Below are 57125 nucleotides of genomic sequence, written 5' to 3'. Positions count from 1 at the left end.
GAACCCCCCTTGACACTCGCGTCGTTTCGAAGCTATATCTAGAAAAATGCCGCATTAGACCGAACCCTATCTCCGTCGAATCAGTATGTTAGCGCTAACACAAGAATGAGGAATGCCATCAAAGGGTCGCGCAAGGCATGCGCCGAGCCCGCGATGAATGACGCCCGAATTCGCCGATGACCCCTTGCCACTGCGACTCCACGAACCCCGCAACCGCCGACCGCACCCCGTTGGCGGCACACCCCCCGGAGGAAACTTGCGAGCGAACCCAAGGAGATCGGCGCGCACCATGTGCGCGCTGCTCACCGGACTGCTGTGCGTCGTGTCCACGGCGTCCCCCGCGTCGGCGGCGACCGACTACAGCATCGACATCGACCTCTCCGCCGCCGGGCCGCAGATCAGCGACCACATGTACGGCATTTTCATGGAGGACATCAACCACGCGGCCGACGGCGGACTGTACGCCGAACTGGTGCAGAACCGCTCCTTCGAATACAGCACCGCGGACAACGGGAACTACACCCCCATGACCGCATGGGAGGAGGTCGGTGCCGGAAACACCAACAGCGAGGCGAGGGTGGTGAACAACGCCGGTCGGCTCAACGAGCGCAACCGCAACTACCTTAGGATCGTCCTGCCTTCCGACGGTAGCGAATACGGGGTCGTGAACAGCGGATATTCCACCGGGATCACCGTCACGGAGGGGGAGGAGTACGACTTCTCGGTCTGGGTGAAGGCCCCGGGCCGCCCGGACCCGCTGACCGTGCGGCTGCACGACGCCCAGGGCGAGCCGCTGGCCGAGCCGCTGTCCCTGGAGGTCCGGGGCGACTGGGCGCAGTACACCGGCACGCTGACCGCGACCGCCTCCAGCACCACCGGACGGCTGGCGGTCACCGGAAGCGGTGGCGGCGTGCTGGACCTGGACATGGTCTCCCTCTTCCCCCGCGAGACCTTCAACGGCCACGAGAACGGCCTGCGCGCGGACATCGCCGAGAAGATCGCCGCACTGGACCCCGGCTTCGTCCGCTTCCCCGGCGGCTGCCTGGTCAACACCGGCAGCCACGAGGCCTACGAGGCCCCCGACTGGCCGCGCGAACGCTCCTTCCAGTGGAAGGACACCGTCGGGCCCGTCGAGGAGCGCGCGACCAACCACAACTTCTGGGGCTACAACCAGTCCTACGGACTGGGCTACCACGAGTACTTCCAGTTCGCCGAGGACCTCGGCGCCATGCCGCTGCCGGTCGTGCCCGCCCTGGTCACCGGCTGCGGCGAGAACCAGGCCACCGACGACCCCGAGCTGCTGGAGCGACACGTCCAGGACACCCTTGACCTCATCGAGTTCGCCAACGGCCCGGCCGACTCCGAGTGGGGCGGCGTGCGCGCCGAGATGGGCCACCCCGAGCCGTTCGGCCTGACCCACGTCCAGGTCGGCAACGAGGAGAACCTGCCCGACGCCTTCTTCGAGCGGTTCCTGCGCTTCCGAGACGCCATCGAGGCCGAGTACCCCGACATCACCGTGGTCAGCAACTCCGGGCCGGCCTCCGGCGGCGCGGTCTTCGAGCGCGCGTGGGAGCTCAACCGCGAGCACGGCGTCGACATGGTCGACGAGCACTACTACAACTCGCCCGCCTGGTTCCTGGCCAACAACGAGCGCTACGACTCCTACGACCGCGAGGGCCCCGACGTCTACCTGGGCGAGTTCGCCTCACAGGGCAACCGGTTCTCCAACGCCCTGGCCGAGGCCGCCTTCATGACGGGGCTGGAGCGCAACGCCGACGTGGTGCGGATGGCCTCCTACGCCCCGCTGCTGGCCGCCGACTGGTCCACCCAGTGGACCCCCGACATGATCTGGTTCGACAACAGCACCAGCTGGGGCTCGGCCAACTACGAGGTGCAGCGGCTCTTCTCCGCCAACACCGGCGACCAGGTCGTGCCCAGCACCGCTTCCGGGACCCCCGGTGTCGGTGGGCCGATCACCGGCGCCATCGGACTGTCCACCTGGAACACCAGCGCCGAGTACGACGACGTCCGGGTGACCTCCGCCGACGGCGAGACGCTGCTCCACGACGACTTCTCCGCCGGCGCCGACCAGTGGACCCACACCACCGATGTCGGCGACTGGACCGTCGAGGACGGCGCCTACGTCCAGACCGACCTCTCCGGTGAGAACACCATGGTCACCGCCGGCGACCCCGAGTGGACCGACTACGACCTGGAGGTGACCGCCACCAAGCGCGAGGGCGCCGAGGGCTTCCTCGTCGGGTTCGGCGTCCAGGGCACCGACGACTACTACTGGTGGAACCTGGGCGGGTGGAACAACACCCAGTCCGCGGTGGAGCAGGCCTCCGGCGGCGCGAAGAGCTCCCTCATCGCCGACGGCACCACCGTGGAGTCCGGCCGCGCCTACGACATCCGAGTCGAGGTGCGCGACCGCGACGTCACCCTCTACCTCGACGACGAGGAATGGGGCAGGTTCACCGCCCCCGAGCCCGAACCGTTCCGCCAGGTCGTCACCCGCGACGAGCAGACCGGCGAGCTCATCGTCAAGGTCGTCAACGCCCAGGACGAGGCGGCCCGCACGTCGATCGACCTGGGATCGGCCCAGGTGGAGCCCACTGCTGAGCTGACCGTCCTGGCGGCCGATCCGGCCGCCGAGAACACGGCGACCGACCGGCCCGTCAGCCCGGAGACCTCCACCATCGACGGTGTGGACAGCACCTTCACCCACACCTTCCCGGCGCACTCGGTCACCTTCCTGCGCATCACACCGGAGGAGTAACCCGCGACGGTACCGCGCCCGCCGGGCACCGCGAAGGCGGTGCCCGGCGGGCGGTCGCGTAGACGGAGCCATCCGCGATGCGGGCCCCACTCACCAGTTCGGCCTCCATCCCGGCCGACGAGGAAGCCGTACCCAGGGAGAAGTTCTCGTCCCCATCCCATCGGAGCGACCCACCGGGGGCCGGCCCGAGCAGACCAAGAACCCACTGTTCGTACAGGGCGCTGCCACCACAGCGGAACTGACCGGAGAGGTCGATGTGGTGGACCAGGTGGCCCTTCGCCACTGCATGCCGGTGGATGGTCTCCACGGTCCCTATCTCTCCCGGGCGCATCACCTGGTGCTATGAGAGAAGGGGCACCAGGGCCAGGGAGAACGCCCGCCCCGTCGGTAGTCGTGTGGTGCGTACCGAAGGAACCTCCTTGGTCAGCGCGTGGGTAGCGTGCGGTCGCACACGGCACCTGGTACAGGGCCCCGGGGGCATGGAAGGGCGCCTCCGGGCACATCCGGGCCGTGTGCCGCTTGCCGCCGGGCCCTCGAACAGATTGCATGGGGGTGACGTGCGCTTCGGCGGTCCGGGGCGGAGTCGGGACGGTCGGGGTGCACAGCCCTTCCGGAAAGCGCACGGAGAGGAGGAACGCATGGCCGACGACGCCCGCTGGAAGCTGATCTCGACGGGGCTCGACCAGCTCAGGGAGCAGACACCCTTCAAGGAGGGGCAGACCGCGTCCTCGCGACTGTTCTCCGACGAGGACGTGCGGGTCATGCACCTGGCGCTGGACGGGGGCGCCGAACTCAAGGAGCACACCGCCCCCTCACCGATCCTCGTCCAGGTCCTCGAAGGGCACATCCGGTTCGACATCGGGGACCAGAATCACGACCTCGGCCCCGGAGCGATGATCCACGTGGCGGGATCCGTCCCCCACGCGGTCACGGCCGTCAGCCCCGCGCGGATCCTGATCCACCTGCTGGACCCTCGGCGGCACACCCACCACTAGTGCTGCGGGCCGGGATCTTCACCGGAGGTGGAACCCAGAGGCGGTATGGGCGCCGAAATCGCTCCCAGTAGCAAGATCACGGCGAAGGCGCAGCACCGGTGAACCTCTTCCCTCACCGCACCCGGACGCCCACGCCTTAGGACGCCCACGCCTCCAGAGCGAGCAGGTTTCGCATCGACACCATGCCGACCATGCTTCCGTTCTCCACCACCGGAAGATGGCGGATACCCGCCTCCATCATCCGGCGGGCCACCTCCCGCGAGTCCTCCTCGAGGCCGGCGGTCTCGATCGCCGTCGACGCGTACTCGATGGCGCTCTCCGCGGCCGGGGCGTGTGCTTCGGCCAGCGCCCTCACCAGGTCCCGCTCCGTGATGATCCCGACGATCCGGTCGACGCCGAACACGGCCAGGGCGCCCACGTCCTCCTCCGCCATCCGTTGTGCCACATCGGCCAGCGGTTCGTCCGCCTGGCAGCCGAGGACCGTCGGACGGTAGATGTTGCTGATGAGCATGTCTCCCCCTCTGCTCCCGCGCTTCATGCCCGTGAGGCGGACAGCGCCGAAACGGTGCTCCGGTGCCGTCCTCGCGACACGGTGCCCGAACACGGACGACCCGTGCGGACCCGCGTCGGCGGGCAGGCTCACGCTTTCCCCTGTGCCATTCCCCGCTCGAGGCGGTTTCCCCCGGTACTCCACCTTCTTGCTACCCGTTCGGTGCACGAATACCACCGTCCCGGCCGGGCCGCGCGGATCGAAACGCACTCTCGGCATGGGCCCATGAACGGACTCACAGCGGAGCGGACCAGGGCCGTGTCCTCCCCGGCCACGGGCCTCGCCCGGGAGGGGCGGACCGGACGACCCGGGGCCCGTGCGGGGCCGGGCTCCGCGCGGGTGGAGCCCACCGCCGAGCTGACCGTCCTGCAGGCCGATTCGGCCGCCGAGAACACGGCGACCGACCGGCCCGTCAGCCCGGAGACCTCCACCATCGACGGTGTGGACAGCACCTTCACCCATACCTTCCCGGCGCACTCGGTCACCTTCCTGCGCATCACCCCGGAGGAGTAACCCGCGACGGCACCGCGCCCGCCGGGCACCGCAAAGGCGGTGCCCGGCGGGCGGTCGCGCTTCACTGGACGCCTCGGACCGGTCAGTCCGTTCGAAAGACTTCGCTCTGGTGCCAGGTCAGCGCTTCGAGGCTGGGGCGGTCCGCCTTCTTCGCGGGGAGGCGGATACGGACTCCATCCAGGCCCGTGTACTCCCGCGCGTCCGGGAAGTCCTCGTGCAACCTGGGACTGACCCGAACGGTCAGATTCGGGGACACGGTCAGATACCCGAGGTCGAAAAGCCGGTGCACGTCCGATCGCAGTAGCAGCCCGTTGTCGAGCCGGTGCAGTCCGCCTCTGGTGACCGGATGGATATGGGCGGCCTCCAAGACGGGGCGCACGCGCTGACCGGTGACGGCGCAGCTCTCCTGGTAGGCCTCCAAGAGGGCGAGTTTGAATGCTCCCTGCCCGAGCCGACGACGGGCGGGGCGGGCTTCGCCGAACATCGGGCCGCTCCGTCGCCAGGTGTCGGTCTCACCCGGCCCGTCCTCCTCGAGTGCCTTCTCCGTCGGTCGTCCCAGGATCCGTGCGGCGATCGGTGCGAAGTAGTTCGCGTGGGGGTCGTTCTCGATGTCGTCGTACCCCTTCCCCTGGACGAGGCTCTTGGCGAAGTCCGGAGGGGGAGCGAAGCTCTCGTTCTCGGGGAAGAACACCGGGTCGCGCAGCATGATGCAGCCGACGAGCGGATCCTCCCCGGACTGGATGGGGGCCATCCTGTTCTTCGCGCGGTAGCTGTTGATCGCCTCGCGCACCTCGGCGGCGCTGCTCCTTCCGTTGCCCTGCTCGAAGGTGGCCCAGGCCTCGGAGAGGGGCACACGGGCGAACCCGCTGAAGACGGCGCCGCCCACGATCTGATTCTGCGGAAAGTGGGTCTTGAACAGGAACAGGTCACCCAAGCCGATGCGCTTGAACAGACTGCCGGAAGAGGGACGCCAGAAGTTGATCTCGTCCAGGTGGGGGCGGCTGGAGAGGAAATCAGCCCATGCCTTGTCAGTGACCCCGACATATGCCTTCATGGTCGACATTATGGGGCTTTTCTGTCGCGAGTCTGACTGGTTGGGCGAGCACAGTGGTGCCGGCCAGCCACGTGATCCACATGCGTGTCCGGAAGTGGCCACTGGAATGTCGGGACCGGAGAAGTCGGAATCGGTTGCCAGCATCGATCTTCGAAAGGGTCTCCGGGCTCGAACGGCACCTGGGTGCGTCGGCGCACGGACGACTTCTGCGCCTCCCTGTCGACCTGGTCAGAGTTTCGTCTCCAGCTGCACGCCGACACCATGGGTGAGCCCTTCATCCATGGGGAGAGGTGAACGGTGGCCAGGGCGGGTCCTTCCGTATCGGCCACGCGAACGCCGGGTGAGCGAGGGCGGAGGGTGTGGTCGGTGAACTGATCTGCCGTGCCCGATGGTGAAGGCGGTGTTCCCCTGGGCGATGTTGTCGAGGCGGCCGACAGAGGGCGGGCTCTGGACGCAGTCCTTGTCGTGCCATTGACTCACATTAGGAGCAAAATGGGGCAATATGGGATATAAGACGTGTGGCGAGAGGGGACCGCGTCGCACTCTTCTGTAGGGGGCGACCTGATGGAGACCTCGTTGCAGATTCTCCTCACCGAGGAGGAGGCGCCTGCCGAGGAGCTCGAGGCACTGGCTGGACAGCTCAGACGCGAGCTCCTCCAGCTCGACGTGGACGACGTCACGCCGGTGCGGTCAGAGGGCGCTCCTCCAGGTGCACGTGGCTGGGACATGGCCCAGGTCGGGGCGCTTCTGGTGATCCTGAACCAGTCGGTCACCGCACTGGGCACGGTCGTCGGTGCCATCAGGCGCTGGCGCGACCGCTGCCGGGCCCGGCCGACGATTCGACTGGAGATCGACGGTGACGTCCTGGAGATCTCTGATACCTCTCCGGAACAGTCGGCACGCGCGTTCGAACTCTTCGCAGACCGCCACGTCACCACTGGTGACCGGTCATGAGCGACATCGACAGGCACGCCTTGATCGTCGCCACGGACACGTACACGAACGAAGGTCTCGACCACTTGCGCGCGCCCGGGCAGGACGCCCTGGTTCTGGCCGGTGTACTCGAGGATCCCGAGATCGGCGGATTCGACGTCGAGGTCGTGCGCAACGAGCCCGCGCACGCCATCCTTCGGCGAGTGGAGGACTTCTTCGCCGATCGCACCAGGGAGCACTCCCTGCTGCTGCACTTCTCCTGCCACGGCCTGAAGAACGCCTCCGGGGAGCTCTTCTTCGCCGCCACCGACACCCTTCCTGGGCGGCTCTCCTCCACCGCGGTGCCGGCCGACTTCGTACGCAGGTGCATGAACGAGGGAAGCACGCAACACCGTTCTGTTCCTCGACTGCTGCTATGGCGGTGCCTTCATGCAAGGTATGCGCACGCGCGCGAGCGGAGACGCCCACGTGTTCGACTCCTTCTCCGCCCGGGGATTCGACAGCGGACGCGGGTGGGCGGTGATCACCGCCTCCAACGCCATGGAGTACGCCTTCGAGGGAACGGAGCTGGCCGAGGATCACCAGGTACGGCCGTCTGTCTTCACCCGAGCACTCGCGGCCGGGTTGACGTCGGGTGAGGCGGACCTGGACGCGGACGGACTGGTGTCGATCAACGAACTCTACGACTACGTTTACGACGAGGTTCGTCGGGAGAACCCGCACCAGACGCCCAGTCGCAGCATCCACCTCCAGGGAGACCTCTACATCGCTTGCAGCAAGCGCCGCAGAACCGGGGGCGAGGGGCTGCCGGAGGCCCTCAGAGAAGCGGTCTCCAGCGCTGCCGCGGTAAGCCGACTGGGAGCAGTCTCCGAACTCCGGCGTTGCCTGGAGAGCCCGGACCTGGAGCTGGCGGAGGCGGCGTGCCGTGCCCTGCGCGGTCTGGTCCGCAATGACGTCAAGTCCGTGGCCGGGGAGGCCGCTCGTGCGCTGGAGGAGGTGTCGGTCCGTCCCTTGCCCGGGCTGTTGGACTTCGGTCGGGTCGGCCAGTTCCAGCCGGCACCGCACCAGCGGCTCGAGCTCCTGGGTCCTGCGCTGGCCCACGCCTGTATCCCACACCCTCGCGATGAATGGATTCATGCGGAGGCGATCGACGACACGTTGGACGTGTCGGTCGACACGGCTCGGCCGGGCAGACTGGAGGGCTCACTCACGCTCGAGGGGAAGGCCGGACAGGCCTCTGTGCCCGTGCGTGTGGAGGTGGTGCCCGCTTCGGTTCCCAGGTCGGTGGGCCAGGTACCGTTGCCGCCGCCGCGGACGACCCAGGGCCGTGTGGCCCGCGGACCGGTGGCCGTGGGGCCGACAACGGCCCCACGGTTCGCTCCCGTGCCGCCCTCACGACGGGCTTCGGCAGCCACACGTGTGGGACACCCCGAGTCGCAGCTGCCCCCATCCGTGCCAGGATCTCCGGTGACACCAGCCTCTCGTCCTCCACTCGTGGGCTTCGCCGAGAGATTGGCCGCACGGACCATCGACTATGTGCTCGTGTTCGTATTCGCGTGCGTGCTGGTCTTCACCGTGGCGATGTTCTGGGCGGCCGTCTCCGGTGGCGACGGCTCAGACGACGTGATGGCCAACGTCATGGCGGGTTTTTTCTTCCTGGGCTGGGGTGTGCTCCTGTTCCTCTACGACTGGTTGTTCCTGAGATTCGCCGGAGCCACGCTGGGGAAGATGCTTCTGCGGATCAGGGTCGTCGACACGAGAAGCGGCGGGCCGCTCTCCCACCGACAGGCGGCGGTGAGGGGCGCTGTCTTCGGCTTGCCGCAGACGATCCCGCTTCTCGGGAACCTCCTGGCGTTCTTCGAGTCCCTGGCGGCGCAGGCGGATCCCTGGAAGCGTGCCCTGCACGACAGGACTGCACGGACGCTTGTGATTCACGTCGACAGGTGAGCGTGGTCCCAGCACTCCAAAGAATCAGGGTCTGCGTGGGGTGGGGGCGGCCGTATCCGGTGTGAAGATCTCCAGGAGCTACCGTTCGGGAGATTGCACAAACTCCGGGGTCAAGGATTGCCGCGGTTGCGGAGAGACGACGGCCGGTTTTCTGGCGAGGATGTGAGCTCGAACCAGGTGGGACGGAGGCAGGAACCGCCCCACCGCGACGTCAGGAGCCACCCCCCATGGTCGCAAGACGACTGTTCGTTCCGCTGACCGCGCTCGTCCTCGCACTGTCAGGACCCGTGGGCGCGGCTGCCGCCCCCGTGCCCGCCGACGCCGACCTCGCCACTGAACCGGCCTCCGGCGGCTACGGTGCCCCCGGCCCCTACGCCACCGACGTGGAGGTCGGTGCGGTGACCACCCTGTACTACCCGCGCGACATCGCCGACAGCGACCGGCGCCACCCCGTGATCGTCTGGGGCAACGGCACGTTCGCCTTCCCGGTGGTCTACCGGGACCTGCTGCTGCACTGGGCCAGCCACGGCTTCATCGTCGCGGCCGCCAACACCCCGCAGTCCAACCTCGGCATCTCCATGCGGGCGGGCATCGACATGCTCGAGCGCAGGGACGCCGACCCCGGCAGTGAGTTCCACGGCCGGGTCGACCTGGACAACATCGGCGCGTCGGGCCACTCGCAGGGCGGTGCGGCCTCGATCGTGGTCGGGGACGATCCGCGGGTGGACACCGTTCTGCCGATCCAGCCCGGCCCCCTGGCCGACATCGACGACGTGGACGACCCGGCGCTGCTGCTGGCCGGACAGCGCGACAGCATCGTCTGGCCCTGGCTGGTCAAGCGCTTCTACAAGGACGCCGACCACATCCCAGCGATCTACGGCGAGGTCCGCGGCGCCAACCACTTCACGGTGGTCGGTGACCCCGGGCCGTTCGCCGCGCCCACGACCGCCTGGTTCCGCCTGCACCTGATGGGCGACCAGGGGGCCTACACGGAGTTCTTCGGACCCGGCTGCGGCATCTGCACCGACTCCGACACCTGGTCGGACGTGCGCCACAACGACCTGGCGGACGAGTTCACGCTCACCGCCCCGTGACCTGACCCCGTTCCCCCGTCGATCCCGCTCCCGGCCCCGGTGGCCGGGAGCGGTTCGCTGATCGTCCGTCGAAAGGACACTGATGCACACCATCGCGAGCACCCGGCAGGGCAAGGTGCGGGGCCAGGTCCGGGACGGGGTCGCGGCCTATCTCGGCATCCCCTACGCCGCGCCGCCCTTCGGCGCCCGCCGGTTCCGTGCCCCGGCTCCCGTCGAACCGTGGGAGGGGGTGCGGGACGCCCTGGAGTTCGGGCCGACCGCCCCCCAGCGCCCCTACCGGGCGCCGCTGGACCGGCTGATCCCCACGCCGCGCGTCCCCGGGGACGGATGCCTCAACCTCAACGTCTGGGCGCCCGACGGCGGCGATGGAGGCGACCGAGGGCGGCCGGTGATGGTGTGGATCCACGGGGGCTCGCTGCGCAACGGCTCGACGGCCCTGCCGCTCTACGACGGGTCGGCCTTCGCACGTGACGGTGTGGTGCTCGTGTCGGTCAACTACCGGCTCGGGGTGGAGGGCTTCGGGGTCTTCCCCGACGCCCCCGACAACCGCGGCCTGCTCGACCAGATCGCGGCACTGAGGTGGGTCCGCGACAACATCGCCGCCTTCGGAGGGGACCCGGACAGTGTCACCGTGTTCGGTGAGTCCGCCGGCGCCATCAGCATCGCGGCCCTGACCACCAGCCCCCACGCGCGGGGGCTGTTCCGTCGGGCCATCATGCAGAGCGGGGCACCGCACACCGTCTCGCGTGGTGAGGGTGCGAAGGCGGTGCGGCTGATGGCCAAGAGGCTGGGAGCGCCCGCCACGGCCGAGGCGTTCGCCGCGGTGGACCGCGAGCGGCTGCTGGACGTGCAGGACTCGGTGGTCGGTGGAGTCGATCCGATCGGCGGCGGGCCCGGCTTCCACATCGTGGTCGACGACGACGTGGTGCCGGCCGACCCCGCGCCTGCCGATGTCGATCTGCTGCTGGGCGCCAACCGGGAGGAGTACCGGTTGTGGTTCGTGCCGACCGGGGCGGTCGAGCGGATCAGCGGCCTCACCCTGCGTCTGGCGCTGCTGAAGTTCCGGATCCCGGGGCGCGTGGCGCGGCTGTACCGCTCCGGCCGGCCCGGGGCCACACCGGGGGAGATCCTCGGGGAGATGGCCACGGACATGCTGCTGCGCGGGCCCCTGAACCGGCTGGCGGACACACGGCTGGCCCCCTCGGCCCCCTCGGCCCCCTCGGACCTCTCGCACTCCTCGGGCGGGCGGCCCCAGGCGCCACGGACGTTCGTCTACGAGTTCGCCTGGCGCTCGCCCGTGCTCGACCTGGGCGCCTGCCACGCGCTGGAGATCGGCTTCGTCTTCGACACCCTGCGCTCCAGCCGGGAGCTGACCGGAACCGGTGCGCCCCAGCCGCTGGCCGACGCCGTGCACCGGGCCTGGGTGTCCTTCGCCGCCTCGGGAGACCCCGGCTGGGCCGACTGGTCGCGGCGGCGGCCGGTCATGGTCTTCGACCACCCGGACTCGGGGCCGGCCTTCTCTCCACGGGACGAGGAGCTGCGCGCGTGGCTCTGACACGGGTATCCGGACGGGCCCGAGGTCTCAGCGCAGGTCGCGGGCGGTGAGCGCGGCCTGCAGCAGGCGGGCCTCGGCGGGCACCGCGAGGTCCAGTCCGGTCAGCGCGCACACCCGCTGCAGCCGGTAGTCGAGGGTGTTGCGGTGGATGGACAGCGCCAGGGCGGTCTTGCGGCGGTTGTGCCCGTGGTCGACGAACACCCGCAGCGTCTCCAGCAGGTAGGGGTGCTCCTCCAGCGGGTCGAGTTTGGCGGCCAGGCGGACCAGCGCGTCGCCGGGCCGCGCGAGCTGGTACTCCAGCAGCACGTCGTTGAGGCGGTAGACCCCGGGCGGGCGGCCGAGCCGCCGGACGAGATCCAGCACGCGGCCCGCCTCCGCCGCCGCCGCGGGGACGGCCGCCGGTCCGGGGGCCGGTGCGGCTGCGGCGAGCGGGGACTCGCCCACGTCGCGTGCGAGCGTGGTGCTCAGCTCCGCCAGGTCGGGACGGCCGGGCAGCAGCGCGATTCCCGCGACGAGGTCCATCAGCACCGGGACGCCCGTGTACGCGTCGAGCGAGGACTGCACCAGCCTGGTCGGCGGGTCCGACTCGAAGGCGAACGCCACGGCCTCGTACTCTCCGGCGACCGCGATCCGCGCCACCTCGGCCAGTGCCTCATACGGCCGCCCGTCCAGGAGGGCGGTGAGCAGCGCGCGTCGGACGCGCTTGTCCTCGCTGCGGAGGTCCTCCTGCGCCTGTTGGTGTGCGAGCACGACGGCGGGCATGGCCGAGTGCAGACAGGCGAGCAGGCTCGCACCCGCCTCGGCCAGCTCCCCGGGCTCCGCCGCCGCGGTCAGGGCCCGCCACCACTCCTGGGCACCGACGAGGTAGGCGGCGGTCACGGCCTCCAGGGGCACGCGCTCCTCCGCCCGGCGGGCCGACCATTCGATGAGCCGGGTCAGGTCGCCCGGCCTCACCTCGCCCCCGTCTCGCAGTGTGCGCACCAGCAGTGCGTGCACGGCCGCGACCGACCGGGCGACCTCGCCTTCGAGGACCGGGCGCGGCAGATCCCTGTAGAAGGGCACCTCCGCCCTGCAGCGCGCGATGACGGCCGCTGTGACGTCAGTGCTCAGGGCTGTCATGCGTGTGTGCAGGTCGGGCATCCGCACATCGTCACACTGTCGAATCACGGGCGTCAACGACGGTCCGGCCGGTCCTGTCCGTCGACCGGGTCAGGTCAGGGCGGACGAGGACACGGACTCCCACGCGAAGCCGTCGGGGTCGGTGAACGGGCCGAGGTCGCCGTTGACCACGATCCGGTGCGATCCGCTGCCCTCGGCGGGGACACCGGCGACCTTGGCCAGGGCCTTGCGGCGGTACAGGGACAGCTTGACGGCGTCGTCCCCGGACTCGAACTCGGCGTAGGCGCGGCCGAAGCTCCTGGCCACGGCCATGCCCTGCTCGACGTAGAACCGCTTGGTCGCGGCGACGTCGGCGACGCCGAGCAGGAGCACGATGTCGTCGAACTCGCGCGTGGCGGGGCCGGTGTCCTTCTTCGACGAGGTCGCGATCTGCCAGATGGTCCCGTCCGGGGCCCGCACGACGCCGCCGTAGCCCCACATCGACTTCTCGGCGGGCTTGAGCGCTGTGGCCCCGGCGTCGAGCGCGGCGTCGAAGAAGCCCTTGGCGTCGGCCGGCTGGGACACCAGGAGCGAGAGCGTGAACCCGCGGAACCCGGTGGTCGGTTCCTGTGCGGTCCGCAGACGGACCTGCGAGTCCAGGCCGAAGGCGGTGGAGTAGAAGTGACGGGCGGCTGTGGTGTCGTCCACCTCGAGGGTGACGGATGCGATGTTGGCCATGTCCTTTACGTTAGGCCCGCGACGGTGACCAGCGCTTCTTGATTCCTGACCGGTCTGCCCGCCCGTGGTGGTGCTTCCCGGGGTGCCCGCGGCCGTGCCGGAGCACGGAGTCGATGCGGCAGGATCTCGGGAGGGCCGCAGAAGGGACGGTGTGCGCGTGAGCCGGGGACGAGATGACCGGAGCGGCCGGAGTGACCGGGGCGACGCGGAGGGCCTGCTGTTGCGACCCGATCGCCGCAAGGCGCGGGAGAACGGGATCGTCGTGCTCGTGACGGCCGTGGTCGTCACTCTGGGTGTGGCGATCGGCCCGGGGTGGCAGGCCGCTCTGGCGTCGGGCGCCTTCGGACTGGTCCTGTTCGCTCTGGTGATCGGACACCGGCGCCAGGCCGATATCGAACTGACGGAGCGGGAGATCGCCGTGAGGGGGCTCTGCTCTCGGAAGCGTCGTTCCCGGGCCCGGGCGGCGCGCGTGGTGCGTGCGACCCTCGTCCAGATGCGGGGATCGCCCATGGAGACCCTGTTCGTGCTCGACGCGAACGGCGGCGTCCTCCTGCGGATGCGGGGCGAGCTCTACGCGCCCGAGGACCTCGACCTGTTCGTGCGGGAGCTGGGAGTGCCGTGCGACGGCCCGGACGAACCCGTCACCGCCAACCGGTTCGCCAAGAGCCACCCGGGGCTGGTGTCGTGGGTGGAGCGGCACCCCTACCTGCTCTTGTTCCTGGTCACGGTGATCGTGGTCGGGGCCGTCATGGCAGGCGTGGTGCTCCCGGTCTGGGGGATGTAGGCAGCATGTGCCGTGACGGCCGGCGCCGCGCACTCGACGAGGCGCCGCGTCCGGCCCAGTCGCTGAAGAGACACGTTCCGAGGGTGCTCACGGCCGCCTGGGAGGCCGGTCCGGGCCCGGTGGTGCCGGTGGTCCTCGCGCACAGCACCATGGACGGTATGAGCCATGCCGCCACTCCCTCCTCCGCCGAACCGGGCCCCGCCACCGCCTCGACGCCGCCGTCCCGGATCACGGTCGACACCGACACCGACCTCGTCTACGCACGGCGCGACACCGGCGACCTCCTGCTCGACCTCTACCGTCCGCCCGCCACCGAACGCCCTGTGCCGGTCGTGCTATGGGTGCACGGGGGCGGCTGGTACGCCGGTGACCGCACCCAGGCACCGGACCTCGCCCGTCGCGTGCGCGCCACCGGTTTCGCCTTCGCGAGCCTCGACTACCGGCTTTCCGAGCAGGCGCACTTCCCCGCCCAGTTGCACGACGTGCGGGCCGCTATCCGGTTCCTGCGCGCGCACGCGAACGAGTGCGGACTCGACCCGGGGGCGATCGGAGTGTGGGGCGGCTCCGCCGGCGGCCACCTGGCCGCGCTGGCGGCTCTGACTGGCCACATCGGCGCGCTGGCCGACGAGGTGGACACCGAAGGTGACGCGTCGGTGCAGGCCGTGGTCGCGTCCTACCCTCCCGTGGACCTGGCCGCCGTGGTCGCCGAGGCGCACGCCGGGCGCCCGGACGCGGACGCCGCGTCGTCCCCCGAGGGTCGGCTGTTGGGCGGAGCACCGGCCGAGCTGCCGGACACGGCCCGCTACGCGTGTCCGCCGACCTGGGTGCACGCCGGCGCTCCGCCGTTCCAGCTCTCCCACGGGACCGCCGATGCCCTCGTCCCGCACACCCAGAGCGAGCTCCTGCACGAGGCCCTGGCCGCGGCAGGCGCGTCGAGCGAGCTCTACCTCCTCGATGACTACGGGCACGGGTTCCTCAACGAGGAGGGCGGACTCGACGGGCAGCCCGCGGACGTGATGGACGACGGCCGACTGGCGAGGGAGGGCACGGCCCGGGCCGTGCGCCGCCGCACGGACGAGCCCGACACAGGGGGAGTGCCGGTCACCTTCGGATTCGCGACCGTGGACGACTTCCTCCTCCGGCACCTCCAGGACCCGGACCAGGTTCCGCGACCCTGACGCCACCCGTCTCCTGTCTCCTCCCGTGTCACAGCGACCTGGCAGGCCCAGGGGCCTCCAGAGGCCGTGCCGCCGCCTGCCCACCGACTTCGACGAGTGCCCGCACCCGGCCCGGACACGCCCGCCCCCCGTTCGCTCGCTGAGCTCGGGGGCGTGCTTGGGTTCTGGGGGTCGCACGGCCCCTGTGGGCGGTGGTGAACCCGTCGCCGAGGGGTAGTCGGGGTGGGAAGCCTCGGTTCGTGGACATGACGGGAGGCCGGCTGTGGTGTGGGACGTGGCGGTGATCGTGGCCGCGGCTGTGCTCCTCGTGGTCGGCGCAGGGCCCTTCACCCGCCTGGTCGACCGGCTCGCCGACCGAACCGGCATGGGCGAGACACTGGCCGGAATCATCCTCATCGGCGCGGTGACCTCGCTGCCCGGCCTGATCACCAGCCTCGTCGGCGCGGCCAACGGCGACGCCGAGTTCGCCATGAACAACGCCCTGGGCGGGATCGCGGCGCAGACCGTCTTCATCGCGCTGGCCGACCCGTCCTACCGGCGGGCGAACCTGGAGCACGCGGCCGCCTCCCTGCCCAACCTGCTCGCCCCGGTGGGGTTGTGCATCATGCTCAGCGTGGCGCTGGTCGCCGGATCCGGCCCACCGATCAGCATCCTGGGCGTCCACCCGGCGTCCCTGCTGATCGTCGGCTGCTACTGGTACTGGCTCCGCCTGTCGCGCAAGGTCCGGTCGGCCCCGATGTGGCTCGTGAAGCAGACGCGCCGCACCCGCGAGGACGTACCGGATCCGGATTCCTTCGACGAAGACGAGCCCCTGGCGATGATGTGGGCCAAGTTCGCCGCCCTCGCCGTCGTGGTCGCCGTCACCGGCTACGCGGTCGGCGAGGCAGGGCTGTCGCTGGTCGACCGCACGGGGATGTCGAGTGGGCTGGTGGGTGCGCTCGTCACCGGGGTGGTCACCTCCCTGCCCGAACTGGTGACGGTGCTGTACGCGATCCGCATCCGCGCGCTGCACCTGGCGCTCGGCGACATCGTCGGCGGGAACGGTTTCGACGTGCTGTTCCTGTCCGCCTCCGACGTGGCCTACCGGGAGGGGCCGATCTACGCCGAGATGGACGCGAAGGTGGTCCTGTTCATCGGCCTGGGCATCGGCCTCAACCTGCTGGTCGCGGCCGGTCTGATCCGTCGGCAGGAGTCCGGGATCGGATTCGAGGGGATCGCGCTGTTCGCGTTCTACGCGGCGGGCGTGGCCATGCTGGTCGTCCTCGGCTGACGATGCGGGGCCGGGGCCGGACCCTCACCAGCTCTCGGAGTCGGTCACGGAGACGCCCGCTGTCCGCTGCCCGACGCCGGCGCCGACGCCGACGACCCCGTCTCCGTTCCCGTCCAGCGGTCGTCCGTGTGTCCGTCCGCCGTCGTCAGTCCGCAGAACCGGCACCGGTGACCACGCGCAGAACGGGCTTGGCGGCGCGGGCCGGGCTCTGCCGACCGCCCGATCCCGACTGCGCGACGAACGAGAGGCCGAACACCAGCGCGTTCAGTTCCGTCAACGGGACGGACAGCTCGGCGGCGACCGAGGCCGGCGTGCGCCCCTTGCGGCGCAGCAGGGCGAAGACCTTCGGCAGGATCTGGGAGGTCTCCCGCGCGATGCCGTCGGGTTCGCCCGAGCGGTACCCGAGCTCCGCGAGCGGTCGACAGGGCTCGCGCCGGGGCGCGTGGCGGACCTATGTCTGTCAAGTAGGTAGCTGGGGGTTGGTGGTCAACGGGTCCTCTTGGCGGCGCCGTCCCGCCCGCCGGGGGCGCTGTGCCGGGCCGCGTAGTCGTCGGCGTGTGCGGCGATATGGTCTAGGATTTCGGCGATGTCGTTGCGGGTGGCACGCGGATTGAGCAGTGTCAGCTTCAGGTGGGGGCGTCCGTCCGCCGTGGTGCGCGCCACGACGGCGCACCCGGAGGCGATCAGAGCCTCGCGCGCGTAGCGATTGGCGGCGTCGGCGAGCCCGGGATCGGTGCCGGGCAAAGCACAGCGAAACACCAGGGTGCTCAGCGTGGGGCGGGTGACGACCGTGAAGCGGGGGTCCTCGTCGAGCAGGACCCACCCCTGGGCGGCCAGGTCCAGCACGTCGTCGAAGAGCGCTCCCACCCCGTCGGAGCCCATGACGCGCAGTGTCAGCCACAGCTTGAGGGCGTCGAAGCGGCGCGTGGTCTGCAAGCTCTTGTCGACCTGGTTGGGGGAGAGGCGGGGGGTGCTGCCGTCTGTGCGCGAGTTCAGGTAGTCGGCGTGGTAGGTGGCGTGGCGCAGTACGGCGCCGTCGCGTACCACGATGGCGCTGGAGCTGACCGGCTGGAAGAAAGACTTGTGGAAGTCCACGGTCACTGAGTCGGCGCGTTCGACACCGCTCAGCAAGTGCCGGTGGCGGGAGACGAGCAGACCGCACCCGTAGGCGGCGTCCACGTGCATCCACACTCTGTGGCGGGAGCACGTGTCGGCGATCGCGGGCAGCGGGTCGATGCTGCCGAAGTCGGTGGTTCCCGCGGTGGCCACCACCGCGATGGGCACCGTGCCCTCGGCCCGGCAGCGCCGCAGCTCCGCGGCCAGGGCGTCCGGGTGCATCCGCCTGCGCTCGTCGCAGGCCACCGTGATGACGGACTCGTAGCCCATCCCGAGCAGCGCGGCGGACTTGGCGACGCTGAAGTGCCCGGCCTCGGAGGTCAGGACGCGCATCCGGGACAGGACCTCGGCCAGGCGCACGCCACCGTTCGCGCGCATCCGTTCGTGGGCCTCATTGCGCGCCATGAGCAGCGCCTGGAGGTTGGACTGGCTGCCACCGCTGGTGAAGACGCCGTCCGTGGTCTCGCCGAAGCCGATGCGCTGGGCCGTCCAGTCGATCAGCCGCTGTTCGATCAGGGTGGCGCCCGCGCTCTGGTCCCAGGTGTCGAGGGAGGAGTTGACGGCGGACAGGACGGTCTCGCCGAGCAGCGCGGGCAGGACCACCGGGCAGTTCAGGTGCCCCATGTAGCGGGGGTGATGGAAGTAGACGGCGTCGTCGAAGTAGACGCGTTCGAGCTCGTCCAGGGCCGCGGCCGGGTCCCTCAGCGGCTCGGCGAGGTCGACCTTGCCGACCTTGGCGCGCAGGTCCTCGGCGGTGGCGCCGGTGAAGGGACGCTCGACCGTCGCGATCCGCCGTGCGACCCGGTCGGCCGCCGCGCAGGTCAGGTCGCGGTAGTCCTCGGCGCTGTGCCGGTCGAGCAGCTGGGCCAGGTGGTGACGCTCTGGGGCGGGCACCGGTGTCCGCCCGGTACCGTGCGGCGGACCCGGGACGTGCCGGGCGGGGAAACTCATGGATGGTCCTCCTGGAAACGGGCATGCCGACGGCATCTGTGAGCCGGACGCGGGCATGGGGCGGGCAAAATTAGCCGGAAAGGAAAACGGGTTGGGGGCTCTGGGCCGCGGTGGGCTTGTTCGCTTCGGCCAGTTCCCGTGATGGTGGAACCTGACGCGTTCGCGGCGTCATGCGAGGGGCTGTCCTTCACCGGCCGGGATCAGAAGGGGCGAAGCGCCGGATCGGTCAGCGGCCACAGCCCGCTGACGAATCGAGGTCAGTCGGAGATAACTCGTCGGCGGTCTACTTCATTCGGCGAGCCGCCAGGAGGAACGAGCTGGTGGCAACATCGGAACCGCGCTCCAGGCCGACTCATCCGACTTGTGCCCCTACTGTGGCCATTCCATGAGCTGCCCCTCGCAAGGGGCGGTGAGGGCGGGGAGCCCCACGCCCTCATACCTGCGCAGTCCGGGCAGCCCCCGTCCGTGGGACCTTCTCGGGGCACCGCGTCAGTGGATGTGCTCCCCCGGGCCGGGGTGCGCCACGTTGTGCTGGACCGGACGCACGGACAGTCCCCCGTCCACGTTCATGGTGAGCCCGGTGATCCAGGACGCCTGGGGCGACAGGAGGAAGGCCGCCGCCTCAGCCACGTCTTGAGGCTCTCCCATCCTTCCCATGGGGTAGCTCTGCTCCACCTGTTCGATGGGGACGCGGATGATCGAGTCCGCGAACTCCGTCCTGATGAATCCCGGTGCCACCGCGTTCACGCGCACCCGAGGGGCGAGCTGTTCGGCCAGGTCCGTCGTCAGCTGGTTGAGCGCGGCCTTGGTCGCGGAGTAGGCGGGGAGCCGGATGGTCCCGGAGGCCGCCGCGGTGGAAACGAACACGACGGATCCGCCGTTCTCCCCCATCCAGCGCTGCCACGCCGACTTCAGGTAGCCCAGGGCACCGAGGACGTTGGTATCGAACATGTGGCTGACCACGGCCGGGTCCAGCTCGATCGCCGGAGTATGGCCGGCCGGATTGATTCCGGTGTTGTAGACGAGCATGTCCAGACGCGAGAAGCGGTCCAGCGTCTCTTCCACCGCCGCCTCCCGTTCCTGCTCCTTGCGGCTGTGGGCTCGCAACCCGATCACTCTGCCGCCCGTCCTCTCCCGGATCCGCCCGCACGCCTGCCGGAGGGAGTCCTCGTTCCTCCCGGTGATGGCCACGTCGGCTCCCCGCGCTGAGAGCGTCTGCGCGACCGACAGACCGATGCCCCGACTGCCCGAGACCACCAGCGCGGTCCTGCCCGTCAGCATGCCTACCTCGGGATGGGGCGCGTTCGCTTCCGTTGCGGCCATGTCCACTCACTCTCCTTCGTTCGGTTCACGTCCACCCGTAAGGATTCGGTGCCGGGCGGCCACCTCGGAAAGGCCGGGAAACCGGCCCGGTAAGCCACCCGCGGCGCGACCGGCTCACTTTTGCGGTGGCCTGCCGAAGGCCATGGAGACCACGACTGTCTCGTCTTCGCCGTGTCCCGCGCTCACCAGCACGCGGTGATCGTTCTGCCGGCGGGCCCTCAGCACGACCGGCGTCCCGGGAGCCAGCAGTGTCCGGGCCTGGAGGAGTTCCACCCGAACCGGCGGACCGGTGTTCTCCGGGTCTTCCACGAGGCGCTCGGACAAATCGACGAGAGCCGTCAACAGGTAGGCGAGTGGAACAGCGGGAAACCCGGCGAAATGACCCGCACACTGATCGGCCCGCAGGTTCACTTCCGCCTGTGCCATCGTTCCGGACACCGACACATGGTCCAGCCGCAGAGGAGAACCGTAGGGGGAGGAGGCCTTCTGGTCGGCGGAGGGGTCGGCCAGGTGCTCGAAGGTTCGGGCGAAGCTCCCCTCGTCGAGGACGACGTAGTCGCAGTGCAGGTCGAACAGGGTCGTGTGACCGGAGTCGTAGAGGAAGGCGGCGGCCGAGGCCGAGTCCGGTCTGCTGAGCCCGCCGAGAGCCATCACGTGCAGACCCTGCGACGGCGCTCCCGGCGCCGGCGGGGTCAGGCGACGCAGCCTGGCTTTGCGCGCCAGGTAATAACGACGGCCCGGGCCGGCCGTCGTGGCGGCCGCGCACAGACCCATGATGGGCAGGTGCCGAGCCGCTTCGATGATCGAGACCGGTTCCTCGGACTCGGCGGGGAACTCCGGGAGGAACGATGCGGTGACGCACCCGGGCGCCGGGGAGGAGACGCCGTGCACTGCTCGGTACGGAGGCGAGACACAGATTCGCGAGGTGATGTCCATATCAGAGAATTTCCTTTGAGCGAGAAATGGAACATGAAAACGACGGGTGGAGTCTTATCGCTCAATGAAGAACATGCGATTCATGGGCATGGTCATCGGATGGGCCACAGCTGCCCAGGGGTCGTTCGATATTCTCGGCAACCGGTCCCCGGGTTGGCTCTGAAGAAGCGCAAGGCGTTTCAGGGCGGGTCCGGGGCCTTGCCCTCAGCTGCCGCCCGTTGCCAGCCGTCGGGCATAATCGGGAAACATGATCGGGGCCGCGAGCTGTTCGGGTGGGAGGTCGAGCGCGTCCACGAGTGCTTCCGCGTCCACCTCACGCAGCAGGGACCGGCGCAGATCGAGCATGCCGAGGTGTTCCTCCGGCGTGAGGCTGCCGTGGGCCAGGTGATCGGCGGCACGGTCACCGATGGCGTCGAGCGACCACAGGCCGAACAGCGGTGCGAGGGCCCGGCCCGCGGGCGTGTTCGCGAGTGAGGCGACGGCCGCGTCGAACGTCTCGAAGGTCACCCGCCGCGTGTGCGCGCGAGCCAGCGCCAGCAGCAGCCACAGGCTCTCGTTCCATCGCTGTGGGGAGGCGGCCGTCTCGGCGGTGTCGCCGAGGACGGAGCGGGCCTGCCCGCGCAGGCGCCGTTCGTCCTCCCGGAACAGGTACGACCACATCCGCGGGTCGCGGGGGGACCGGTCTGGAGGGGGCGCTGGGGAGGGCATGCCCTCTTCCCCGCCCAGGGCCAGTTCGCGCCCCACGTCCAAGAGGATGAGCCGGTTCTCCCCTCCCGCGCTGTTGTAGACGTGGGTGAGGGCCTCATAGGAGGGGATCCTGTTGACGGTCAGCGTTCCCTGGGCGCCGCAGCGGCGCCGGGCCTCGGCGCAGGCTCTCTCCGCTTCCGCCGTGGCCGCGGTCTTGGCCAGGGACAGTTCGCGGCTCACCGAGGACCAGGGTGACCAGGCCGTTCCGGCATCGTCTCGGCCGCTTTCGGCGCGGTGGCCCCCAGGCGGGTGCGCGCGGGCCGCGCGGACCATGAAGGTGGTGGCGTAGGCGGCGGCGAGCACCCCGTACACGGACTCCTGCTGGATCCCGTAGTCGATCACGGGTGCGTCCTCGGCCAGGGTGTTCGTCGTGACCCTGTGCCGTGAGTACCGGTAGAGGATGCTCGCGGTGGCCCGGGTCGCCGCGGCCAGGGCCGTGGCTCCGGCCGCGGAGGCCGCGGAGGAGACCGCGAGCGAACGCCTGAGCCGGTCGCTCGCGTGCGTGGCCGGTTCGCTGAAGCGTCCCCGGGGCGAGATCTCGGCGCCGTCTCTCAGCCAGCGGCCGAACGGTACGGGTGCGTCCTGGAAGGACACCAGGCAGTGGTCCAGTGGCGAGACCCTGCTGTGGGGCAGAGGTGTCGTGCGAACGCCGGGGAGGGGTCCGTGCTGGTCGCGGATGTCGACCAGGAAGGGGAAGACCCCGTGTTCTCCGTCGTCGGTGCACAGCCGTGCGTACACCAGGCCCGTCTGGGCATGGCCGCGAGCACCGACCATGGCCATGAACTTGGCGGCGTCCGGCGTGGGCGTCGTGATCCTGAACCCGGGAAGGCCCGGGTCGTACTCGGCCCGTGTCCGCACGGAGACGTGGCTGTTGCCACGCCCGACCTCGGTGATGAGGACGCCTCCGACGGCGGCCAGGGAGTCGAGCCGGTCGATGGCCCCGCGCAGTTCGGTGTTGTCGTCGCCGAGCGTGAGAGCCGCGTTCAGGCACACCTCGTAGTGCACCATCGCCCGCAGGAAGAGGGAGGGGTCGATCACCGCGGCGTGTCCGAGTACGTCGAGGAGCCGCTCTGGTGAGTCCAGGGCCTTCCTGCCTCCGCCCAGGCGCTGGTTGAGGACGCGCAGGCGCTGGTAGGTCAGCTGGTGGAATCCCTCGGTGGAAGGGGTGTCGACCGGAGTGAAGACCGGATGCTCGAACAGGCGGGCCGTCTGCGTGTTGCCCTGTTCCCCGTGGTACAGGAGCGCTCGGAGGCGATCGCGTGTCTCGGTGGCCGTTCGTGGCATCTGTCCTCCTTAGTCGGGCGCCGTCCGGCTTGCGCCACCGACGGCTTCGATCACTTTCCGTGCCTGTTTCTGCTCGATGCCGTGAATGGTGGGAGGGTCGAAGGCCTGGAACGAGAAGCGTCCTCTGGCGACGACTCGCCGCTGCTGCAGGTAGGAGACCTCTGAGTGCAGTGGCTGCTTCTCAGTGGACGGTTCGCCGTCGCGTGCGAGAGTGACACGGAGTGTGACGGGCAGCCAGAAGAGGAAGTTCGTGAAGTCGAACGCGCACGCGTGCATCACCGGATAGGGAAGAGGGCGCTCCTCTCCCGCCGGGTACAGCGCGCGGGTCGCCCACGTCGTGGCCTGGATGGCTGCTTCGATGAGCAGCATTCCCGGCAGGTGCTGCCGCTCCGCGGTGTGGTCGTGCATGATCTCGTTGCCGTCGGCGACGACGAGGTCGAATTCCACCGTGTGCCCGTCCACGCGCGGCCGGGCGATGACCACGTTCTCCTGGATGGTCTTGAGTACCGCCGCGCGCGGAAGCGGCGCGGGCGGGGGAGCGTCGAGGAACACCGTCATGGATCGTCCCGCCTCCGCGACCGCCTGTTCCAGGAATTCCCAGTCCAGGGAGTTGACGCCGAGGGCGGGGACCAGGTGCCCCTCGTGGAGGTCGCCGGCGCGAAGCGCGTGGAGGGTGTCTCGGTAGGTGCGTATCTCTGGGTGGAGGCGGGGCGTGGGAAAGCCGTCTCCGACGACCCAGGTCGGGTCAGCCATGTGCGTCCTCCTGCGGGGCCTCGGGCTGGGGCATGGCGGGAAAGGCCGTCAGGCCCCCGTCCGGCGCCAGGTACTGGCCGGTGACGAAGGACGAGGCGGGGGAGCAGAGGAAGACCGCGGGCCCGGTGACGTCGTCGACGCCGCCCCAGCGGCGCATCGGCACGTTGGTGAGGGCGGCTGTGGCCGCGGCGTCGGCCGTGTGGATCGGGCTGGTGAGCTGGGTTCGTACCCACCCCGGGCACAGCGCGTTGACGCGGATCCCGTCCGCCGCCCAGGCCACGGCCAGGGAGCGCGTGTAGGAGAGTATGCCGCTCTTGACCGCTCCGTAGGACTCCATGCCCGGCACGGCCACGAGCGCCGCCACGGACGACATGAGCAGGACGCCGGCACGGTCGGAGCGCCGCAGATGGGTGTGGGCCGCACGGCACAGCCGGACCGCCGCCAACAGGTTGAGGTCCATGACCTGTCGCCACTCCTCGTCGGAGGTTTCCGTGACGGGGCTCAGGACCATGCGCCCTTCCTGGTCGGTGAGGGGCCCGCCCGCGTTGTGCACGAGCAGGTCCAGTCCTCCCAGGGCCGAGACGGTCTCCTCTACCGCGTGCGCGGCCGTCGACGGGTCGCGCAGGTCTCCGGGTACGGCGACTGCCTCACCGCCCAGGTCGGTGATCTCGCGCGCCACGTCCTCCAGTGCTTGAGCATTGCGGGCGCACAACCCGACACGCGCTCCGGCTTCGGCCAGCGCGAGGGCGGTGGCCCGGCCGATGCCCTGCGAGGCGCCTGTGACCAGGGCCCGGGCGCCGTCGAGGCGGAATGTGTCCATGACACTCATGAGAGATCTCCCTCTGGATCGTCGCTGTGCTGTCCCTGTGTCGTCCCGGTCCAGGTCAGCAGGCCGCATCCCCAGGTCATCCCGGCTCCGAAGGCCAGGAGCAGAACACGGTCCCCCCGGTGCAGGCGTCCGGTGGCCTCAGCGTGGGCGAGACCGAAGGGCACCGACCCTGCGCCGATGTTGCCCACGCGGTCCCCGGTGATATGGATCTTCTCCGGCGGGATCCCCGCCTGCTCACCCGCTTGGACGAGGAGTAACGGATTCGGCTGGTGGGACACCACCAAGGCGATGTCCTCCAGGGAGAGTCCGTTGTCCTCCAAGCACTCCCGGACCATGCGAGGGAACTGCCGGAGCGTGAACTCGCTGATGGCCCGGCCGTCCATGCGAATGGTGTGTTCCCCGGAACCGACGGTCTCCATTGATGCCGGGCGCCGGGTGCCTCCGGAGAACACACCGACCAGATCGGCTCCCCGTCCGTCCGCTCCCAGGCGGATCGGTGCGAGGCCCTCTTCCGTGCCTCCCGCGGTCAGGACCACGGCTCCGGCCCCGTCCGCGAAGAGACAGGCCGTGGCCCGATCCGCGGGGTCGACGAAGCGCGAGTACACCTCGGCTCCGACCACCAGGGCGGGTAGGGCGTCCGGCCTGGTGTGCAGCCAGCACCGTGCGACCTCCAACGCGTAGAGGAAGCCGCTGCACGCGGCCCCCACGTCCATCGCGACCGCGTTCGCCGCCCCGAGGTGTCCCTGGATCCGGCAGGCCACCGAGGGCCCGAGTTCGTCCGGTAGGGAGGTGGCGCTGACGATGAGTCCGACTTCTTCCGTCCGCAGTCCAGCGGAGGCCAACGCCTTCTCGGCCGCACGCGCCGCCAGGTCCGAGGTGGCCTCGTCCGCGGCCGCGCGCCTGCGGGTCCGCACTCCCGTCCGCTCACCGATCCATTCCGTCGAGACCCCCGCTCGTTCGGCGACCCGGGCATTTGAGACTTCTTCTCTAGGTAGATATCCGCCTACTCCGGAAATGACGACAGTCAACAGGCCTCCAAACCCTTGTGTTCACTACGAGCTTATGAACTCAACTGTACCCGAGTGCGGATAATAAAACCTGATACTCCCTTTTGTTAAGCAAGGGGTGTATGGATTCTTTGTGGTTCTTGTTGCTCATGTATGGCAAGGGGGTGGTGTTTGTCCTCGGTGGTTGTTTCGGCGGGCTTTCGAGGAGGGGGTGTGCAGGTCATGCCGTTAATTCAGTCCGAACCAAGCATGGGAGTGCTTTGGTTTCGTGGTTTCGTCGGGAGCGTGGCCGTCAGGCCCCGTGGGTGCACGAAGAATACTCCTGAGTTGGAGTAATTCAGATGCTTTCAATTCGACGTTCGCAGATTCGAATTCTGCGGGGTGCGCCACAGGGCCGCAGGTCAAGGCCCTGCGTTCACTGTGACCTGGCCGAGCCCCCAGCGCGGCAGCCCAGGGCGGGACCCGGGCGGGACCAGGCCTCCGGCCCACCTGTCGCCCCTGCCGGTGCTGACAGGCTCTGTCGCGGTCTCTGAGGTCAGCCGGCGACACGAGCAGGTCGTCTCCTGTGCTGTCAGCAACCGCGCCCCACTGGTCGGGTACCACCGCTCCAGATTCAGCGGTAGGCCGGTCGTCGTGGGTGGCGGGAGGCGATTCCGGCACACGCCAGGGCCTCCGGCGGACTCGGCACGAGGCGATCCCCTGTTGGAAACAGGTGTCTCCTGGTGCTCCTCCTATGCGGTGAGGGCGGTGTCGAGGACGCCACAGGCTAGGGCGGTGGCGTGGTCGGAGCCCGGGCAGGGGCGGATGCCGTGGCCGAAGGCGAGGTGGTGGGCATCGGTGCGGCCGGGGAGGAAGCGGTCGGGGTCGGTGAAGACGGCGGGGTCCCGGTTGGCGGCCGCCAGGTCGAGCAGGACCTCGGTGCCCGCGGGGATCGATTCGCCCGTCACGGTCGCGTCCACCGAGGCCACCCGCCGGATGCGGCGGGCCGGAGGGTCGAAGCGCAGGGTCTCGGCCACGAGGTCGGCCACGGGAGGCGTTCGGGTCCAGGAGGGCCGGTTCGCTTCGACGAGGGCGAGCGCGCTGCGGAGCAGAGCGGCGGTCGCCGCGCAGGACTGCACGAGCAGCACGATGCGCTGAGCCGTCCGCTCCTCGTCACTGTCGGTGCCGAGGAGGCCGGACAGCAGGCGCACCGCCGCGTCCGCGGGCGGGAGCCGGTCGTTGTCGGCACCGCCCAGGTAGACATCGGCGATCGTCCGGACCGCGTCCACCGCCGTGGGCAGGTCGTGCGCGGCGATACCCAGGCGGGTGCCGAGGACCGCGACCGGTGCGAACACCACCGCGTCGCTCACGGCTTCTGGACGCTCGGTGGAGCCAGGACGTGCCGACAGGAGGGCCCGGGCGCGTTCGGCGGCGTCGGCGCGCAGTTCGAGCGGGGCGAGCCCCGCCAACAGGTCGAGGACCACGGAGCGCCGCCGCAGGTGCCGGTCCCCGTTGCTGAAGCGCACGGCCGTGCTCCGCAGCCACGCCAGGCCGGGCCGCGGCCGCGACGGGGGCGGAGAGGCCGGCGCCGCGTCGTGGACGGGCGGGACGGCGACCGGTGCGAACACCACCGCGTCGCTCACGGCTTCCGGCCGCTCGGCGGGGCCAGGGCGGACCGGTAGGAGGGCACGGGCGCGCTCGGCGGCCTCGGCACGCAGGCCGGGCGGGGCGAGTCCCGCCAGCAGGTCGAGAGCCGCCGCGCGCCGCCGCAGGTGCTCGTCCCCGTTGCTGAAGCGCACAGCCCTGCTCCGCAGCCACGCCAGGCCCCGTTCCGACTGCGCCGGAGGGGACGAGGGCGAGGCGGGTGCCGCGTCGTGGACGGGCGGGACGGTGAACCGGGGATCGTCGAGGACGGCGCGGACGTCGGCGTGCCCGGAGACCAGGACTGTGCGAGAGCTCATGGAGCGAAGCTACGGCCGGATCGGTTCGGTGGCCGCCGAAACGACGCGGGTGGATCCCCTCGCCGGTCACCGGAGGGCCTCCAGGCGTCTCCGGCGGCGCCGGCCGGAGTGCTCGGGCGGACGCCGTGCGGGCGGGCGCGCCCGCCCGCACGGCGACCGGGTCAGCAGCGGGTGTCGATGGTGCTCTGGAGGGCGGACCGCTCCGCTGAGGTGACGGAGAGGTCGTAGCGGTACTTCACGTTGACCCAGGACTTGACGTAGTCGCAGTGGATCGCGGTGCGGGGCGGCATCCACGACGCCGGGTCGCGGTCGCCCTTGGACCGGTTGCTGGAGGCGGTGACCGCCCACAGCTGCGGGGCGTCGACGTCGTTGGCGAAGGCGCGGCGCTGGGAGGTGGTCCAGGTGTCGGCCCCGGAACGCCAGGCGTCGTGGAGCGGCACCATGTGGTCGATGTCGAAGTCGGAGGAGTCGCCGGTCCACACGCCGTCGTACTCGCTGGACCAGCGGCCGGAGGTCGCATGGCAGGAGCCGTCGACCGAGACCGTGTGGCCGTCACGGCGCAGCACGTACTCGCGGGCGTCGCACGGGGTCTGGACCGAGACCCAGTGCGGGAACAGGCTGCGGTCGTAGCCGGCGCCGCTGTTCTTGGGGCGCACGGTGAGGGAGTCGAGCTGGGACTGGGCGGCGGAGGTCGACGGGATGCCCGGCGGGAGGACGTGGTGGGCGGAGGCGGGGGCGGCCCAGCCCAGGACGGCGACCAGGACAGCGGTGACGGTGAGGGACAGCAGGCGGAGCAGAGCGGCCTGCGGGGGGACGGGGGATGTGCGCAACGTGACTCCTCCGGTGCGGGAGGTGGGCGTTCGGACACCCACACGATGAACGGTTTCGCGTGCGCGGGCCAGACCCGCACGGTGAAATCGTCCCTACGCGCGTGTTGCCGCCCGATGTCCGGGCCGATCAGCCCGCGAGGACCGGGCGCGGGCCCTGCGGGGGGTGCGGGCGCGGGCCCCACTCGCGGGGGTAGCCCAGCGACACCTCGATGTGCGGCACGTCGTCGACGACGATGGTGCGGGGGATGTGCAGGTGCCCGTAGACGACCGCGCGCGCCCGGTAGCGGGTGTGCCAGTCGGCGGTCTCCTCCGTCCCGCACCACTGGGCGAACTCCGGGAAGCGCAGGATCCGCGTGGGTTCGCGCACCAGCGGCCAGTGGTTGACCAGCACCGTGGGGGTGTCCTGGGGCAGGGCGTCCAGGCGCGCGCGGGTCCGCGCCAGGCGGTCGCGGCACCAGGCGTCGCGGCCGGGGTGGGGATCGGGGTGCAGGAGGTACTCGTCGGTGCACACCACCCCGGAGGCGTGGGCCACCGCCAGCGCCTCCTCCTTGGTGCTGGTGCCCTCGGGCCGGAAGGTGTGGTCGTACAGGAGGAAGAGCGGCGCGACGACGACGGGGCCGTCGGGGCCGTGCCAGGTGGGGTAGGGGTCCTCGGGGGTGTGCACGCCCAGGTCCCGCAGCGCGTTCACCAGGTACTGGTAGCGGGCCTCCCCGCGCAGCTGGACGGGGTCGGAGGGCACCGTCCACAGGTCGTGGTTGCCGGGCACCCACACCACGGTGGAGAACCGCTCGCTCAGCAGTTCCATGGCCCACAGGATGTCGCCGGCGGTCTCGGCGACGTCCCCGGCCACCAGGAGCCAGTCGTCGTCGGACTCCGGCCGCAGGGCCTCGGTGAAGGCGCGGTTCTCCAGGTGCCGGACGTGGAGGTCGCTGATGGCGACCAGGCTCATCTGCCGCTCCCTCGCTCGCCGAGGCGGTGCCCCCGACGGCACACCGCTGGCGGACACCCTACACAGCGGCCCGACCCGCCGGTCCAGGGGGCGGCTCGGGTTCACGCCGACCGGTCGCGGCGGCCGTGCCAGCGGTAGTGGTGCTCGGTCATGTCCTGGTGTTCGGGGGCCGAGGGGTGGAACCCGCGGGCCCGTCGTGCGAAGGCGCCCGCCCAGGGCGCCGCGGTGATGCCGTGGGCGTAGACGCTGAGCAGCACGGTCGTCCCGGCCACCAGCAGGACCCGGTCGCCCACCTCGACCCCGGCCTGCTCGGCCACCATCAGGGCGAAGAGCAGGGAGGCGAGCCCGCGCGGGCCGAACCAGGCCAGGAAGAGCACCGTGGCCGGGCGCAGCCGCGCGCCGAGCGTGGCCGCGACCACGGCGAGCGGACGCACCACGACCAGGCTGAGCACCGCGTAGGCCACGACGCGTACGTCGACCTCGCCGAGCCGGGGGCCGATGACGATCGCGCCGAAGAGCGCGAAGGTGAGCATGCTGAACAGTTCACCCTCGCGCTCGGCGAACTGGTGCACGAACCGCCGGTGCTCGCGGCCCGTCACACCGAAGGCGAGACCGGCGGCGAACGCCGCCAGGAACCCGTTGCCCGACACCGTCTCGGCGCCGGCGTAGGCGAGTGCGGCCAGGGCGATCGGGAACAGGCGGTGGTGCGTGGCACCCACCCACCCGGCCCGGTCCGCGAGGGTGAGCGCCCAGCCGCCGAGCGCGCCCACGGCGACGCCCGCCAGCACGCCCAGACCGATCTGCAGCGCGGCGAGGCCCATCCAGGCCGGGGCGGAGCCGGCCGCTCCCTCCGTGGTGACCGCCAGCGCGGACAGGACCACCACCGCGGGCAGGGCGATCCCGTCGTTGAGGCCGCTCTCCACGTTCAGGGACTGCCGGACGCGGACGGGCAGGCGCCGGTCGGAGACCACGGCCGTGCCCAGTGCCGCGTCCGTGGGTACCAGGACGGCCGCGAGCAGGGCGCCTCCCACCAGGCCGAGGCCGGGAAGGACTCCGTAGGCGACGGCGGCGCCGAGCGCGATCCCCATGGGCATCCCGATGCCCAGCAGGCGCAGCGGTAGCCGGAACTCGCGGCGCAGCGCGCCCAGGTCGATGCGTACGGCATCGGTGAAGAGCACGAGGACGAGGGTGGCCTCGGCGAGGACCCGCATGGCTTCGCTGCTCACGGTGCCGGTGAGCAGTCCGAGGCCACCGGTTCCGAGGAGCAGGCCGCCGGTGGTGAACACCATCGGCGCGGTCAGCCAGGTGCCCTGCGTTCGTCCGGAGACGAGGGCGTACCCCAGGAAGAGCACGGCGAGCAGGAGGAGGTCGGTCACCGCTGTCCGCCTTTCTTCTCCCGAGCGCGAGGGCCGCCGTCGGGACACGGCGCGTGTCCGGCGGCGACTCCGATCGTCTCAGAGGCCGGCGCCGAAGGGTCGGCGACGCTCGGGCGGGTGTTCGGCGGCCGGCCGCCGACAGGTCGCGGCGCCGCTGTCAGCGCAGGTGCGAGGCGCCGTTGACGTCCAGGACCGCACCGGAGGACCACACGGCCTCGGGGGAGGCGAGGTAGCGCACGGCGGAGGCCACCTCCTGGGGTGTGGCGACGCGCCCGAAGGGGCTGTCGGCGCGTACCCGCGGGGTGAGCCGCTCGGCCACGCGCTCGGTCTCGACGAAGCCCGGTGCCACGGAGGCGACGGTGATCCCGTGCGGGGCCAGCGCGACGGCGAGCGACTGTCCCAGCGCGTGCAGCGCGGCCTTGCTCGCGCCGTAGGCGGGGTGGTCGGGCTCACCGCGGAAGGCGCCCCGGGAACCGACGTTGACGATGTGGCCGGGCGTGCCCGCGTCGATCATGTGCCGGGCGGCCGCATAGCCGGCGTTGGCGGCGCCGAGCACGTTGACGTCCAGGGTGGAGCGCCAGGCCCGTTGCCAGTCCTCGAAGGACGTGGTGGCGACGGGGTGGGCGATGTTGACCGCGGCGTTGTTGACCAGAACGGCCAACCCGCCCAGGTGGGCGATGGCGCGCTCGACCAGGTCGGCGGTGGCGTCGGGGTCGCTGATGTCGGCCTGCAGGAGGACGTGGCCCTCGCCCGGCAACCCGGCGAGCGTGCGTTCGGCTTCCTCCCGCCGGGTCCCGCAGTGGACGGCGACCCGGTCGCCGGCCTCGGCGAACGCGGTGGCCACGGCGCGTCCGATACCCCGGGAGGCCCCGGTGACCAGCACACCGCGGCCGGGCGCGACCCCGCCCGGGGCCGGGTCGGGAGACGGTTGCGTGGAAGCGGCGAAGTCGTCCGATGATGGCATGCCCGGCATCCTAGCCGCCGAGGGGCCGGCGGCGACGGGGCCCCTCGTCAACGGCCGGTCGATCGCCGGTCGACCGCGTCGAGCGGTGCGAGCAGGGCGGCCGTCCCCGAGACGGCTCAGCGCTCGACCACCGGCGCCTCCGTCGGCCGAGGGGCCGCCGCGCCGCCCCGTCCGCGCGCGTGGGCGACCACGACGGCGATCGCGGCGGCCAGGAACACCAGCTGCATCGCGGTGCGGGGGAGGAGTTCCTGGTGCGGCGGCAGGTCCGTGCCGGTCAGGGCCAGGTGGACGTTGGCGGGGAACATCGCCAGGAGCAGCGCGGCGAGCCCGGCCGCGGCCCAGGGGGCCGTTCGAGGCCACAGCAGGGCGGCCGCACCCGCCAGTTCCAGGACGCCGGTGACCGTGACCAGCAGCTGCGGTGCCGGCAGCGCGGGCGGGACCATCGCGATGAGCTCCTCGCGCATCCCCACGAAGTGGACCACACCGGTGAGGGTGAACATCGCCGCCAGGCCGCCGCGCAGGGCGACCGGCCACGGCCGCAGCCGGCGGACGCCGAGGGCTCCGGCGGCCCACAGGGCCAGGGTGGCGCCGACGAGGGCGATGAGGGGTTCCATGGTGGCTCCTTCGTTAACTTTCCACTGGAAAGATATGCTGACGAGGGGATCTTGTCAATGGAAAGTTGCGTCCGGGGTCCATCGTCGGGGCCACTGGTATGCGGTAGGTCACACGTAGGGTGGAAGGCGACGCCCGGGGTGCGCCCGACGGGCCGCCGGCGCGGGTCCGGCTGGGGCGGGCGACAGACACCAGCGGTGGAGGGCGAGGTGGCACGTGAGCGGTGAGCGAGCAGACCACGGCGCCGGCGGCTCCGCCGTGCGGCTGGCGGACCTGCTGTGCGGGCTCACGCTCGTCATCGACCTGGGGATGGCTCAGAGCCCGGGCGCGTCGCTACGCGCAGGCCTGGTCGCCACGGCCTTCGCGCGCATGCTGGACCTGCCCGCGCCGCAGGTCGCCGACGTCCACCACACCGCCCTGCTGCGGCACGTGGGCTGCACGGCCTTCGCCCATGAGACGGCCCTGCTGCTCGGAGGGGACGACCGCCGCGTCAACGCGGCCGGCGCCCGCACCGACTTCTCCGACGTCCGCGACATCCTCACCACCTTCCTCCCGGGGATCTCCGGTGGCGCGGGGGTCGCGCGCCGCCTGCGGCTGGCCGCGGCCACCGCCAGGGGCGGACGCGTCATCGACCGGGACGGCCACCGCGCCGACTGCGAGGTCGCCGCCCAGATGGCCGACCGGCTCGGGCTGGGGCCCGGCGTCGCCGAGGCCCTCTCACAGATGTTCGAGTGGTGGAACGGGCGCGGCGGTCCCCTCGGACTCGCCCGGGAGGACATCCTCCTCACCACGCGTGTGACGCACGTGGCGGCCACGGCCTCGCTCTTCCACGGGCTCGGCGGCACCGAGGAGGCCCTGGGCGCACTCGAGCGCCGGTCCGGCACCATCCTGGATCCCGGCCTGGTCGCCGAGTTCCACGACTACGGGCCCCCGTTGCTGGAGTGGGCCGCCGAGGCCGACCCCGGACCGGCCCTGCTCGACGCCGAACCGACCCCCGTGCGCGTGCTCACCCCGGCCGGACTGGCCGAGGCGGTGCGCGCCTTCGGGGACCTGGTCGACCTCAAGACCCCCTACCTGCACGGCCACGCCACGATGGTCGCCGACCTCGCCCACCGGGCCGGCACCCGGTTGGGCCTGCCCGAGGCCGCCGACGGGCGCCTGCGCACCGCCGGATGGGCCCACGACCTCGGCCGTATCGGTATCGCCTCGGGCGTGTGGGACCGGCCCGGGCCGCTGAGCGAGGGGGAGCGCGAACAGGTCAGGCTCCACGCCTACTACGGTGAACGCCTGCTGCGGCGCTGCCCTCCCCTGGCCGACGTGGCCGCACTCGTGGGCGCCCACCACGAACGCTGCGACGCCACCGGCTACCACCGGGGACTGAGGGCCGCGCAGATCTCCCCGGCCGCCCGCGTCCTGGCCGCGGCCGACGAGCTCGTGGCCCTGCGCTCGGACCGGCCGCACCGGCCGGCGTTCGACCTGGACCAGGCGTCCGGCCTCCTGCGGGAGCACGTGCGCGAGGGCGCGTTGGACGCCGAGGCGGCCGGAGCGGTGCTGGCGTGCGTGGGCCGGGGCGGCGGCGCGCACCCGACCTGGCCGGCGGGGCTCACCGACCGACAGGTCCAGGTCCTGCGCCTGGTGTGCGAAGGGCTCACCAACCGGCAGATCGCCGCCCGCCTGGGCGTCTCACCGCGCACCGCCGAACACCACGTGCAGGACGTCTACACCAAGATCGGTGTCTCCACCCGGGCCGCGGCCGCCATGTTCGCCATGCGGCACCCCGCGCTGGCCCCGATCCCGTGAACCGGGCCCCGGACCGAGCCGCGGTCGGGCGTACGCGCCGGGCCGTGGGTAGAACTACCGATGCGCCCCGGCCGTCACCGGCGCACGCTGGTACCGACAGCGGGCACCGTCCGCGTCGGCGCACAGAGGGGGCGACCACCATGGCGACCACACAGGCCTCCACCACCCACAGCGCGGTCTCACGCGACGGCACGTCCATCGCGTACACCTCCGGCGGCGCCGGACGGCCGCTGGTGGTCGTGCACGGTACCTCGGCCGACCACCGCCGGTGGGCTTCCGTGCGGCCCCTGCTGGAGTCGGGCCGCGCCGTCCATGCCCTCGACCGGCGCGGGCGCGGTCTGAGCGGTGACGGCGCGCACTACAGCCTCGAGCGCGAGTACGAGGACGTGGCCGCGGTCGTGGACGCCGTGGCCGGGGCCGGCGGAACCCGCGCGGACGTGGTGGGGCACTCCTACGGCGCACTGTGCGTCCTGGGAGCGGCGGCCCTGACCTCGCGCGCACGCCGGATCGTACTCTACGAGCCGCCCGTGGACGCCGGGGCACTCGTGCGCCCCGGGGTCCTGGACGAACTGGACGCGCTCCTGGCGCGGGGCCGCCGGGACGAAGCGGTGTCCTTCTTCTTCCGCACGGTCGTGGGCATGCCCGAGCGGGAACTGGAACTGATCCGCGCACTGCCCACCTGGCACGACCGGATGGCCGCGGCGCACACCATCGCACGTGAGCTGCGCAGCTCCGGCGGCTATCGCCTGGACCCCGACCGCGTGCGCGCCGTGACCGCGCCCGTCCTGCTCCTGCTGGGCGGCGACAGCCCCGCGCCCTTCCGGTCGGGGACCGAACGGATCGCGCGGACGCTGCCGGACGCCCGCGTGCGCATCCTGCCCGGACAGCAGCACATCGCCATGGACACGGCACCGGAGCTGTTCGCCGAGGCGGTCGACGCCTTCCTCGCCCGTTCCGGGGACTGACGGGCCCTGCCCGCGCCGACGCGGACGCCGACCCCGTCAGTCCGTCCAGGGCGTCCACCCCTCGGCACGGCCGTGGTCCAGGACCCGGACGACCGCCGCGGCCGTCTCCGGGTCCGGATGGTGGCGGGCCAGTGCGCCCAGGACCCGTGCGGTGTCGGGGTGCTCGGACTCCCACAGGCGCACCGGATCGGTCAGCAGGATCCGCTCGATGCCGGTGGTGTCGTCGGCGTCGAGCAGGAAGCGGACGCCCGCCTCACCGCCGGCCATCGACGCCGCGAACATGTCGATCACCACCCAGGGCCCGAACTCGGACATGATCTCGTCGATCTCGTCCTGGGGCAGCATGCGCGAGGTGAGCAGCACGATGGCGGCCAGGCTCACGACCGCGGGCCGCGCGGAGTGCAGCAGCGCTCGCAGCTCGTGCTCGATCTGCGAGCTGGTCGCGTTCAGCACCTTGGTGCCCGCCCACCGGCGCCGGGCGCTGTCGGGCCCCGAGACCACCGTCGCGATCTCCCGCAGAGCGCCCGCGGGCGTGCGCCGGTCCAGCCAGGGCCCGACCGCGGTGAGCTGGCCCTCGGCGGACAGGGTGGCCAGGGTGTCGAGGAACTCCGCGGCGCCGGCGTCGGCCAGGTCGCCGATGAGCGGCGCGGCCACGCCGACCTCCTGGAGCATGCGGCGCATCCCGTACCGGCCCAGCGGCGTCAGCTCGACGGCGGGGGCGTCGCCGGCGTCGGCGGGAGCGGGCAGCAGGACGGCGCCGGTCATCGCCAGTTGGCGCAGCGCGTGCAGGAGCAGCTCCCCGGCCTGGGGGCGCAGGCGCTCGGGCAGCGCGCTGACGGCCCCGGGGGCGAGCAGGACGTCGCGCACCAGCGTGTCCAGGGGCGCCCGGCACCCGTCGGGCGCCTCGTACAGGAAGCGCAGCACGTGGGGCAGCAGTTCGGGGCCGGAGGTGCCCGGTTCGGGGGCGGGGCCGCCCCCGCGGTCGCCCTGGGCGTTCTCGAAGGTGTTCTCGAAGACGCGGACCCACCAGTCCAGGACGTGCTCGGGGGCCCGGGCCCGCTCGCGCAGGTCCGGGCGGGGGCGCGCGTGGCCGTCGTCGAACACCACCAGGCCCAGTCCCACGGCCGTCTCCCAGGGCACGACGAAGTCCACCACGTCACCACCGGCGGCCACCCCCGCCAGCCAGGCGGCACGGTCGCCGGGGGAGTGGGCGAGGGCGTGCGGCCACAGCCCGAGCCGTCGGACCGCGTCGCGCACGTGCGCCAGGGCGGGGAGACCGTGCGGTGTGACCGGTGTGGCGGGCGCGCACCACAGGGCCAGGCCCAGGGCATCGCGCAACAGGGCGGTGCGCAGGGCCGCGTGGGCGAGCTCCTGCGGGGGCGGCAGTGACACCGGCCTGGCGGAGACCTGGCGGTGGCCCGGGGCGGGCGGCTCGTGCGCGGGCATGGGGCCTCCCGGATTCTGACGGCACGGCGGTCCCCCTTCTTCTATCGCTCCGGTGCGGGCCCGTGGGGCGGTTTCACGAGGATGGGTCGAAGAATCACGTGGGCCCCGGGCCCCCGGCGCGAATGGGGCCGGACGGGGTGGGGCAGGATGGCGCCATGGGTGAACTGGTGCTGATCAGACACGGGCAGACCGAGTGGAGCAGGCAGCGGCGGCACACCGGCCGCACCGACCTGCCGCTGACCGCGCAGGGCGAGGAAGAGGCCGAGGCGCTGCGCCCGCTGCTCGCCGAGCGCGAGGTCGGCCTGGTCGTCACCAGCCCCCTGGCCCGAGCCGTGCGCACCGCCGAGCTGGCGGGGCTGGACGATCCCGCGGTCGACCCGGACCTGGTCGAGTGGGACTACGGCGGCTACGAGGGCATCACCACCGCGGAGATCCAGCGCGACCGCCCGGGCTGGAACCTGTGGCGCGACGGCGTCCCGCCCGGCGACGCCGACCACCCGGGCGAGCTCGTGGAGCAGGTGGGGGAGCGGGCCGACCGCGTCCTGGCCCTGGTCACGGCCGAACTCGACGCCGGGGGACCCGACGTGGTGCTGGTGGCGCACGGTCACGTGCTGCGGGTGCTCACCGCCCGCTGGCTGGGGCTGCCCTCGTCGGAGGGGGTGCTGTTCCGGCTGGACACGGCCACCCTCAGTACGCTGGGCCGCGAGCACGACCGCCCCGTGATCACCTCCTGGAACACGGGCCGCTGAGCGCGGCGCCACCCGGAGGCGCGGCGGAACCGGTACCACTTCGGTGAGGTGCGGTTCCTCGGCCACCCCAGGCCGGAGGTGTCCGCGTCGTCGGCCGTGAGGAGCTCCCACTCCGGGAACGCGGCCTCGACCTCCGCCTGTGAGACGCCCTCGACCATCCGCCGGTGCCGCGACGGCCCGAAGGCGGGCATCAGCAGGGTGGCCCCGCCCCCGGCGACCTCGGTCACCGCGGTCCCCCGGTGCCTCGACCAGGGGAACGGGGCCGGGCACACGACAGTCCGCGAGTGGTGATAGAACACCAGGCGAGCGATTCACGTTCGCACAACCACTCCGAGAGAACACAGGCATCCCCCATGTCACCACGCAAGCGCGCCGCACTGGGCGCGGCCGCTCTGACCATGCTCGCCCTGACCGGATGCGCGCAGGTCCTGGAACAGACCGACCGCTTCCTCCGTGAGGAGGCCGAACAGATCGTCGGCCCCGTCACCTTCGACCAGGTCGACCCCGACGCCCCCTTCGCCGGGAGCCCCGCCGCCGACTACGGTGTCGGATTCGACACCCCCGAGCCCGCGGCCCAGGGCGACTTCACGGCCGAGCAGGTCGAGTGGGCCCACGACCGCACCCGGCTGCTGCTGGAAGCGGTCTACCTCGACACCGACGCGGTCTTCGACGAGGACAACAGCGAGTTCACCGGCCTGCTCACCGGTCAGTCCCTGGAGTGGTACCTGGACCACCTCGGGCACGAGGACCCCGAGCTCGACAGCCGCGGCATCCCCTTCAACCTCACGCCCGGCACGGCCGAACTGATCGGCGACGAGATCCGCGTCGACGGCCGGATGTGGGCGGAGGCGTCCCAGGACCCCAACGGCCAGGACTACCTGGCCGTGCGGACCGAGTACGTCGTCGTCTACCCCATCGCCCGCCCCGGCGACCCGGTGTCGGTGCGCCTGGTCGTCACCCACCTCGGGGAGGTCGCCTTCTACGACCTCGGCGACGGGACGCTGGAGGCGTGGCCGCACTGGTACCGCGGGGCGGCCCCCGTGCACTGCCTGCCGGACGCGCGCATGTTCACTCCCGCCTACCCCGACGAGAGGCCCGACGGCGAACGGCCCCGCGGTCTGACCCAGGACGACGCCTACGACCTGGAGGACACCCGCGACCGCGATGGCTGCGGCGCGGTCAAGGACACCTGAGTCCTCCGGGGCCCTCGTGCCCGGCGGGCCGCCGGATCCCGCGCGCGGGCGGCCCGCCGATGTGCGGCGAACACCCGCTCGCGGTGGTCGGATCAGGTTGAATGTCGTGCATGATCGTGCGTCGAATGCTGCCAGACGAGATGACCGCCGTGAGCGATCTGCGAGAGATCGCCTACCGGGCCGACCGCCTCCTGGACCAGAGCCCGACCTACGCCGAGGCCCTGCGGCTCCTGGGAGCCGACGGGTACGGCGAGGTCCTGGTGGCCGCGGACGGCGACCAGTTGCTGGGGACGATCATGTTCGCGCCCTGGTCGGAGCGGAGCGAGCTCGCGCGCGGGGCCGACGAGGCGGAGGTGCGCGCGTTCGCGGTGGGTCCGCAGGCACGGGGCCGCGGGGTCGGCCGGGCCCTGGTGAACGCGATCGTGGACCGCGCCCGGCAGGAGGGCGTCGCCCGGCTGCTCCTGTCCACCCAGCCCGCGATGGTCTCCGCCCAGTACGTGTACCGGGCGCGCGGCTTCACCCGCGTGCCCGAACGCGACTGGTCGCCGCTACCCGGCGTCGACCTGCTGGCCTACGAGCTGGTGCTCAAGGACTGACCGGGCGGCCTCGGCCACGTCCGGGCCCAGCGCTCCCTCGGCGCAGCGGGCGAGCACGGCGTCCGCGACCGGGTGCCCGGTCAGCCACACGGCCCGGGCGAAGTCGCGGGCCTGGGGCGCGTACCGCTCCCCGTCCGTGACCGGGAGCGGACGGCCGGCGTCGAGCAGGAGCGCGTAGTCGTCCAGTACCGCCCAGGCCGCCTGGTGGGAGGTGGGCGGCTCGGGTTCCGCGCCGAGCAGGCGGCGGGCCCGGCCGCCCAGCACCGGATGGTGGGTGTACAGGCTCAGCATCGGGGACAGGTCCGCCTCCAGCCCGGCCAGGTGGGCCGCGACCCGGTCGCGGCGGAGCCAGGCGTCGGGGGAGGCGCAGGCCTCCCAGAGCTGACGGGCCGCGGTGGCGGTGTCGCGGGTCGCCGTCCAGCGTTCCAGCAGCGCCGCGGTGTCCACCGGGCGCCCTTCCTCCAGCAGGGTGAGGGCCTCGTCCGCGCTCATCGCCCCGACCGCCGGTGCGAGCGGCACGTGGGCACCGGAGTGGCGCAGCCGGCCGACCATGAAGTGGTCGCCCAGCGGTGTGATCCGGTACCCGTGGCCGTCGCCGGCGACGGCTCCCAGCTCGGCCAGGGTCTCCAGCACGCGCCGCACGGCCTCCGCCGGATCGTTGTCGCGGTCGCCCAGCGCGACCGCGGGACCGTAGGCGCCCACGACCTCGGCCGGTGTGCGCAGGTCGCCGCAGACGAACAGGTCGGTGAGCACGAGGAAGGCCGTCATACCGCGCAGACGGGTCATGGCCAGCAGCGCGCCCGCCCAGGCGTCGGCGACGGCTCCGGGTTCGCCTTCGGCCCAGGCCCGCGCGGTGGGGCCGGGAAGCACCCGGGTGTAGGTCGTGCGCAGCAGCCCGGCATCACGGGCGATGGCGAACAGTTCCCGAACGCGGGCGGGCTCCAGGCCCAGCGCGGCGGCGGCCTCGGCGGTGTCGGCGACGGTGAGGGCGTCGTCGTCGCGGTCGGGGTCCAGGTCGCGGCCGTGGTCGGCCCACACCGTGAGCCGCGCCGCGTCGGCCAGGACGGCGCACGAGCGCGCCGCCGTGTCCAGGTCCCCGGGCCGGGTGCGCAGGACGGGGGGCAGCGGGTCGGGTTCGCTGTCCTCGCCGGCGCCGAGCCGGTGCAGCAGGGGGAGCGCGCCCTCCTCGACGGGGGCCGGGCGGGGCGCGGGGCCGCCGGAGTCCAGGTCGACGGTCTCGATGGCCGCGCGCAGGCGGCGCGGGCTCTCCGCGCACACCAGCCGGCCGGAGTCGACGAGGAAGTCGCACCAGGCCAGCCACGCGGGGCGCAGGTCGTCGGACACACCGGTCCAGTCCCGGACGGTCCGGGCGATGTCGTCGACGTCGCTGACCGACCAGTCCGCGGGGTCGGGTGACCCGGCGTCCAGGTGGGCGATCAGGAGGAAGAGGAGGGCGTCGGGGTTCGGGGCGAGCGGCGGATCGAGGGCGCGGGCCCAGTCGAGGCAGTCGTGCACGACGGAAAAGATGCGCTCAGTCATTGTCTCATCACCGAATGTGAGTCGCAGATGTGGCCTCAGACTAACCCCGCCCGGTCCTCCGCCGTGGCGGAACGCCGAAATCGTTCCGGTCCGCTCTGCGGGCTCCGGCCGGTCGGAGCCCTCCGGTCCGGTCGGCCCGCCTCGGCCCGACCGCCCACCCCGCCGACAGCGCGGCCAGGGGCCTGCCGGAGGAGGCGCCGGTCGTCCCGGGGGCGGGGAAGGAGCCGCCTGCGGACCGCGCACGGCCGGAGGGGAAGGGCTCCACCCGTCCCCGCGGGCGAGAACGGACACCGTGTTCTCCTGGGGCACTCCGCGAGTGCTGATAACGATGGGGAAAATGCCGGGATGAACGAGATCATCCGTTTCCTGGAATCGTCCCGAGTTACCGCTCCCGGTCGGAGGCGAACCACAGTTCGGGTGACCGAAACCGGCCATGGTGCCGAAGCCCCGGGTGTTTGTTCCACGTGAATGCGGAAACACCGGGGAAGCGGACAGTGTGGTTCGTCCGGCCGTGCCGACTGTCGAGGACAGGTCACTCGTACCACCGCGCCCGCAGGTCCGACCCGCGAGTGAGATTGGTCGGCGACCGGGACGAGAACACTAGGGCGTGTCGGTGGTGCCGCCCGCCGCGAGCGCCGCTGGGGCCACGTGCGGCGGGGGCATCCGCCGCACACGCCCCAGGTCATGCACGACCGCGCGATCGCGCGTGCTCCCATCTCCAGGAGGTCACCGGCGTGGCAGCGAGTGCCCGAGAGCGAAGCCCCGGCCCCTGGCCGACCGAACTGGACGTCCGGGAACTGCTCGCCCAGGGATGGCGGCCCACACCCTTTCACGAGTACGTCCTGAAGATCCACAGCCGCTGCAATCTCGCCTGCGACTACTGCTACATGTACGAAATGGCCGACCAGGGCTGGCGAAGACAGCCGCGGCGCATGGCCGCGCCCACGGTCGAACGCGTCGCGGAACGGATCGCCGAACACGCCCGCGGCCACGGGCGCTCCCGGGTGGAGGTCGTCCTGCACGGCGGGGAGCCGCTCCTGGTCGGACACGACCACCTGCGCACCACCGCCCAGCTCCTGCGCAAGGCCACCGAGCCCGACGTGCTCGCCGCCCTGAGCATCCAGACCAACGGCGTCCTCATCGACGACCAGTACCTCGACCTCTTCGACGAACTGGGCATCCGGGTGGGAGTGAGCATCGACGGCGCCGAGCGCGACCACGACCGCCACCGCCGCCGCGCCAACGGGCGCGGGACCCACGCCGAGGTCGACGCCGGACTCCGGCTGCTCACCGCCCCCGCGTACCGGCACCTGTTCTCCGGCCTCCTGGCCACCATCGACCTGGAGTCCGACCCGGTCGGCACCTACGAGGCCCTGCTCGCCTACGACCCGCCCGGCATCGCCTTCCTGCTGCCGCACGGGAACTGGGACGCGCCGCCCCCGGGCTGGGACCCCGAGGGGCGCGGCTACGGCGACTGGCTCATCGCCCTCTTCGACCGCTGGTACCACGCGCCCCGGCGCGAGACCGACATCCGGATGTTCCACGACATCATCCGGATGCTCCTCGGCAGCCACTCGCGCACCGAGAGCATCGGCCTGTCCCCGGCCGCGCTCGTGGTCGTGGAGACCGACGGAAGCATCGAACAGGTCGACAGCCTCAAGTCCGCCTACGAGGGCGCAGCCGGCACCCGTCTGCACACCTTCACCCACCCCTTCGACGACGCCCTGTACCTGCCCTCGACGGCCGCGCGGCAGATCGGCGCGCGGGCCCTGGCCCCGGAGTGCGGGGCCTGTCCCGTGCACAAGGTGTGCGGTGCCGGGCTCTACCCCCACCGCTACCGGGCCGAGACGGGCTTTCGGAACCCGTCGGTGTACTGCCAGGACCTGTACCGCCTCATCACCCACATCCACCGGGCCGTCGCCGCCGACGTGGCCCGCCTACGGGAGGAACCGTGACCGCAGGAGCCGCGCCGATCCGCCGACCGGTGCCCGGGCCGGTGTTCGACGCCCTGGCCCGGGGCGCCGGGGGCGCGACCGCCACCCGCTACCTGCGCGAGGCCGAGTACGGCAAGCACCTGCTGCTCGTACGCCAGGTCGTGGACCACGCGGAGCGGGAGGGGCACCCCCTGGCGGAGCGGGCCCGTGCGGCCTACGAGCTGCTCATGCGCGCCGAGGAGGCCGCTCCCGACGCCGTGGCGCGCCTGATGCGCCACCCGACCGTGGGGGTGTGGGCCCGCCGGACCGCCCTGGCCCTGGGCGGACACCGCGACGAGGTGCCCCGGGTGGCGGAGATGTCGGCCCTGGCGGCGGCCGCGGCCGCCCGCTCGGGGACCGAGGCCCGCCTGCGGGTGCCCCTGTACGGGCCGACCGCGCCCCTGCCGGGCCTCGGGCGCGCCCTGCTGCGGCCGGGCGCCGACGACGGCCGGGAGGCGGAGTTCGAGTCCGGCGCCGACGGCGCTGAGCTCTCCCTCGGCTCCGTGCGCGTGCGGGTGCCGGACGACCCGCACGAGGACACCGACGACTGGCACGCGCTGCGCCGGTTGTCGGCCGAGCACCGCGGGAGGCGACTGGAGTTGCTCCTGGACGACCAGGACGCCGACCGCGTCCCGGGGGGCGAGGTCGCGCGAGCACGGCTCGACGGCGCACAGGTGGCGCACTGGCGCGCGGTGCTCCACCAGGCGTGGGCGGTCCTGGTCGACCACCACTGGACCATCGCCGAGGAGGTCCCGGAGACGGTCTTCACCATGACCCCGCTCCGCGCCGCCGGGGGCAGGGACCTCAGCGCCACCGCCCGGCACTGCTTCGGCGGCCTGGGCGTCTCCCGGCCCCCGGACGCCCTCTGGCTCGCCCTCACCTTCGCCCACGAGGTCCAGCACGCCAAGCTGACCGCCCTGGCCGACCTGGTGCCCCTGACGGTCCCCGACGACGGGCGGCTGTTCTACGCGCCCTGGCGCCTGGACCCGCGGCCGATGAGCGGCCTGCTCCAGGGTGTGTACGCACACCTGGGCGTGGCCGGGTTCTGGCGCCGCCAGCGGCTGGTCAGCACGGGCGAGGACTTCCGGCGCGCCGAGACCGAGTTCGCGCACTGGCGGCGCTGCACCGTGGACGCGGGCCGCACCGTCCTGGGTTCGGGCGCGCTCACCCGGTCGGGGGAGCGGTTCGTGGCCTCGGCCCAGGCGACCCTGCTCGCCTGGCGCAAGGAGCACGTGTCCGCGGCCGCCGCCGACGCCGCCGACGCCGCCGCCGACGAACACCTCGCCCGGTGGCGGGACCACCACGCGCCGGGGTGACCGCCCCGCGGAGCGGTCACCCCGGCCGGTGCGCGGGTGACGGTCAGAGCACCGGCGGGTCGAAGTCGTAGACCAGCCGGCGCCCGTCGAGCGCGGACTGCGAGAACGGGTGCTCGCGCCCCAGGACGCGGGAGAACATCGGCAGGATCTCGGCCCTGAGCCGGTCCGCCTCGGCCGTGTCGTCCGGGCCGCCCTCCTCCCGCAGGTCCAGGACGAGGTTGGCCGCGCAGGTCAGGGCCAGGGGGTGTTCCTCGCCCAGGAGGGCGCGGGTGCGGCGCAGGTTGCCCCGGCCCAACCGGACCGCGTTCTTGGCCTCGCCCAGGGCGGCCAGGTCGCTCGCCAGGTTGATGGCCACGCCGAGGGAGTAGTGGTGGTCCCGGCCCAGCCCCTCGTCCAGCGAGGCCAGCGCCGACTCGTTGATGGACCGGGCCCGGGCCGGGTCGCCGAGCAGCCGGTGCAGGAGGGCCACGTTGCTGCTGCACCCGAAGTTGAAGGGGTGCTGGGGCCCGTAGACCTTCTCGTATCGGGTGTAGGTGTCGCGGGCCAGGGCCATCGCCTCGTTCGGCTCACCGCGCATCCGCAGGACGTTGGCCAGGCACATGGCCGCGGCGATCGTCTCCGGGTGGTCGAGCGAGTACCGGTTGAGGTAGCGCGAGTGCACGTCCTGGACGAGCTCGAAGGCCTCGTCGGTCTCACCCGCCATCCGGCGGGAGATGGCCAGCGTGAGCTGGACGCGCAGGGTCTGGGGGTGGTCCCGCTGGATCCTGTCCAGGCCGAACGCCAGACAGTCCTCGCCGAGGTCGCAGGCCTCGGTGTAGTCGCCGGAGAGCCGCACGGACTGCGCCAGGCCGTTCTGGTAGGCGAGCAGGGTGGCCGGCGGGGTGCCGCTGCCGGTACGGCGGGCGATCATGTACGACCGCTCGTGCATGCTGCGCGCGGCGGCGAAGTCGCTCGTGAGCATGTAGCTGATGCCCAGGTTGTGTACGGCGCGCAGAGTCGTGGGCGCGCGGTGGCCGAGCGTCTCCTCGTGCAGGCGCAGGGTCTCCTCGTCGTTCTCCCGCGCCCGCCGGAAGTCGCCCCGGGCCCGCAGGTCGGCGCCGATCCCCATGCTCAGCGACAGCGTCTCCCTGTGGTCGGGCCCCAGGACCGCGCGCAGCCTCGGCAGCAGCCGCTCGTCCAGCTCCCTGACCTTGGCGTACTGGCCCAGTTCGCGCAGGATGTTGCCCTCGGTGCGCTGGGCCTGCAGGACGTGGGGGTCGTCGGGTCCCGACGCCTCGCTCCACTGCCGGATGAACTCCGCGGCCAGGGAGCCGGCGCTGTCCAGGTCGCCCGCCGCGTGCAGGTACCGCAGGACCTTGATCACGAACGCGCGGTCGGTGGGCGAGGTGCTCTCGGCGATCCGGGTGCTGCGCAGGTGCGGGATGAGGTCCTGGTAGCGCTCCTCCTCGTCGGCGGCGCTCATCAGCGACCACACCTCGGCCCGGATGAGGTCGTGCTCCGTGCTCGGGATGTCGTCGCGCACCAGCGCCTGGATGAGCCGGTGCACCTGGATGGTGCGGTTGGCGTCCAGGCGGATGAGGGCGTAGCGGCCCAGCTGGGCGATGGCCCGGCCCAGACGGATGGGGTCGGCCATCAGCTCGGCCATCGCCGGACGGACCCGGCCGCCCTCGACGGGGAAGAAGATGTCGCGGGGGATGGGCTCGGGGCTGAAGAACGCGCAGCTGCGGAGCAGGTCCATCGCCTCGGGCACGTTCTCCTGGAGCTTGGCCACCGAGAGCCGCCAGGCCGCGGCCATGGACGCCGGGTACTCGGGCGGCTTGCCCTCCTGCATGAGCGAGGTCGGCTGCTCCCGCAGCAGCCGCAGGTACTCCTGGGCGGAGATGCCGGTCTCGGCCTGGAGCGCGCCCGCCTGCTCCAGCGCCAGGGGGAGGTGTCCCAGGGCCTCCGCCAGTTGGGTGGCCTCCGACGCCGTGATCGGGCGGCCGATCCGCTTGCGCAGGAACTCCTCGCTCTCGTGCGCGGAGAACTCCTCCAGCGACACGGCCTCGGCCACGCCCTGCCAGCGGTGGTTGCGGGAGGTGATCAGCACGTGCCCCGGCCCCTGCGGAATGATGTCCCTGAGGTCCTCGGGTTCGTCGGCGTTGTCGAAGACCAGCAGCCACCGCCTGTAGGGCTCGCCGCGGCGCAGGGCGTTCAGGACGCTCGCGGCGGCCTCGTCGATGCCGACCTCGTTGGGGCCGGGCAGGCTCAGGTGCGGCGCCAGTTGGGCCAGGGAGGAGCGGACCAGGCCCGGCTGGTCGGCCATGATCCACCAGACGACGTCGTAGTCGCCCCGGTACCGGTGCGCGTACTCGACGGCGATGAGGGTCTTGCCGACCCCGCCGTACCCGTGCAGGGCGTGCGGCAGGACGGCGGTCACCGTGTTGTTGAGCGCGGCGTTGAGCTGCTCCAGGTGCATGGTGCGCCCGGTGAAGTTCTTGTTGCGTGACGGCACCCTGCCCCACACCGGGGGAAGCGGCCCCAGGGAAGGGCCGGACAAGGACGACTTGGTGTTGGCCACGCTGATCCTCCTGTTTCACACCTGCCCCACCAGATATATTCTTTCGCCGTTCCGTGAGGTCGGTGCTCTGGGTATTCGTGTTTCTCGTGTTCGCGTTCATCGGTACGGGGTATTCAGAGTAGGCGATCACGGTTAGTTGTCCACAGGAGTGGTAGGAACTTTCCAGGACAACTTCATCGAAGGCGAAGGACGGAGCGATCCGTCCCTTTACTGATGACCAGGTCACCGTGTGCAAGAGGAGGACGGATGCAGGTCGAAGATGGTGTCGGCAGCACCATGCTGGTCGACGTGGCGAACCTGTCGCTACGGGAGTTGGACGCCCTCGGGGAGTCCGCTATAGCGTGCACGCTGCGCGAAGTCCTCGGCCGGGACGACAAGGACGTGGAGGTCTTCTCCAACTTCCAGAGCCGGAGCTGACGGGCACCGTTCCGCCCGGGCCCTCATTCCCGCCGTGTCGGTTTCCCGGGAAATCGACAGGTCACTGGCCAGCAGGCTAGAGAAGTGTGGTGAGGGCTCGCGGGCACCGGGTTTTCGTGGCACCATGGGCACCATTGTTCCGCTGTGGTGCCGCCGCAATTCTCGCTGGCCGGGAGCTGTTCCATGTTACGAATCTCCGACGGGCGGGACCACCCCCGCAACCCCTTCGTGGGTGCTCGTCCCTTCGGCGATCGTGACCGCCCTGTGTTCTTCGGCCGCGGCGAGGCGACCGCGGAACTCCTCGACGCCTGGCGCGGTTCGCGCCTGACGGTCCTGCACGGCGAGTGCGGAGTGGGCAAGAGCTCCCTGCTGCGGGCCGCCGCCGTCCCCGCGCTGACCGACACCGGAGCGGCCGTGCTCCCGGTCGGGACCCTGTGCTTCGACCCGGCCTTCCCCGCCGCCGTCCTGCCGGAGCAGAACCCCTACACCCGTGCCTTGATCGCCGCCTGGGACCCGGTCGCCTTCCCCAGCCACAGCCCGGGCACCTCCATCGCCGACTTCCTGCGCTCGCGCGCGGACACCGACCGCCACGGCGGCGCCCGCCCCCTGTTCGCGGCTCTGGACCAGACCGAGGTGCTCCTGCGCGGGGACCGCCCCGGCCGCCGGCGGTTCGTCGAGGAGATCCTCGCCGCCGCGGAGACCGTCACCGGGCTGCGTCTGCTGGTCACCACGCGCACCGACCACCTCGACGGCCTGCGCCGGCTCATCGACAAGTACGAGGTGGACCACACCGAGGTGGGGCTGGGGCCGCTGGCTCCCGAGGCCGGTGCGGAGGCCGCCCGCCGCACCCTGGCGGCCGCCGGGACGCGCTTCGGCCGCTCCGCCGCCGACCGGCTGGTCGAGGCCGCGAGCGCCGGAGCCGAGGACGGCGGCCGGGTGGACCCCGTCCTGTTCCAGGTTCTCGGGCGCCTGCTGTGCGAGCACGGTCCCGGCCCCTCGGAGCGCCCCGGTGCCGACGCGGACCTGTCCGCCTTCCTGGCGCGCTCGATCGAGGAGGCCGCCGCCGAGCACCTGGTGCCCCCCGACGTCCCGCACGCCTGGCTCCGGCGCGTGGTCGCGGCCGGCCGCGAGGGCGTCGGCGTGCCCGACCACGGCCACCGCGGCCAGGTCCTCACCCGCGGACTGGTCCACGGCCTCCAGGACCGGCACCTGGTGGCCGCCGGCGGCGACGGCTACGTGCTGCGCCACCCCCGCCTGGCCCGCCCGCTGATGGCGCTCTACTCCCACGCCGGAAAGGGACTGCGGCCGTGGTCCCTCGACGAACTCCTGGGACTCGCGCGCGCCGCGCACACGCGCGGGGAACACGGCCTGGCGCGCGAGCACGCCCTGCGGGCCCTGCGCTCCGGCCCGCGCAGGCCGCCCCGGACCCGGGCGCTGCTGACCTCGCTCCTGGGCGATGTGGCCTTCGCCGAAGGCGACCACGAGGCGGCGGCCGGACACTACGCCGAGGCCGCCACCCTCTTCGAGGCCCTGGGCGAGGACGCGGCCGTCGCGCGGGTCCTGGTGGCCCAGGCCCGCAGCCACCTGGTGGCCGGACACCGCTCCCGGGCCCTGGGCGGCCTGACCGCGGCCGCCAACCGCGTGCACGGCGACCCCAGCCTCAGCACCGGGATCGGACAGGCGCTGTGGCGGGCCGGGCAGGGCGCCCTGGCCCGCGAGGTGCTGGACGGGGTGTTCGTCGGCACGGGCGCCACCAGCGAGGCCAGACGCACGCGCGCCGAGGTGATCGCGTCGAGTGGGAGGGGGTGAGGGCCGCTGATGGAGGTCGTACTGGTCGCTCTGGTGACCGGGGTGAGCGCGCTGGGCGCCAGCTTCCTGACCGGGTTCTGGACCTACCGGACCGCCCAGTGGCGGGGCCGGCACGAGCAGCGGCTGGAGGAGGACCGGCGCCGGTTCGCCCAGGACGAGGAGCTCACACGCCAGGTGCGCGACCGCTTCGAGCAGGCGGGCCGGTCGGTGCTCCAGCTCGGCGTGACCGTCCGCGTCGTGGCGCACGTGCGCGAGTCCGGGGCGCACGGCGGCGCCGACGCCGAACTGGCCGTCCTGCTGCGCCAGGCCCGCCAGGACGCGGTGGAGGCGGGCGTGGCCGTCGAGCGCCTGCGCGGCGTGGTCCGGCCGCACGACAGGGAACTGGTGGAGGAGCTGCGCGAGGCCACCGACCGCGCCTTCATTCACGGCCAGACGGCGACAGGTCCCGCGGTGGAGGCGGCGCGGGTGCAGCGGGAGCTGGACTCCCGGCTCCGGCAGATCGAGGAGACCCTCTTCCCCGTTCTGGCGGTGTCGTGGAAGGAACGGGAGGGCGGGGCCGTCGAAGCCGTCGACGGCGGGACCCCGGAGAGAGCGTCGCCGCCGTGAAGACCACCGCCAGGAGGGCGATGACCCCGGTCACCGCCAGCGTCGTCGTGCGGATCCCCACTCCTTCCAGCAGGTAGCCGCCGAGCAGGACCCCGACGGGCAGGGCTCCTCCGCTGAAGAAGCGCAGCGTTCCGGTCACCCGGCCCAGGAGTTCGGGCGGCAGGTGCGTGCTGTGGTAGGTCAGTACGGTCACGTTCAGGTGGGCGCCCACGAAGCCGACCCCGCTCCACGCCACCGGCAGGAGCACGAGCAGCCAGGCCGTGTCGGTGTGGTCGGCGAAGGCCAGCAGGGCGGTGACGGCGGTCCACGCCCACAGGCACAGCACGACCATCGTGGCGGGCCGGTTGCGGCTCACCAGGATCGGGGCGAGAGCGGACCCGAGCAGGCCGCCCGCGCCGCTGGCGGCCAGGACGGCACCGATCAGGAAGGCCGACAGCCCCTCCTGTGTGGCCAGGGTGAGGATGACCAGCCAGATCATCTGGAAGAGCGCGTTGGTGACGGTGGCCGTCATCGTGGTCAGCAGCAGGAAGCGGTCGCGGCGCAGGTGGCCGAAGCCCTCGGACAGGTCGCCGAGCAGGCGGCTCCCGGTCGGGGCCGAACGCGCGGGCCGGATCCGGGGCAGGAGCAGGGCCAGCCACAGGGACACCGCCGACAGCAGTGCGTCGCACAGCGCCGGCAGCCCGCTCGCCACCGAGAACAGGCCGCCGCCCAGCGGCCGGCCCGCCAACTGGGTGGCATGCGTGCGGGCCTCGTTCTTGGCCGCCGCGCCGGCGAGCGCGCCGCGAGGGACCAGGTAGGGCACGGCCGTGGTGGCGGCGGTGGAGTGGCAGGTGGCGCACACGCCGTGGACGGCCGCGGCGGCGCCGAGCAGGGCCACGGGCGCGTCCAGGAGCAGGACGGGGCCGACCAGGCCCACGACGCACACGATGCGCACCACGTGGCCGGCGATGATGACGGCGCGGGGGTCGCGGCGGTCGACGAGCACGCCGATCGGGATGTGCAGCAGGGTGCGCGGCACCATGCCCATGGCGGCGATCCATCCGGCGATGACCGGTGAGCCGGTCTGGTGCAGGGCCATCAGGGGGAACGCCAGCGCCAGGGTGATGGAGCCGAGGCCGGAGGCGGCGCTCCCGGCCCACAACAGGCCGAAGTTCCGTCGCCACGGCCGGGCGGGCCGCTGCGGGGTACCGCTCACCACCGCGGACGGGAAGGGCGGGAACGGCGGTGTTCCTCGGGGTGCGTCACGGGCTCTGGTTTCTCGCTCCGGCCGTCGGGTGATCACAGAAGGGCCCGGTGCGCAGGGCGGCCTGGATGCGGTGCCGTGCTCCTGCGAGTGCCGGTGCGGTGGTCGCCGTCGCGTCGGCTCCTCCACCGGGCGGGTCGCGCCTGGTGTGAGCGGGCACACCCATGCTATCGGTTGTGGAGCGGCGGCCGTACGCCCGAATTCCGGGCGAGTTCAGGGCATAGGCCAGCAAAAGGTACGGACTTCGAGGCGGTCTGTCCCCCCGTGTCGCCCTATGAGCCCTTCGTCGTGCTGCGGATGAGGGAGTGGGCCTCGGTCGGATCGGCGCACTCCCACCGCCGGACCATCCGCTCGACCGCGGCCGCCGGCACGGAGCGCTCGCGCCGGTCCAGCCGTGCGCGCAGCACGTCGGGCGGGGCCTCCAGGGCGACGATCTCCACCCGGGCGCGGTACGCGGCGGCCAGGTCCACGCACTGCGCGCGCAGCGAGCGCGAGATGTTCGTGGCGTTCCACACGAACGACCGCCCCGCCCGCAGGTGCTCCCGGGCCCGGGCGAACGCGGCCGCCGCGACCGGCCGCTGGTCGGCGGTCGGCCGCACGCCCAGCTCCGCGCGCAGCGCGTCCAGGCCGACCACCGGCGCCCCCTCGCGGTGGCGGCCGATCCAGGTGTCCTTGCCCGTGCCCGGCAGCCCCGACATGACCGTCACCGTGCCGCGCGTGTCGTCGTGCGCGGCGTAGTCGGGGTCGCGCTCGGGTCTGCGGAACCACTGGAAGCGGGCGTGGTCGGAGGGGAAGTCGCGCGGCCCCTCCAGACAGCGCTGCTCCGCGCAGTACTCCTCGTAGAGCGCGACGTTCTCCAGTACCTCGGCCGTGTCGCCGCAGCGGCGGCCCACGATGTCGGCGGTGGCCAGCAGCACCAGGCCGTCGTTGCGCGCCACCAGGCTCACCCGGAACGCGATCCGGCGCAGGTCCGGGCGCTCCAGCGCCCAGAACGGCACCTGGTGGTGGCGGACCAGGGCCGCCACGTGCTCACGCCACTCCACCGGGGCGCCCGCCCGCCACAGCAGCCGCCGGGCCAGCAGGTCGCCGCGCCGGGAGTGCCCGTGCGCGGTCACGCGCCCGTCCCCGTCGCGGCGGGTGCTCTCGGGCTTGGCGCAGTCGTGCAGGAGCACGGCCGCGAACAGCCGCACGCGCTCGGGCTCGGGCCGGGCACGCCACGCGGACAGCCCGGCCAGTGCCTCGCAGGCCATCCGGGTGTGCGTCTCCACGTCGCCCTCGGCGTGGTGCACCGGGTCCTGCTCCACCCCGGACAGGTCCCGCACCCAGGGGAAGGCCTCCCGGACCCGGGGCCAGTCCACGTCCCAGGCCGGCGGTGCCGGGCACAGCTCAGCGAACGCCCGCACAGAGCACCTCCGGGTCGGCCAGCGCGTTGGCGACCACCGGCCGGTCCAGCCAGTGCGTGCCCGAGTCCAGGACCGCCGTGGTGAACTCCCGGCGCACCCACTTGTACCGGTCCACGGTGCGGTCGCCGTCCTCGACCTTGACGTAGAGGCCCTCCATCAGGTCGGAGCCGTCGCTCTCGGCCAGGGTGCGGCCCGGATCGGCCCCGGCGGCGCGCGCCGCCGCGGCCAGCGCGTCGCGCCAGCCGGGGGTACGGGCGGTGGAGGGCCCCACCAGGGCGCTCAGGTCCGCCAGCGATCCCACCGGGCCCGAGCGCAGGACCGGGACCGGCACCACCGGGGTGCCCTCCAACAGTTCACGCCGCCGGGGCGTGGACAGGAACACGTCCTCGCGGGTGTCCAGTACGTCGAACTCGCAGAAGTAGTGCGGCAGCGCGTCGTAGAAGACGGTGTGCTTGGCGTAGAGCCATTCCCCGTACAGGACGTAGCGCTCGCCCAGGCGCGGCCACAGCGAGGGGGCGACCGCCGCCGCCCACGCCTTGAACGGCGCGAACTGGCGCTCGCGCGGTCCGCCCGCCAGGTAGTGCCCGCGGCTCTGCAACCGCAGCTCTCCTCCCGGCCCGAAGCTGATCCCGGTGTTGGCGCCGTCGAGCTTCTCCTCGACCACCAGGTGGCGCCCCGACAGCGCGTCGAAGGGTGCGGCGGCCAGGTCGCCGTCGCCCGGTTGCAGGCGTGACCCCCGGATGTGGCGGGTACGCGGGTACTTGCGGAGCATGCCCATGGTTGTACACACCCGCGCGGTCGCGCGGCCACCGGTTTTCCGGCCCACGGGGCGAGTATCCGCCACGCACTCCCTAGCGGTCCCGGACGGGCCGCCGCGCGTCCAGCGACGCGGCGTCGGCCGCGGCGCGCCCCTCGTCCCAGCCGTCGGCGTCGGAGGGGCCGCGCACCCGCGAGTAGGTCAGCTCCCCGAACGCCTCGGCCACGGCCTCCTCCACGCGGCGCTCACGCTCGGCGAACACCGGCACCAGGTCCGTACCGGTCTCGGCGGCGGCCGACGCCTCGGCCGCTCGCGCCGAGGACACCAGGCGCTCGCCCACCCGCGCGGCGAAGGCCGACACGAACGACTCGCGGTAGGCGCGCCCCGCAGCACGGCCGGAGCGGTCGCGGACCGACCCCTGGGCGCGCATCGCCGACTCCAGCTGCACCAGCAGCGACGTGAACATGACCTCGACCGCCGCGAGGTCGCCCTCGAAGCCCATGACCGTGCACAGCCCCAGCCCGCCGTCCCAGACCGCCCGGCAGTGGTTGGCCTCGGCGACCTCGTGCAGCAGGACCGCCTTGTACTCGTCGTAGGGCGCCTCCACCGGCAGCCGCCGGGCCGCCGCGGCGGGCGACGCGCCCGGTTCGGCGTCCAACAGCGCCCGGTCGATGCTGTGCCGCGCCATGAGCTCCTGGGCCCGCGCGCTCAGCGCCTCGGCCTCGCTGGGGAACTCCGTCGACTCGGCCTTGGCCAGCAGGGCCCGCACCCGTGCCAGCTTGCCCTGGTCGACGCCGGCGGCCCGGTGCGCGGCCGCCGCGCGCCCGGGCCGGTAGGCCCCCGGCACCGGGCCCAGAGGGCGCAGCGGCGGCAGCACGCGCAGGTCGGCGAGCACGCGCAGGGCGACCTCGACCACCTCGAACCGCAGCAGCCCGTGCTCGGTACCCGCCCACCCGAGGTACTCCTGCGGCGCACCGGCCGGGCCGCGCGTCCCCAGTTCGCGTACCTGCTCGCTCCAGCGCGGGTCGACGGTGGCGGGCGCGTGCCGGGCCAGGTCCGCGGCGACCACGTCGGCGCACATCGACGCCGCCACCGGCCCCCGGGCCCGGCGGACCTGGCGGACCGCCTCCGCGGGCTGCCAGCCCCGTGACCAGGCGGCCGCCACCGACTGGAGCAGGGCGTCCACGAGCGCGCCGGAACAGGCCGCGGCCCACGCGGCGGACTCGCCGTCGGCCAGCCGCGCCGCGGCCAGATCGAGGCCGTCGCCCGCGCGGCCCAGGACCAGGGCGTCGACGGCGCCGGAGACGATCTCGGCGGGGGCGGCGGCCGGCGCCGGCCCGGCCCAGGGCTCCACCTCCGGCACGGCGCGGCGCCGACCGGTCCGCTTCTTGCTGCCCACGGCGCCCCTCCAGGATTCGGTCGTGAAAGCCAACAGGCCATGGTACCGACCGGTGCGCACGGAGTCGGCGCCGTGAGGGAACGGAAATGCCGGGGTAAAAGGCGGAAGCGGCGCGAATGACGTGGGCCGAAAGCGGCGTGGCCCTCCCGCGAACCCGTGCCGGACGCACCGCCCCTCGATCACCCGACCTGCGCGGCCCAGCGGCGGCCCGCGCACTCGTGGACGCTGTGCGTCGTTTTCCCGTGTTGGCCCGAGGTGGAACTCCCTGCCCCACGCAGAAAGGTGCCGCTATCGTCCCGGAAGCATTCCGGAAACATCGACGGCATAGCGTCGGCAGGCATCCCGCAGCCACTGAGGAGTCTCTATGCACCAGGGAACCGACGCCACCGGCCAGGACGGCGACGACGACCCGCGGGGAGCCGCGCCGGCACGGTGCCCGGTCCGCCACGGCGGACCCCTGCCGCTGCACGAGGGCACCGGAGCCGACGTTCCCTGGACGCGGCTGCGCGACACCTACGGCGGCCTCGCCCCGGTCGAGATCAGCCCGGGCGTGTCCGGCTGGCTCGTTCTCGGCTACAAGGAGAACCTCCAGGTCCTGCGCGACCAGACCTACTTCTCCGCCGATCCGCGCCCCTGGAGCCCCGCCGGGCGGGCCCCGGCGCGCAGCGGCGCCGTGACCCGCGACGGCGACGAGCACCAGCGGCTGCGGGTGCCCATCGTCGACGCCCTGGCCCAGGTGGGCACCGCCCAACTGGTCCCGGTGGTCGAACGCGCGGCCGTGCGCCTGGTCGGCGCGGTCTCCGCCGAGGGCCGGGCCGACCTCATCGGCCAGTTCGCGGCCCCGCTGCCCGCCCTCGTGCTCAACGAGCTCTTCGGTCTGCCCGACTCCTACGGCCGCCTGCTGGCCGACCTCACCGACCGGCTGTGGAGCGCCGACCCCGAGCGGGCCGAGCCCGCCGCCCTGGCCATCCGCGACTACTTCACGGGTCTGGTCGCCCGCAAGCGGACCGAACCGGGCCAGGACATCACCAGCCGGCTCCTGGCGCACCCCCACACCCTCACCGACGACGAGGCGGTCGAGGCGCTGTCGCTGCTGTGGGAGACCGGGCACGAACCCAGCACCCACCTCATCGGCAACTCCCTGCTCAGACTCCTGGAGGACCCGGCCGTGTGGACCGCCTACCTCGGCGGCACCCTCACCCCGGAGGACTTCGTCGACTACGTCATGTGGACCGACTCCCCGATCCGGATGCTGGCCGGGCGCTACTCCACCATGGACATCCGCTTCTCCGGAGCCCGGATCCGCCAGGGCGAGCCGATGCTCTTCGGGTTCTCGGCCGCGCACGACGACCAGTCCGCGGTCCGCGGGGGCGACGACCCCAGCGCGCTGATCGGCAACCGCTCCCACCTGGCGTGGGGCGCCGGAGCCCACCGCTGTCCCGCGACCTCCTTCTCCCGCGAGCTGGTCCGCACCGCCATCGACATCGCCGTCGACCGCCTGCGCGGCATGGTCCTGGCCGTGGAGGCCGGGGACCTGCGCCGACGCGACTCGATGGCGGTCAACGGGCTCCAGGAGCTCCCGGTGTGGTTCACCGCGACGGGGGAGAAGGCCCAGCAGGCGGCCGAGCCCGCCCAGGAGGCGCCCCGCACGCGCTGGGTCCGCCGCAAGCGCAAGCCCCCGTCGCAGGGCGCCCGGTACCAGGCGCCGCTGGCCAGGGCCGCGGAGGAAGGGCCGGCGGCAGTGCGCGGCTCCAGGACCCAGCCCGCCGCGAAGAAGGCCCCGCCCGCCGTCGGCGCCCGCTACCAGGCCCCCTTCGCCCGGGAGGAGCCCGAACCGGACACCCTGGAGCGGCTCCTGAGCACCTGGCGGGGCCGGGCCTGACCGTGCCGCCGCCGCGCGAACGCGTCGCTTCCCCCCCCCGGGCGCGCATGCCGCCGCGGCCCCCCGCACACGCGACCGCCGTGGGTCCGTCCGGCGTGTCACTCCACCAGGAGGACCTCCAGGGTGCGCGGTCCGTGTACGCCCTCGACCCGGTTGAGCTCGATGTCACTGGTCGCCGACGGCCCGCTGATCCAGGTGAGGGGGCGCGCCGGATCGAGCCGCCGCACCGCCTGGGGGACCCCGTCCACGACCTGGTCCGCGCGCACCACGCACAGGTGGTAGTCCGGCACCAGCGTGATGGCCCGCCGCCCCTGGTCCGCACCGCCGTCCAGGACGATCGTGCCCGTCTCGGCGATCGCGACCGCGCACGCGGTCACGACCCCGTCGACGCCGTCCAGCTCCCGCAGCTCCAGCGGCCGCTCACGGCTGTCGGGCCTGCGCTCGGCCCCGGTGCGGGCGAACCAGTCCGCGTCGACTCCCTCGGGCACCGCCACGGTCGAGGCGCCGCGCCGCTCCAGGGCGGCGGCGACCTCCTCGGCCAGCCGGTCCGCGGGCACGCGCCGCACCAGGGCCTTGTAGTCGCGCAGCCGGTCCTCCAGGACCTCCAGCGCGGCGCCCATACCGTGGCTGTCGGCGTAGGGGCGCTCCACTGGTCGGACCACCGGCTCGTCGGCCGGAACGTCGGTGAGGGCGGCCCGGACCCGGGCCAGCACTCGCTCGCGTGAGGTGCTCAACTCTGCCCCTTCTCGTGCTTGTTCCACCACTGGCGGAAGGACTCGGCCGGGACGTCGGGCAGGTCGCGGGTGTCGGTCCAGGCGCCCGCCATACCCGGCAGGTGGCGCGGCACCAGGTTCCGGGCCGCGCCGGCGGCGTGCTGGGCGGCGTTCAGCGCGTGCGAGGAGCCCAGCACGGCCTCGGCGCCCTTCATCATCGCCTTCTCGCCCAGGTGTCCCGGGCCGGCGGCGACCTCCTCGCGCAGGTGCACCAGCACCTCGGGGATGTCGATGGCCACCGGGCAGACCTCGTAGCAGGCTCCGCACAGGGACGACGCGTACGGCAGCGCCTCGTCCACCTCCGAGGACATCCCGCGCAGCTGGGGGGTGAGGATCGCGCCGATCGGCCCCGGGTAGACCGAGCCGTAGGCGTGCCCGCCCGTGCGCTCGTAGACCGGGCAGGTGTTCAGGCACGCCGAGCAGCGGATGCAGCGCAGTGCCTGGCGGCCCACGGTGTCGGCCAGGACGTCGGTGCGGCCGTTGTCCAGCAGGACCAGGTGGAACTCCTGCGGGCCGTCGCCGGGTGTCACCCCCGTCCAGGTGGAGGTGTAGGGGTTCATCCGCTCGCCCGTGGACGAGCGGGGCAGCGTCTGC

48 protein-coding genes and 2 pseudogenes (1 of these 50 only partly in view) are annotated in these 57125 nt (G+C 72.4%); 21 read left to right on the top strand and 29 right to left on the bottom strand.

The features are described from left to right. The first annotated feature begins 289 nt into the window (after positions 1–289). On the top strand, positions 290–2779 hold the full coding sequence (locus M1P99_RS26965; RefSeq protein WP_304455394.1) for an alpha-L-arabinofuranosidase C-terminal domain-containing protein: 2490 nt from the start codon (positions 290–292) through the stop codon (positions 2777–2779). On the opposite strand, the gene M1P99_RS26960 is transcribed toward M1P99_RS26965, so the two are convergent. Then, positions 2763–3110 carry a DNA/RNA helicase domain-containing protein gene (locus M1P99_RS26960; protein WP_304455393.1) on the bottom strand — a complete coding sequence of 116 codons (348 nt, stop codon included), beginning with the start codon at positions 3108–3110 and terminating at the stop codon, positions 2763–2765. The genes M1P99_RS26965 and M1P99_RS26960 overlap by 17 nt on opposite strands. A 307-nt stretch (positions 3111–3417) precedes the next feature. Here M1P99_RS26960 and M1P99_RS26955 point away from each other — a divergent pair, with 307 nt between their 5' ends. Then, positions 3418–3774 (top strand): cupin domain-containing protein, encoded by a 357-nt coding sequence (locus M1P99_RS26955; RefSeq protein ID WP_304455392.1) that lies wholly within the window; start codon positions 3418–3420, stop codon positions 3772–3774. Between the two features lie 136 nt (positions 3775–3910). Here the strand turns inward: M1P99_RS26955 and M1P99_RS26950 are convergent, their stop codons facing one another. Beyond that, complete coding sequence (locus M1P99_RS26950; protein ID WP_304455391.1) at positions 3911–4285, bottom strand: cyclic nucleotide-binding/CBS domain-containing protein; 375 nt, start codon at positions 4283–4285, stop codon at positions 3911–3913. 264 nt (positions 4286–4549) lie between these two features. On the opposite strand from M1P99_RS26950, the gene M1P99_RS26945 reads away from it, so the two are divergent. Then, the gene (locus tag M1P99_RS26945; protein WP_304455390.1) at positions 4550–4837 is read left to right on the top strand and encodes a hypothetical protein; all 288 of its coding nucleotides are present in this window, start codon (positions 4550–4552) and stop codon (positions 4835–4837) included. An 82-nt stretch (positions 4838–4919) separates the two neighbouring features. Here the strand turns inward: M1P99_RS26945 and M1P99_RS26940 are convergent, their stop codons facing one another. Further along, complete coding sequence (locus tag M1P99_RS26940; protein WP_304455389.1) at positions 4920–5891, bottom strand: HNH endonuclease; 972 nt, start codon at positions 5889–5891, stop codon at positions 4920–4922. 564 nt (positions 5892–6455) lie between these two features. Between M1P99_RS26940 and M1P99_RS26935 the strand changes: the two genes are divergently transcribed. The 5 genes and pseudogenes from M1P99_RS26935 to M1P99_RS26920 all read left to right on the top strand — a co-directional run bounded on the left by M1P99_RS26935 (position 6456) and on the right by M1P99_RS26920 (position 11420). Further along, positions 6456–6845 (top strand): hypothetical protein, encoded by a 390-nt coding sequence (locus tag M1P99_RS26935; RefSeq protein WP_304455388.1) that lies wholly within the window; start codon positions 6456–6458, stop codon positions 6843–6845. Further along, positions 6842–7123 (top strand): annotated as a pseudogene (locus M1P99_RS28685) (caspase family protein); the annotation flags it as partial. The gene M1P99_RS26935 and the pseudogene M1P99_RS28685, both read left to right, overlap by 4 nt. A gap of 169 nt (positions 7124–7292) precedes the next feature. Beyond that, a complete protein-coding gene (locus M1P99_RS26930; RefSeq protein ID WP_304455387.1) occupies positions 7293–8771 on the top strand; it encodes an RDD family protein in 1479 nt (492 codons plus the stop codon). A 227-nt stretch (positions 8772–8998) separates the two neighbouring features. After that, complete coding sequence (locus tag M1P99_RS26925) at positions 8999–9865, top strand: acetylxylan esterase (protein WP_304455386.1); 867 nt, start codon at positions 8999–9001, stop codon at positions 9863–9865. Between the two features lie 82 nt (positions 9866–9947). Further along, entirely contained in the window at positions 9948–11420 is a 1473-nt protein-coding gene (locus M1P99_RS26920; protein WP_304455385.1) for a carboxylesterase/lipase family protein, read from the top strand. Positions 11421–11447: 27 nt separating this feature from the next. Here the strand turns inward: M1P99_RS26920 and M1P99_RS26915 are convergent, their stop codons facing one another. Both M1P99_RS26915 and M1P99_RS26910 read right to left on the bottom strand, forming a co-directional pair. Continuing rightward, the gene (locus M1P99_RS26915) at positions 11448–12560 is read right to left on the bottom strand and encodes a CdaR family transcriptional regulator (RefSeq protein ID WP_304455384.1); all 1113 of its coding nucleotides are present in this window, start codon (positions 12558–12560) and stop codon (positions 11448–11450) included. 69 nt (positions 12561–12629) lie between these two features. Next, positions 12630–13256 carry a glyoxalase gene (locus M1P99_RS26910; protein WP_304455383.1) on the bottom strand — a complete coding sequence of 209 codons (627 nt, stop codon included), beginning with the start codon at positions 13254–13256 and terminating at the stop codon, positions 12630–12632. A gap of 157 nt (positions 13257–13413) precedes the next feature. Between M1P99_RS26910 and M1P99_RS26905 the strand changes: the two genes are divergently transcribed. From M1P99_RS26905 to M1P99_RS26895, 3 genes are all read left to right on the top strand, one after another. Continuing rightward, a complete protein-coding gene (locus M1P99_RS26905) occupies positions 13414–14040 on the top strand; it encodes a hypothetical protein (protein ID WP_304455382.1) in 627 nt (208 codons plus the stop codon). Between the two features lie 158 nt (positions 14041–14198). After that, positions 14199–15218 carry an alpha/beta hydrolase gene (locus M1P99_RS26900; protein WP_304455381.1) on the top strand — a complete coding sequence of 340 codons (1020 nt, stop codon included), beginning with the start codon at positions 14199–14201 and terminating at the stop codon, positions 15216–15218. A gap of 274 nt (positions 15219–15492) precedes the next feature. Continuing rightward, positions 15493–16488 carry a sodium:calcium antiporter gene (locus tag M1P99_RS26895; protein ID WP_304455380.1) on the top strand — a complete coding sequence of 332 codons (996 nt, stop codon included), beginning with the start codon at positions 15493–15495 and terminating at the stop codon, positions 16486–16488. A 145-nt stretch (positions 16489–16633) separates the two neighbouring features. Here the strand turns inward: M1P99_RS26895 and M1P99_RS26890 are convergent, their stop codons facing one another. The 14 genes from M1P99_RS26890 to M1P99_RS26825 all read right to left on the bottom strand — a co-directional run bounded on the left by M1P99_RS26890 (position 16634) and on the right by M1P99_RS26825 (position 32107). After that, entirely contained in the window at positions 16634–16765 is a 132-nt protein-coding gene (locus M1P99_RS26890; RefSeq protein WP_304455379.1) for a hypothetical protein, read from the bottom strand. 209 nt (positions 16766–16974) lie between these two features. Next, on the bottom strand, positions 16975–18555 hold the full coding sequence (locus tag M1P99_RS26885; protein ID WP_304455378.1) for an aspartate aminotransferase family protein: 1581 nt from the start codon (positions 18553–18555) through the stop codon (positions 16975–16977). A gap of 489 nt (positions 18556–19044) precedes the next feature. After that, positions 19045–19878, bottom strand: a complete 834-nt coding sequence (locus M1P99_RS26880) for an SDR family oxidoreductase (protein ID WP_304455377.1) — start codon at positions 19876–19878, stop codon at positions 19045–19047. A 114-nt stretch (positions 19879–19992) separates the two neighbouring features. Continuing rightward, positions 19993–20652, bottom strand: coding sequence for a hypothetical protein (locus M1P99_RS26875; protein WP_304455376.1), 660 nt, complete (start codon positions 20650–20652; stop codon positions 19993–19995). A gap of 366 nt (positions 20653–21018) precedes the next feature. Next, a complete protein-coding gene (locus M1P99_RS26870; protein ID WP_304455375.1) occupies positions 21019–22845 on the bottom strand; it encodes an acyl-CoA dehydrogenase in 1827 nt (608 codons plus the stop codon). Positions 22846–22854: 9 nt separating this feature from the next. Further along, the gene (locus M1P99_RS26865) at positions 22855–23598 is read right to left on the bottom strand and encodes an AfsA-related hotdog domain-containing protein (RefSeq protein ID WP_304455374.1); all 744 of its coding nucleotides are present in this window, start codon (positions 23596–23598) and stop codon (positions 22855–22857) included. Further along, positions 23591–24418, bottom strand: coding sequence for an SDR family NAD(P)-dependent oxidoreductase (locus tag M1P99_RS26860; protein ID WP_304455373.1), 828 nt, complete (start codon positions 24416–24418; stop codon positions 23591–23593). Before M1P99_RS26860 ends, M1P99_RS26865 begins: the two co-directional genes overlap by 8 nt. 5 nt (positions 24419–24423) lie before the next feature. Further along, complete coding sequence (locus M1P99_RS26855) at positions 24424–25455, bottom strand: 3-oxoacyl-ACP synthase III family protein (protein ID WP_304455372.1); 1032 nt, start codon at positions 25453–25455, stop codon at positions 24424–24426. Between the two features lie 710 nt (positions 25456–26165). Continuing rightward, positions 26166–27374: a cytochrome P450 gene (locus M1P99_RS26850; RefSeq protein ID WP_304455371.1), complete on the bottom strand. Its 1209-nt coding sequence runs from the start codon at positions 27372–27374 to the stop codon at positions 26166–26168. Between the two features lie 161 nt (positions 27375–27535). Beyond that, the gene (locus M1P99_RS26845; protein WP_304455843.1) at positions 27536–28171 is read right to left on the bottom strand and encodes an HNH endonuclease family protein; all 636 of its coding nucleotides are present in this window, start codon (positions 28169–28171) and stop codon (positions 27536–27538) included. Between the two features lie 160 nt (positions 28172–28331). Then, positions 28332–29153 (bottom strand): metallophosphoesterase, encoded by an 822-nt coding sequence (locus M1P99_RS26840; RefSeq protein ID WP_304455370.1) that lies wholly within the window; start codon positions 29151–29153, stop codon positions 28332–28334. A 101-nt stretch (positions 29154–29254) separates the two neighbouring features. Continuing rightward, entirely contained in the window at positions 29255–30529 is a 1275-nt protein-coding gene (locus M1P99_RS26835) for a cation:proton antiporter (RefSeq protein WP_304455369.1), read from the bottom strand. A gap of 157 nt (positions 30530–30686) precedes the next feature. Next, a complete protein-coding gene (locus M1P99_RS26830) occupies positions 30687–31493 on the bottom strand; it encodes an SDR family NAD(P)-dependent oxidoreductase (protein ID WP_304455368.1) in 807 nt (268 codons plus the stop codon). A 116-nt stretch (positions 31494–31609) separates the two neighbouring features. Next, a complete protein-coding gene (locus M1P99_RS26825; RefSeq protein ID WP_304455367.1) occupies positions 31610–32107 on the bottom strand; it encodes a DoxX family protein in 498 nt (165 codons plus the stop codon). 214 nt (positions 32108–32321) lie between these two features. On the opposite strand from M1P99_RS26825, the gene M1P99_RS26820 reads away from it, so the two are divergent. Together M1P99_RS26820 and M1P99_RS26815 are read left to right on the top strand one after the other, a co-directional pair. Continuing rightward, a complete protein-coding gene (locus M1P99_RS26820; RefSeq protein WP_304455366.1) occupies positions 32322–33905 on the top strand; it encodes an HD domain-containing phosphohydrolase in 1584 nt (527 codons plus the stop codon). 140 nt (positions 33906–34045) lie between these two features. After that, on the top strand, positions 34046–34870 hold the full coding sequence (locus tag M1P99_RS26815; RefSeq protein ID WP_304455365.1) for an alpha/beta fold hydrolase: 825 nt from the start codon (positions 34046–34048) through the stop codon (positions 34868–34870). Positions 34871–34906: 36 nt separating this feature from the next. Here M1P99_RS26815 and M1P99_RS26810 read toward each other — a convergent pair whose 3' ends face one another. Beyond that, on the bottom strand, positions 34907–36316 hold the full coding sequence (locus tag M1P99_RS26810) for a hypothetical protein (protein WP_304455364.1): 1410 nt from the start codon (positions 36314–36316) through the stop codon (positions 34907–34909). Between the two features lie 155 nt (positions 36317–36471). On the opposite strand from M1P99_RS26810, the gene M1P99_RS26805 reads away from it, so the two are divergent. Continuing rightward, positions 36472–37065 carry a histidine phosphatase family protein gene (locus M1P99_RS26805; RefSeq protein ID WP_304455363.1) on the top strand — a complete coding sequence of 198 codons (594 nt, stop codon included), beginning with the start codon at positions 36472–36474 and terminating at the stop codon, positions 37063–37065. An 11-nt stretch (positions 37066–37076) separates the two neighbouring features. Here the strand turns inward: M1P99_RS26805 and M1P99_RS26800 are convergent. After that, positions 37077–37292: pseudogene (locus M1P99_RS26800) on the bottom strand (SAM-dependent methyltransferase); the annotation flags it as partial. Between the two features lie 126 nt (positions 37293–37418). Between M1P99_RS26800 and M1P99_RS26795 the strand changes: the two are divergent. Together M1P99_RS26795 and M1P99_RS26790 are read left to right on the top strand one after the other, a co-directional pair. After that, positions 37419–38258, top strand: coding sequence for a hypothetical protein (locus tag M1P99_RS26795; RefSeq protein WP_304455362.1), 840 nt, complete (start codon positions 37419–37421; stop codon positions 38256–38258). 140 nt (positions 38259–38398) lie between these two features. Next, positions 38399–38854: a GNAT family N-acetyltransferase gene (locus M1P99_RS26790; RefSeq protein WP_304455842.1), complete on the top strand. Its 456-nt coding sequence runs from the start codon at positions 38399–38401 to the stop codon at positions 38852–38854. On the opposite strand, the gene M1P99_RS26785 is transcribed toward M1P99_RS26790, so the two are convergent. Continuing rightward, the gene (locus tag M1P99_RS26785; protein ID WP_304455361.1) at positions 38807–40393 is read right to left on the bottom strand and encodes a hypothetical protein; all 1587 of its coding nucleotides are present in this window, start codon (positions 40391–40393) and stop codon (positions 38807–38809) included. The two genes, M1P99_RS26790 and M1P99_RS26785, sit on opposite strands and share 48 nt — an antisense overlap. A gap of 734 nt (positions 40394–41127) precedes the next feature. Here M1P99_RS26785 and M1P99_RS26780 point away from each other — a divergent pair. Both M1P99_RS26780 and M1P99_RS26775 read left to right on the top strand, forming a co-directional pair. Continuing rightward, positions 41128–42348 (top strand): FxsB family cyclophane-forming radical SAM/SPASM peptide maturase, encoded by a 1221-nt coding sequence (locus tag M1P99_RS26780; protein ID WP_304455360.1) that lies wholly within the window; start codon positions 41128–41130, stop codon positions 42346–42348. Continuing rightward, the gene (locus M1P99_RS26775; RefSeq protein ID WP_304455359.1) at positions 42345–43682 is read left to right on the top strand and encodes an HEXXH motif domain-containing protein; all 1338 of its coding nucleotides are present in this window, start codon (positions 42345–42347) and stop codon (positions 43680–43682) included. The genes M1P99_RS26780 and M1P99_RS26775 overlap by 4 nt, the downstream gene beginning before the upstream one ends. Before the next feature lie 43 nt (positions 43683–43725). Here M1P99_RS26775 and fxsT read toward each other — a convergent pair whose 3' ends face one another. Then, positions 43726–46242: an FxSxx-COOH system tetratricopeptide repeat protein gene (fxsT, locus tag M1P99_RS26770; protein ID WP_304455358.1), complete on the bottom strand. Its 2517-nt coding sequence runs from the start codon at positions 46240–46242 to the stop codon at positions 43726–43728. A gap of 246 nt (positions 46243–46488) precedes the next feature. On the opposite strand from fxsT, the gene M1P99_RS26765 reads away from it, so the two are divergent. Both M1P99_RS26765 and M1P99_RS26760 read left to right on the top strand, forming a co-directional pair. Next, the gene (locus M1P99_RS26765) at positions 46489–46659 is read left to right on the top strand and encodes an FXSXX-COOH protein (protein WP_304455357.1); all 171 of its coding nucleotides are present in this window, start codon (positions 46489–46491) and stop codon (positions 46657–46659) included. A gap of 183 nt (positions 46660–46842) precedes the next feature. Further along, positions 46843–48468: an ATP-binding protein gene (locus M1P99_RS26760; RefSeq protein WP_304455356.1), complete on the top strand. Its 1626-nt coding sequence runs from the start codon at positions 46843–46845 to the stop codon at positions 48466–48468. Between the two features lie 418 nt (positions 48469–48886). Here the strand turns inward: M1P99_RS26760 and M1P99_RS26755 are convergent, their stop codons facing one another. The 4 genes from M1P99_RS26755 to M1P99_RS26740 all read right to left on the bottom strand — a co-directional run bounded on the left by M1P99_RS26755 (position 48887) and on the right by M1P99_RS26740 (position 53840). Further along, positions 48887–50269 (bottom strand): MFS transporter, encoded by a 1383-nt coding sequence (locus tag M1P99_RS26755; protein WP_304455355.1) that lies wholly within the window; start codon positions 50267–50269, stop codon positions 48887–48889. A 320-nt stretch (positions 50270–50589) separates the two neighbouring features. Beyond that, positions 50590–51720 (bottom strand): AAA family ATPase, encoded by a 1131-nt coding sequence (locus M1P99_RS26750; protein ID WP_304455354.1) that lies wholly within the window; start codon positions 51718–51720, stop codon positions 50590–50592. Beyond that, entirely contained in the window at positions 51704–52492 is a 789-nt protein-coding gene (locus M1P99_RS26745; protein WP_304455353.1) for an RNA ligase family protein, read from the bottom strand. Before M1P99_RS26745 ends, M1P99_RS26750 begins: the two co-directional genes overlap by 17 nt. A gap of 79 nt (positions 52493–52571) precedes the next feature. After that, positions 52572–53840, bottom strand: a complete 1269-nt coding sequence (locus M1P99_RS26740) for a DUF2786 domain-containing protein (RefSeq protein ID WP_304455841.1) — start codon at positions 53838–53840, stop codon at positions 52572–52574. Positions 53841–54240: 400 nt separating this feature from the next. Here M1P99_RS26740 and M1P99_RS26735 point away from each other — a divergent pair, with 400 nt between their 5' ends. Beyond that, positions 54241–55758 carry a cytochrome P450 gene (locus M1P99_RS26735; protein ID WP_304455352.1) on the top strand — a complete coding sequence of 506 codons (1518 nt, stop codon included), beginning with the start codon at positions 54241–54243 and terminating at the stop codon, positions 55756–55758. 98 nt (positions 55759–55856) lie between these two features. Here the strand turns inward: M1P99_RS26735 and M1P99_RS26730 are convergent, their stop codons facing one another. Next, a complete protein-coding gene (locus M1P99_RS26730; RefSeq protein ID WP_304455351.1) occupies positions 55857–56492 on the bottom strand; it encodes an LUD domain-containing protein in 636 nt (211 codons plus the stop codon). Continuing rightward, on the bottom strand, positions 56489–57125 hold the 3' end of the coding sequence (locus M1P99_RS26725; RefSeq protein WP_304455350.1) for a lactate utilization protein B. Its footprint extends 791 nt past the window's final position; 637 of the gene's 1428 nt are visible here — the last part of the coding sequence; the start codon falls outside the window, past its right edge; it ends in the stop codon at positions 56489–56491. Before M1P99_RS26725 ends, M1P99_RS26730 begins: the two co-directional genes overlap by 4 nt.

This window comes from Nocardiopsis sp. YSL2 (assembly GCF_030555055.1).
Lineage (GTDB): Bacteria > Actinomycetota > Actinomycetes > Streptosporangiales > Streptosporangiaceae > Nocardiopsis.
This window is presented reverse-complemented; position numbering and strand designations above follow the sequence as displayed.

Excerpts from the sequence above, each read along its gene's own strand:
- M1P99_RS26790 (WP_304455842.1), top strand. The coding sequence starts at position 38,399 with ATGACCGCCGTGAGCGATCTGCGAGAGATCGCCTACCGGGCCGACCGC.
- M1P99_RS26885 (WP_304455378.1), bottom strand. The coding sequence starts at position 18,555 with ATGAGTTTCCCCGCCCGGCACGTCCCGGGTCCGCCGCACGGTACCGGG.
- M1P99_RS26805 (WP_304455363.1), top strand. The coding sequence starts at position 36,472 with ATGGGTGAACTGGTGCTGATCAGACACGGGCAGACCGAGTGGAGCAGG.
- M1P99_RS26735 (WP_304455352.1), top strand. The coding sequence starts at position 54,241 with ATGCACCAGGGAACCGACGCCACCGGCCAGGACGGCGACGACGACCCG.
- M1P99_RS26945 (WP_304455390.1), top strand. The coding sequence starts at position 4,550 with ATGAACGGACTCACAGCGGAGCGGACCAGGGCCGTGTCCTCCCCGGCC.
- M1P99_RS26955 (WP_304455392.1), top strand. The coding sequence starts at position 3,418 with ATGGCCGACGACGCCCGCTGGAAGCTGATCTCGACGGGGCTCGACCAG.
- M1P99_RS26940 (WP_304455389.1), bottom strand. The coding sequence starts at position 5,891 with ATGAAGGCATATGTCGGGGTCACTGACAAGGCATGGGCTGATTTCCTC.
- M1P99_RS26760 (WP_304455356.1), top strand. The coding sequence starts at position 46,843 with ATGTTACGAATCTCCGACGGGCGGGACCACCCCCGCAACCCCTTCGTG.
- M1P99_RS26910 (WP_304455383.1), bottom strand. The coding sequence starts at position 13,256 with ATGGCCAACATCGCATCCGTCACCCTCGAGGTGGACGACACCACAGCC.
- M1P99_RS26850 (WP_304455371.1), bottom strand. The coding sequence starts at position 27,374 with ATGAGCTCTCGCACAGTCCTGGTCTCCGGGCACGCCGACGTCCGCGCC.
- M1P99_RS26765 (WP_304455357.1), top strand. The coding sequence starts at position 46,489 with ATGCAGGTCGAAGATGGTGTCGGCAGCACCATGCTGGTCGACGTGGCG.
- M1P99_RS26960 (WP_304455393.1), bottom strand. The coding sequence starts at position 3,110 with ATGCGCCCGGGAGAGATAGGGACCGTGGAGACCATCCACCGGCATGCA.
- M1P99_RS26935 (WP_304455388.1), top strand. The coding sequence starts at position 6,456 with ATGGAGACCTCGTTGCAGATTCTCCTCACCGAGGAGGAGGCGCCTGCC.
- M1P99_RS26810 (WP_304455364.1), bottom strand. The coding sequence starts at position 36,316 with ATGCCCGCGCACGAGCCGCCCGCCCCGGGCCACCGCCAGGTCTCCGCC.
- M1P99_RS26745 (WP_304455353.1), bottom strand. The coding sequence starts at position 52,492 with ATGCTCCGCAAGTACCCGCGTACCCGCCACATCCGGGGGTCACGCCTG.
- M1P99_RS26880 (WP_304455377.1), bottom strand. The coding sequence starts at position 19,878 with ATGGCCGCAACGGAAGCGAACGCGCCCCATCCCGAGGTAGGCATGCTG.
- M1P99_RS26840 (WP_304455370.1), bottom strand. The coding sequence starts at position 29,153 with ATGAGCCTGGTCGCCATCAGCGACCTCCACGTCCGGCACCTGGAGAAC.
- M1P99_RS26950 (WP_304455391.1), bottom strand. The coding sequence starts at position 4,285 with ATGCTCATCAGCAACATCTACCGTCCGACGGTCCTCGGCTGCCAGGCG.
- M1P99_RS26815 (WP_304455365.1), top strand. The coding sequence starts at position 34,046 with ATGGCGACCACACAGGCCTCCACCACCCACAGCGCGGTCTCACGCGAC.
- M1P99_RS26965 (WP_304455394.1), top strand. The coding sequence starts at position 290 with ATGTGCGCGCTGCTCACCGGACTGCTGTGCGTCGTGTCCACGGCGTCC.
- M1P99_RS26925 (WP_304455386.1), top strand. The coding sequence starts at position 8,999 with ATGGTCGCAAGACGACTGTTCGTTCCGCTGACCGCGCTCGTCCTCGCA.
- M1P99_RS26825 (WP_304455367.1), bottom strand. The coding sequence starts at position 32,107 with ATGGAACCCCTCATCGCCCTCGTCGGCGCCACCCTGGCCCTGTGGGCC.
- M1P99_RS26830 (WP_304455368.1), bottom strand. The coding sequence starts at position 31,493 with ATGCCATCATCGGACGACTTCGCCGCTTCCACGCAACCGTCTCCCGAC.
- M1P99_RS26915 (WP_304455384.1), bottom strand. The coding sequence starts at position 12,560 with ATGCCCGACCTGCACACACGCATGACAGCCCTGAGCACTGACGTCACA.
- M1P99_RS26865 (WP_304455374.1), bottom strand. The coding sequence starts at position 23,598 with ATGGCTGACCCGACCTGGGTCGTCGGAGACGGCTTTCCCACGCCCCGC.
- M1P99_RS26795 (WP_304455362.1), top strand. The coding sequence starts at position 37,419 with ATGTCACCACGCAAGCGCGCCGCACTGGGCGCGGCCGCTCTGACCATG.
- M1P99_RS26860 (WP_304455373.1), bottom strand. The coding sequence starts at position 24,418 with ATGGACACATTCCGCCTCGACGGCGCCCGGGCCCTGGTCACAGGCGCC.
- M1P99_RS26870 (WP_304455375.1), bottom strand. The coding sequence starts at position 22,845 with ATGCCACGAACGGCCACCGAGACACGCGATCGCCTCCGAGCGCTCCTG.
- M1P99_RS26900 (WP_304455381.1), top strand. The coding sequence starts at position 14,199 with ATGAGCCATGCCGCCACTCCCTCCTCCGCCGAACCGGGCCCCGCCACC.
- M1P99_RS26785 (WP_304455361.1), bottom strand. The coding sequence starts at position 40,393 with ATGACTGAGCGCATCTTTTCCGTCGTGCACGACTGCCTCGACTGGGCC.
- M1P99_RS26875 (WP_304455376.1), bottom strand. The coding sequence starts at position 20,652 with ATGGGTCTGTGCGCGGCCGCCACGACGGCCGGCCCGGGCCGTCGTTAT.
- M1P99_RS26920 (WP_304455385.1), top strand. The coding sequence starts at position 9,948 with ATGCACACCATCGCGAGCACCCGGCAGGGCAAGGTGCGGGGCCAGGTC.